This is a genomic window from Thermosynechococcus sp. QS41, from assembly GCF_031583515.1.
Taxonomy (GTDB): Bacteria; Cyanobacteriota; Cyanobacteriia; order Thermosynechococcales; family Thermosynechococcaceae; genus Thermosynechococcus.
Map to the genome: position 1 here is coordinate 1,991,773 of NZ_CP134181.1, position 55,782 is coordinate 2,047,554.

The following is a 55,782-nucleotide window of genomic DNA, read 5'->3' on the forward strand; positions in this document are numbered from 1 at the left end:
TTACCCCCCGCCGCCCACTATCAGGACTATCCGCAACTCAGTAATGGTGTGGGAACGATTCGCCTGTTTTTAGAAGAGTTTGAGCTTCACGCCCAACAGCTTCCCCAACGCTTACCGCAGCCGCGTCATCTGAGTTGGGTGGTGGGTAATACCGTGGAACAGGCCTTTGCACCCTTGGTGGCTCGCCTTAACCAAATTGAGAACCTGCGCCTTGATCTCTATGCCCTTGCTAGCGACTATTGGGGACAGCAGATGTCCGTGACAGGGCTATTAACCGGCCATGATTTGATCTATCACCTGAAGGGCAAACCCTTGGGCGATCGCCTGCTTCTGCCCAGTCTGATGCTCAAGCACGATGAACCCGTTTTTCTCGATGATGTGCCTTTAGCCACTGTGGAGGAAGCACTAGGGATCCCCATTCAAGTGGTCTCTGGTGGCGCGGCAGGGATTATTGCCGCTTGTACTCACCCCGAAAATGCCTGATCTTGCCCCTTGGGATCCCCGCAACCTATAATGGCTGAATGCTGTCCGCTGCACACTCAACGCTATGATTGCCACCTCATCCCATCCGGTTCGCATTGGTTCCCGCAAAAGTCAACTGGCGCTTGTGCAAACGGAATGGGTACAGGCGCAACTGCAAGCCCACTATCGCGATCGCGCCTTTGAGGTGGTGACCATGACCACCCAAGGAGACAATATCCTTGATGTCGCCCTTGCCAAAATTGGCGATAAAGGCCTCTTTACCAAAGAGCTAGAACTCTCAATGCTGCGGGGTGAGACCGATTTGGCCGTTCACTCCCTCAAGGACTTACCCACCAAGTTGCCCGATGGTTTAGTTTTAGGCGCGATTACTGAGCGGGAAGACCCAGCAGATGCCCTTGTTTTAGGTGCAAAATGGACAGGACACACCATTGATACCCTACCTGAAGGCACGGTCATTGGTACTTCGTCACTGCGTCGCTTGGCACAGTTGCGCCACCACTACCCCCATCTCACGTTTAAGGATGTGCGGGGCAATCTAAATACTCGCTTGGCCAAATTAGATGCTGGGGAATACGATGCCTTGATTTTAGCGGTGGCTGGCCTGCGGCGTTTGGGCTTTGGCGATCGCATTAGCCAAGTCTTACCCGCAACAGTGTCCCTCTATGCTGTCGGTCAGGGTGCCTTGGGCATTGAATGCCGCGCCGACGATCCCGACATTTTAGCCTTGGTCAAGACCCTTGAACATCCAGAAACAGCAGCCCGTTGCCTAGCAGAGCGAGCCTTCCTACGGCAATTGGAAGGGGGCTGTCAAGTGCCCATTGGGGTGCATACGGTGATTGAGAATGGTCAACTCACCCTCACAGGCTTAGTAGCGAGTCTCGATGGCCAGCGCCTTGTCAAAGACAGTCTCACAGGGGAGCCTGCCAGTGCAGAAGAACTAGGAACGCAGCTTGCCCTGAAACTCCGTGAACAGGGTGCGTCAGAGATTTTGGAAGAGATTTTTGCTACTGCCCGTCTCGAGCGTTAGTTTATCCCTACCATGGAACCCCTACCATGGTAAAGGCAGCCCAGTAGTAGGGATGATCGAGGGAACGACGACCAGCCCCTTGGGTAACTTCTGGGGGTAACGGGATGCGGCCACGAATTGTTTGCAGTTCATTGTCCTGGATGCGAATATTGCCGCGCAGCATCGCTAGCTGCGCTTGCCGTAGCGCCTCGGCCTTAATGGGTACCGTATTTAACAAATCGTAGAAAGTGGTCATCAACGCCAACGTCCCCTCATCGCTGACATACCACAAACTGGCCAGCACCGACTTCGCCCCCGCCTGTACCGCCAGACCCGCAAACCCCAGTTCTGCATCCAAATCTCCAACCGCCGTGCGGCAGGCACTGAGGGTCAAAAATTCTGCTTGGGGACGGTTAAGCTGTAAGCCTTGGAACTGCAAAAGATTCAATCGCCCATCCCTAAAAGCAATGTAGGAATTTTCTGCAGCCCCCGGTTGAAACTCAGCGTGAGTGGCCAAATGGATCACGGGATAGATTCCTTGACGGCGCTGTTGTCTAAAATTAGCAATTGTAAAGGCCTCATTGAGAAAGGCTTGGCCTCCTCCTAGGTTTTTAACAACCTGTGCTACCTCTAGGGGTGCCATCGGCAAGGGGGACTGATCTGGGAATTCCGATGCTCCCATTGCCAAGATGGGTTCCCGTTGAATACTGCGGTAGCGAATATCTATGAGCCTTATACTGGGAACCAGCGCCGTACTAAATTGCTCTACAAGAAAGTTTTGACCATCATGGAGCGCTGCCAAGGGAAGGCTACGCATACCACTGTCTAGAACAAAGACCAGTGTATCAATGCTCTGGGCATTCAAGTTAGCACGCAAGGGGGCAATCAACCATTGGTAAAGCTGTTGTGCCGCCGGTAGATAAGTACGGGTATTGATCAGGCGTGGATCACGCACCCTGTTAGTCAAAGTATCCACTGTTTTCAATAACTGTTCACGTCCCACGTTCTGTAGGGGTGTATAAAGCGGCCTCCCCTCTGGGGTAACCAAGATGAGATCAAATTGGTCAGGCCGGGCTAGGGTATAAATGACCGCTGGCTTTTTACCTGTTTGCTTGGCAATTTCATTGAGGGCTGCCTGTAAATCCTCAAGGGAGAAATCTTGCCTATCACAAGTACGTTGTAGGTAACTGCTGACTTCTTGACAGCCCCGTAGATCGAGTAACGCCAGCGCACCCTCAATGTTATTGCTAGCTAGGGCAGTCTCGATATCTCTAGTCAAGAGAATTTCAGGGGGAGCGGTGGGTACTTTAAGGGGATCTGAGATGGCTGGTGTAGGGGGTTCTAACAGAGGATTGATTTTTTCAGAAGGAACGAAGCTCCTATCGGCAACATTTTGACCTGTATTTTCAAAACGAATATTTCCGACCTCCACAAGACCTGAAAGCGTTGTAGGTACAGGAATAATCGATCCCTCGGCTTGAATTGCCCCTGCAGTTCCATTCTTTTCGGAATTGCCCACTAAAAATGGAGTAGCATTGTTGATAAAGATATTCACTGAGTCACCCCATATCGTGGTAGGTACACCATTGGAAACAAACGTACCCAAGCCACGCAGTGAATTTTGCGCATAAATATCAACACTGCCCGCCCCAGCATTAATCCAGTTGAAAACTAGATTGCCGCCCCTTAGGTTGACATCCCCACCACCAGTCGTCAAATGGCCCAGCGTTAAGTTGCCGCTGGGTATTGTCTGGAGATTAGTGAATAGATCGGGCAGTGTTAAATCATCATCCGGAATTGGATCAATCGTACCTCTAGAGGTTGGAATAGGGAAATCACCAGTCCAAGCTAAGAAGTTACCACCGTTGGTGAAGATATCACCCGTCGTAATCGTAGGCGCAAACAGTGTAACATTGCCACCACTGCCAGCTGTATTGATATTACCTATTGTTAAAGCACCCCTGTAGGCAACAGCAGCCAAATCACCCCCGCGAGTCGTGATATTGCCAGTTGTTATGTCAGTTATGGAATCAAGATAAACAAAACCACCGTTGCTGTTGATATTGCCAGTTGAAATACCCCCGCTTCCTGAAAAGACTGCGATCGCTCCGCCTGCACTGATTAGGTTGCCGAGAGTGATGTCATTAAAAGCAACTACGCCGACAGTACCACTACTTTGAGTTACTTGCAAATTACCAGCAGTAATATTAGATGCCGAGTCTAGACTAATACCTGAACTAGTGGTGACATTGTTCAGCTGAATATTACTAAGAGCATTGATGCTTAGACTTGCAGTGTTGATTGTTCCTAAAACTACGGTTTGACCTGTTGAGTCAATATTCAAAGAATGATTGCCATTGATATTGCCATTGAATGTAATATTTTTCCCTGAAAAGCTCGTTGAGTTTAGTAGAGATGTGTTACCACTGAATTGAATGCTGCCTGCAGATGCATTAACTAAACCTCCAAGGGAAATCGTACCCCCACTACTCTGTAGATTAATACTTCCACCTGATGTACTGAGAACACTGCCACTAGAAGGAAGGAAGATATTGCCACTAGCTTGGAGGGTGATATTGGCGCCATTAGTTTGTATGGGAGCATTGGCACTAATGTTTGCTGCACTGATATTAATTGGATTATTGAAGGATGATTGATTTTGAATCACTCCCTGTGCTTGTAATACCAAGCTCCCCTGAAGCGAGATGGGGTAGCCGATGATGATATCATTATCAGCCTGTAGCGTGAGTGAGTTTGTCGAGCTGCTGGAAATTGAGGTTTCTACATAGATATTCCCAGTAGTTAGCGCCGTACTGTCTGTTGTTATGACAACGTCTGTGGAATTGAGTGCTGATAACAGCGTTCCTATAGTTAACACAGAAATTGGATAAGAGTTTGATAGTGCTTTAAAGGGCGAAGAGGAAGTAATGTTGACATCATACATGCTGTCAGTGATGTATATGTTTGTCGGATCAAGTAATAATGTTCCTGTGTTACCATTTAGGGCAGTGGTATCGACTGTGCCTTGAAAATCTAGAAACTGTTTGCCAGAAACTTCGACAAAGCCGCCATCTCCCCCAAGCGCACCGCCACGGCTACTGATCTGGCCATAGAAACGTGTGTTGTGCTCTGCCCAATTGATAATTGTGCCCCCGTTACCCTGATGGGTGGCATCAGCATTCAAAAGAGTACCGGCATTAACAAAAAGGTTTTGCGCATTGAAGCTACTGCCTAGCCGGCCAGTTCCTGTTGTTCCCCCTAAATAGTCACCACCAATGAGAATTGTGCCGCCCCCTGTATTACCCGCAGCATTCAGTTGAGCATTAATCAGAGCAATATTACTGCCTTGGCCAGCAATGGTGATTTTACCCCCGGCGCCGGTGGTATGACTCACATCAATCGTGCCGCCAATGACTGCTGTATTTGTGGTTAGGGGAATCTTGGTACTGTCGTGAACCAAATGAATCGTGCCATCTGGATTTTGAATCACGCTATTGACGGCAGGATAGCCATTACCCCCTGTGAGTAACGTCGGGAGATCAATTGGCTGAATAATGCCTGCGGCGGGCAATCGCTCTTTGGGAATCTCTAGACTGAGGAGCATGCCCTCTTGGGAAATGCGCACCAGACCTGATTCAGGTACCGCCACAACATTGACCGTGCCCCCCGTTGCGCCAAGGGTACCTGTATTGATCACCTGATGCGCCATCAGGGTCAGGGATTGACCGTCATTAACCCTAAGATTGCCTTCATTAATTAGGATGCCTCTATTAGCAAATTCAAAGCCAATCGGGGAGCCATTGAGTTGGCTGTAGGTGTTTGAACCATTGAGATCAAAGAGGCCATTGCCAAAGTGAACGCGCTGGGCTGTCGAGGCATGGAATGCTGCTGGTAGATTCAACTGCGCATTCGGACCAAAAACAATACCTGCAGGATTCAGGAGGTAGAGATGACTGTTTCCGCCTGTAACTTGCAGCACGCCGTTGATATAACTAGCACTGCCACCATTGACGCCAGCAAGAATGTTGCGAATTTGCGGGGTAGAAAGAAAGTTGGCGATTTGCCCCTGCTGGACATTGAAATCACGAAACAGGTGAAAAAGGTTTTGGCCATCGGCAGAACGTTGTCCGCCCCCAATGTTGAACTGATGGTTGATGGTTTCTACGGTGGTGCCAGTGGCATTGGGAGCGGGGGTAATTTCAGCAAGGGCGGGTGTACCAAGAAAAGAGGTCAAGCTAGTCAGGATCACCCAGCTGTAGGGCAACACTTTTGTTAAGCATTGAGAATTCATATGACGTTATGTAAAAAAAACTTGCTAATGAGGATAGTTTTATCCTCAGGGACTATTTTAAGTGTGATCAAGGCAATGTGCCACTTGGTAAAGTGTCTGCTGCGGGTACTGTCTAAAATAGGGCATTAAGAACAGAGCGCAATTTGAAGCGGAGGGCGATCGCTGTTAGGTTGTCGTGGCCGTTGACTTGATTTCCAATATCAATGAGTTTATGAAGCGACTGATTGAGGGGGAGACTAAAATCCAGCATTGGCAGCAAATGGCTAATAATGTGGGTTTCGAGGCAGCGGTTATCGGAAAGGCCATCGGAGCAAAGCAGAATCAGGGTGTCTTCTTCGATGTCCAAGTCTATAACCTCAGGGGCAATGGCTTCATTGCTGCGGGGGCCAAGGGCTTGGGTGAGTTGATAGGCATCGGGACGACCGTAGGCAATTTCAGGCTCTACCCCTTGTTGAATCAGGCGTTGACCGACTTCGTGATCAATGGTGAGTTGTTGCAGTCCTTGGCGTTTGGTGAAGCGGTAAATGCGACTATCACCGACATGGCCAAGGCGTAGGTGGTAGTTATGCAGTAGAGCCATGACAAGCGTGGTCCCCATGCGACCACTGCCGGTTTTCCCTTTTTGATCATTAGTGGCAAAAATGACTTCATTGGCACGGTAAATAGCGTTGCGTACTTCCTCCGCACTCGGCAGTTCTCCCTGCCACGGCCAAGTCTGCTCGAAGTATTCATGAACAGTTTTAGTGGCAAGGGAACTGGCAATTTCACCTTCTGCATGCCCCCCCATGCCGTCACAGAGCACGTATAGTCCCTGAACATCCAACTGCTGCCCCTGGGGGGTGAGACGCACTTGCTGCCGATGATCAATCAGGTAAAAATCCTCGTTGTGGTGGCGATCGCGCCCGGTGTCTGTCTGGGCAGCAACATCCACTTGAACCAGTTGCCGCGGTAAGAGGGCAGTGGGTGCATCCTCAATAGCGGTATGATCCTCTTCTGGTGATTCTGATGAGAGGGTGATGTCTGGCAGTTCATTAATCAAGTCACCCGTACTTTCACCTGTCTCCTCCTCAAAGTCTGGCAGGGGTTCACTGCGCAGGGTGGAGGCGAGAGAGTCGAGCAACATCTGAATTTCTGAGATTTTCTCTAGAGGAGCCGTGCTCAAGGAGACCAAGAGCGGCATAAAAACGGCTTGACGACGACTAGAGGCATGGCGAAATAACTCTTCCCAAACAGTAACGAGGCTGGGGGGTGGCGTGGGTCGCTCAAAGGTTTTCACTAAGGGCAAGGTGAAGTCCAGTTGATGCAGCCGCAATTGATCGTCAGGGTTGACGGCTAAATTCCTAACTGTGAGCAAGGAATAATGGCAGTGCCACGGTTCTAGAGTCTTCCACAGCTCAATCATGTCCTCTAGGTACTGGAAAATTTGCTCATCGGAAATGTTGTCGTCTTGCCAGACATCTTGCAGAGGGCGCGCTGTGTGATTGTAGTCGAGAATAATGCCGTGGCAGTAGTTGGCCGGTAAGTTGCTTGTGGAAACGGTATCTAGCCACGCATCGTGAATGGCTGGAATGGTTTCGGGATAGACAAGGTGCAAGGCAAGGTAGGCGATCGCCACCGCACTGAGGTCAGGGTATTGAGCTTGCAAATGGGGAATGACCACACTGGGGTCGAGAATGTTTAACCCCTGTGCCCAATCCTGAGCCGTTTCGCGGAGGGCTTCTAAGAGCGTCGGTTCCTCAGGCTGTAGATCCTGTACCAGTTGGGGCAAATCACAGGCGTAACGGTGATCCCAGCGTTGGTAGCGGTGCTGTGGGTCAAAAAAAGCGGCGGCATTGGGAGGATTGGTGTCCTGCTCAAACACAGTTCCCTCAGAGTTACGGTTGGAGACAGCCAAAATGGGGTGATCGGTATAGGCAGGATAGAGAACGCCCCACCAAAGTTTGAGGTTTTGATCAGTTTGAGCGGTAGGCATTAGAGCAGGTGAGCCAGCAAAGACAGCACAGTGACGACCACCCCTTGCGGTGTGGGAGCGGTATCCCCTATTGTATAGCGATCGCCCTAGGACAACCCTTGATCTGGGGGTTGCTGCTGTTATTCCTCAGCCATTGCCATCACAGGAAATGATTTGGGCAGCAGGGTCGAGGAAACATGACGCGTCACCGGTTGATGTAACCGAATTAACTGTGCCAAAGTTGACTTCAGGTGAGTCCGCGGCACAATCACATCCACAAAGCCGCATTTCTGGACAAATTCGGCGGTTTGGAAGTCATCGGGAAGTTTTTCCCGCAGGGTTTGCTCAATAACCCGCCGCCCCGCAAAGGCGATCGTTGCTTTTGGCTCGGCAATGATAATATCCCCTAACATGGCAAAGCTAGCCGTCACGCCCCCAGCAGTGGGATGGGTCAAGACGGGGATATAAAGCAGACCTGCACTGCGATGCCGTTCGAGAGCAGCAGCCGTTTTCGCCATTTGCACCAAGCTGAGCATCCCTTCTTGCATGCGGGCACCGCCAGAGGCACAGACAATCACAAGGGGAATCTGCTCCCAAGTGGCCCGTTCAATCAGGCGCGTGATTTTCTCGCCGACCACGCTGCCCATGCTACCGCCCATGAAGGCAAAGTCCATCACCCCCAAGGCAACTGGCAGACCCTCGAGTTGGCCGAGGCCGGTTTGCACGGCATCCTTGAGACCGGTTTTCTCTTGATATTCCCGCAGGCGATCGCTATAGGGCTTGCGATCCTTGAATTGTAAGGGGTCACAACTGACCAAATTTTCATCGAGGGGGCGCCATGTGTGGGGGTCAATCAGTTGTTGGATACGCTCACTACTGCTGACGCGATGGTGATGGCCGCACTCTGGGCACACCAGTTGATGGCTATGCAGATCCTTGCTGTAGATCATGACGCCACAGGCTTCGCACTTTGTCCAGAGACCATCAGCGATCTCCCGCTCTGGCTGCATGGGGGTCAAGGCGGTTTCTTTACGGCGATTTGCAAACCAATCAAATAAAGACATTGTAGAAAATTCCCTTTAACGTTGAGGTCTCAAATAGCACGTTTGTATGGGTCTCTCTCAGGAGCGTCCACTAAGAATAATTCCTTATCATCCCACTTTGTTGCATTTTTGCAATATATCGCACAAGTTTGAGAAATGATGCAAGGGGCTGTGGCGAGATCACCGATCCAAGGGGAAGTTCGGTGTCACAATAAAAGGGAGTTAACAATTCGCAGCGTAGCACTGGGTTGAATCTATGTCCATGGTTGCAGTCGTGGTGGCGATCGCCATCTTGGGAATCTTGATTTTTGTCCATGAGTGGGGGCACTTTATCGCTGCCCGCAGCCAAGGCATTCATGTCAACCGCTTTTCCATCGGCTTTGGCCCGATCCTCTGGAAGTTTCAAGGCAAGGATACCGAGTATGCCCTGCGCCTAGTTCCCCTAGGGGGCTATGTGGGATTCCCAGACGATGACCCCAATAGCAGCGTTCCCGTCAACGATCCCAATCTCCTGAGCAACCGGCCGATTTTGGATCGCGCCATTGTCATCAGCGCGGGGGTGATTGCCAACTTGGTCTTTGCCTATTTGCTACTGCTGGTGCAAGTGGGCGTCATGGGCATTAGTCAGGCCACCTACTATGAGGGTGTCCTCATTCCCGCCCTTGTCCCGGAAAGTAGCCTTGTGGCCACCAAAGCGGGCATTCAACCGGGGGACTTGGTGTTAGCGGTGGATGGCCAACCCTTGGGTGCCGATGCCAATAGCTTACCAAACCTGATGCGAGCCATTCAGCAGCATCCGCAGCAACCCCTGACACTGACGATTCAACGTCAAGGACACATCCAAGAGATTACCGTCACGCCAGAGGTGAGTGAGGATGGTCAAGCCCGGATTGGCGTTCAATTAGCCCCCCATGCCGACATTCACCGTGAACACACCTTAAACCCGATTAAATTAGTCACGGCGGCAGCAGCGGAGTTTCAGCGGGTGATTGTTTTGACCCTAGAGGGGTTTCGCGAACTTTTCCAGCATTTTGATCAAGCGGCTCAACAGGTCTCTGGACCGGTGGCGATCGTAGCGATGGGCGCGGATATTGCCCGCTCCAATGCTGAACAGCTCTTTACCTTTACCGCCTTGATCAGTATTAACCTTGCAATTATTAATATTCTGCCCTTTCCAGCCCTTGACGGCGGTCAACTGCTCTTTTTACTGGTGGAAGCGCTGCGGGGTCGTCCCTTACCCAATCGCATTCAAGAGGGCGTCATGCAAACGGGGCTGGTGTTGCTCCTTGGACTGGGGATGTTCCTCATCGTGCGGGACACCGTGAACCTCACGGGCTTGGGCTGGGTGCAGCAACTCTTTTAAGTCTACCTATGGCTATTACCCGTCGCCTCTCCGCCAAGCAACAACGGGCCTTGGAAATTCTCACCCGCCTCAAACGCCTCTATCCGGATGCCACCTGTAGCCTCAACTTTGCCAATCCGCTGCAACTGCTGGTAGCCACAATTCTCTCTGCCCAATGCACGGATGAGCGGGTGAATCAAGTCACACCGGCGCTGTTTGCTCGCTATCGCGATGCCGAGGACTTTGCCATGGCTGATTTGGCTGAGCTAGAACAGTACATCAAGTCCACTGGTTTTTATCGCAACAAAGCCCGCCATATCCAAGGCGCCTGCCGCCGCATTGTCGAAGTCTATGGGGGTCAAGTGCCCAAGGTGATGGAAGATTTGCTTTCACTGCCGGGGGTAGCTCGCAAAACAGCCAATGTGGTTCTTGCCCATGGCTACGGCATTTTGGGGGGAGTGACGGTGGATACCCATGTCAAGCGGCTGAGCCGGCGGCTGGGGCTGACCCAAGAAACGGATCCCGTGAAAATTGAGCGGGACTTAATGCGCCTGATTCCCCAGCCCGATTGGGAAAACTGGTCAATTCGCTTGATTTACCATGGCCGCGCCGTTTGCCAAGCGCGCCAACCCCAGTGCGAAGGCTGTGAACTCATTGATTTGTGTGCCACAGGTGGGAAGCTGATACCAAAGTCATAGGGGATTTGCCATGAAAACCCTAACCACAACTACGGGCGAACAGCGTGTCACGCTCCACGGCCTCACTTGGCAGCAGTACCAAGAGATTCTTAATGCCCTGCCGCAAACCCGTGCTGCCCACTTGATATTTGATCGCGGAATCCTTGAAATTACGATGCCCCTTGAAGAGCATGAGTTTGCCAGTGAGCTAATGGGTCTATTTTTGCGCATTCTGGTGGTGGAAACAGGACTGCGGCTGCGATCGCTGCGCTCAACAACCCTGTGGCGACCGGATCTGAAGCGAGGAGCAGAACCAGATAATGCCTATTACATCCACCATCAACCACAGGTGGCTGGCCGCAGCATTGATCTGAGCATTGATCCACCGCCTGATTTAGTGATTGAGGTGGACATGACCCATACCGATATCGATAAAAACCAGCTGTATGCGGCCTTGGGGGTACCGGAGCTATGGCGGTACAATGGTCGGGAATGGCAAATTTTCCAGTTGTGGGACGGATGCTATCAGGGGTGCGATCGCTCCCCTTTGTTTCCATGGGTGCCCAAGGAATGCCTTTATCGCTTCTTGGCAGAGGCCAAAATGGATGAGGTAGAGGCAGAGAAAAATTGGCGACGCTGGGTACAGGAACAACGGCCATGATGATTTATCGCCTCAATGCCCTTACAGATAACTACATTTTTTTGCTCCATGATCCGCAAACGGCGACAGCGGCAGTGGTGGATCCGGCAGAGCCAGAACCTGTTCTTGCCAAATTAGCGGAATTGGGAGCAACACTGACGGCAATCTTCAATACCCACCACCACTGGGATCATGTGGGGGCCAATCGTGCCCTGCGATCGCGCTTCCCCAATATCGAAGTCTATGGCAGCCGCGAAGATCAAGGCCGCATTCCAGAGCAAACGGTTTTTCTTAGTGCCGGCGATCGCGTGCCCTTTGGCGAACATGCTTTTGAGGTGCTGTTTGTTCCCGGCCATACCCGCGGTCACATTGCCTACTATGAGCCAGCAACGGGCGATCTGTTTTGCGGTGATACCCTCTTTGGCGGTGGCTGTGGTCGTCTTTTTGAGGGGACACCGGCACAGATGTTGGAGTCTTTGAATCAACTGCGGCAATTGCCGGAGCAAACGCGGGTCTGGTGCGCCCACGAATATACCCAAAAGAACCTCAGCTTTGCCCTGACAGTGGATGCCAATAATCCTGCCCTGCAAGAGCGCTATGCTCAAGTCTGTCGCGATCGCGCCCAAGGAAAAAGCACGATTCCCAGTACGATTGGCGTTGAAAAGGCAACGAATCCTTTTTTACGCTGTGAAGTCAACACCATTCAAGCAGCAGTGGGGGCAACCACCCCCCTCCAAACCTTTACACGGTTGCGGGGTAAACGGGATCAATACTAGGTGCCTATTGAGCACCTCAGAACGCTAATCTAGTTTTATATTCCTCTACCCCCAAAGCTGCGATGGCAGTTTCCTATCAGAGTCGCTTCTTGAGCTTTTGGCAACAGCAATGGCACCGTTGGCAGCAACACTGGCAACGCCAACTATGGCAAATTGAAAGCAGCCTCAGTGGCACGCTGCAGGTGATTGGCGCCATTCTGGCACAGGTTTGGCAGCGGGGACTCCCCCAACTCATGGGCAGCGTCTCTCGAATGCGTCAACGCCTCCTAGCGCAACCCACAGCGGCACCCTCTGCCGATGAAGCACTGCTAACCGTGATGTCTGCCCTCTCCCTGACGAAAGGGGAGGATGACTCTTGGGTGGTGGCGATCGCCCCCATTGCCCGTCCACTTCCTTGGTGGCAGCGCTGGATTGCTACTGTGCAACGCTGGTTTCAACCCCAGTCCAAGACGTTACCACCACAGGATGCACCTTTGGCACAGCGGCAGCCCTTTTACCTTGCCTGCGATCGTGCCGCAAAATCCCTATTGCTTGTGGATGAGGCTGCCCGTCCCTTGAAAATCTTCACCGCCACAGAACAGCGGCAAATTGAGCAACGCATTGCCTATGCCTTGGCAGTGTACTATCAGCACCTTCGGCAGTGGTATCGGCGACGGCATCACTGGCTCTGGGGTTGGCAGCAGCGATCGCTCAAAGCAGGCTCTAACCCACCGTCCTGTTTGGTGGGCAATTTTCTAGGGCAACTTCAGTTAACAGGTGCTAGTGAAGGGGATTTAGTCCTACCCCCAGTGTCTCCCCTAGCCGCTGTCTTCCATTGGTTGCGATCGCGCCTTCCCTTCGGCCGCAAAAATACGCTGTCCCAAGTGCGGGTGCAGGGGATTGCCACCCTTCTAGAAACCCAGCAGATGGTGCTCATCGGCAGCGATAACGAGATTCTTTATACCCTCACCCCTGCCCAACAGGCGCAAGTTCTGGCTTGGATTGAACGCCATCTCAACCCCTTCAAGCTGCCCTTCCCAGACTGGCTGAGTCAACTCTCCTATTGGCTAGGGGGATTCCAACCTCCAGTGGTGGCAGCCGTAAATTCACCGCTATTGGCGGCTACGGATCCTTTGCCAGTCTTTTCTCCCGTGGAGACCCTTCTTAGCCTAGGCAGTCGCTCTGATTCCCTAGCCCATTCGCCACCCTCGGAAACTGCGGCCACCAGTGTCCCTCCAAATCCAGAGCAGTTAATTCTTGATGTGGATGCTGCCCTGATTGGCTATGAACTCCACTGGTTTGAACGCCTCCTGCTGTGGTGCGATCGCCTGTTTCTCTGGATTGAAGAACACCTGATTCGTTTCGGTCGTTGGCTCTTGCAGCAGTGGCAACGCTAGCGGTTCTCAATCTGACGAATTGCCTCCATCATTTCGTTGTAGGACTGCATCTTCCCCTGTTGGCGATAGAGTTCAGCGGCTTGGCGCAGATCCGGTAGGCTCGCTTTGGGGTTCTGTTCAAGGAGATACGTTACACCCCGCACCGCAAAGGGGATGGGATCTTTGGGGGTAAGTTGCGTCAAGGCTGTCCAACTGGGGCGACTGAGGGCATAGTCTCCCATGAGAAAAGCCGCAATTCCCCGCAGCAAATGATAGTCGGTGCTCTTGGGATTGGCGGTAATGAGACGATCAAACACGGGGATACTGCGGCGAAAATCGCCACTGAGAAACAACGCCAAGGATTGAATCATTTGCAGATCGCTGTTGTTGGGACTGAGGGCAAGGGCGCGATCGCTATCCGCAACGGCAGTACCAAAGTTGCCGAGGAGCAAATTCAAAAAGCTACGGATGCCATAGGCTTCGGTGTACTGGGGATTGAGGGCGATCGCCTTGGCAATGTCCTGCTGAATCGTGCCGGGGCGTTCAGCCATATTGCGGACAAACGTATCCAGCATGGGGGTGGGCGGGTGGGGGGGAAAGGCATCCTTGAGAATAGGGTTGCCTTGGGTCAGACGACTCAGGTACTTGGTTCCCAGTTCTTCACCGAGCTGATTAAAGTCTTGGTGAGGCACAAGGGCAAACATTTGCGCCACGGCCCGTCCCAGATAGGCTTCACTGTAGTTAGGATTAAGGGCGATCGCCTGGCTATAGTTGTCAATGGCGGCGGCAAAATTCTTGCGTTGGAAGTGCTCCTCAGCGGCGAGGAAATAGTCCGCTGCCTTCAGGGGGGTCGGGGCAGGCAGAGCCGTGGTTTCCCGCGACGGTGTGGTCAAACTCAAGTAGGTATTGATGGGAATGCCGAGATTAAAGCCGCGTTTCACAAAGACAGTACTGGAGCCACTGCCCTCCTGCACAAGGGTAGAAGCAATATCGGCACTGCCATGAACCCCAATTAAACGGCCATTTTCATCGAGGACAGGGCCGCCACTCATCCCCGGCAAGGTGGGATTGCTATAGACCAAGGCATAGCCATCTTGAATCGGACGCGAGGCATTGGCCGTCAACCGCCCCTCGGTAAATTGGTAAATGCCCCCCAGAATCGAGGCCTCCTGAGCAGGAAAACCAGCCACAAAAACGGGCATGCCCTCCACTGCCTCTACGGAGTTTCCCAGTGTGGCAAGGGTGTAATCGCGGTTGCTTTCAATTTCCAGCGTGGCCAGATCAACACCGGGCAAGGGACGAATGGAGTTGGGTTGCATGGCATAGCGCTGACCATCAACCGTTTTCACCGTGTACTGGCCGGCCTTTTCAACCACATGGTAGGCGGTGAGGATAACGTAGGTACTGCCCTTGCGCTGCAATAGGATACCTGAGCCATGGCTGTTGGTACCTTCAATGAGCACAGTGATATTTTTGGCAATGCGGGCAACTTCTGTAACGCTCACCCCTTGAGCCGGAAAAGGCTGAGCAATATGGACGGTGGCGATCGCCATTCCTACCAATGACCAACTGTGCCAGCGCCCCATCGGGATGCCTCCAAGCAGACTCTAGCCCCACGATAGCCTATTTCTCAGAGATGCTAGGTAGAGCCAAGGGACAGTTGAACGGCGGTAATCGCCTCCACCAAGGGCGATCGCAAGGCAGCGATATACTCTGGCCAGCCAATGAGAATTGGTTGCTGATGGGCAAGGGTCTGTCCCTGTAACCCCGTAGCATCAAAGCGCAAGGGATTTCCCTGCAAGTCGGTGCACACCAAACCTGCTGCCGTTGCTAAAGCCAAGGGGGCGGTGGTGTCCCAGAGCTTCACCCGCTGATTTAAGTAGAGGTAGAGTCCCGCCCGTCCCAAAATCACTTCAATCACCTTGAGGCCAAAACTGCCCAGAAAGCGAAATTCCACTTGGGGCAACACCCGATGAATTGCATCGCCGTAGGTGCGGTAGTCGCGATAGCCAATCATGATCGGGCAATGGTCTTCACTAGGAGAGGGCGGGCAAACCGGTAATAGGGGGACAGGGGGACCACCACTGCTCATCTGAAAGAGTCCCCAATCTTTACCGCCATAGTAGAGGTGATCCAGATTGGGAGCATAGATCCAACCCGCCACTGGACTGTAGTGCGCCAGCAGGCCCACCATGAGGGCGTAACCTTGGCGATGGTGAATCAGATCATCCGTGCCATCAAGGGGATCGATCAGCCAGTAGCGGCTTTTCGGTTCTTGAAAGACTGCTTGGGAGTCAGCATTTTCTTCGCTGATGATGCCATCCTCAGGAAACCAAGCGCGAAATTTTTGACTCAAGAGCCGATCCAAAAAGCGATCAATACTCGTAGCGAAGTCTTGGCGTCCCTTTTCAATGACCTCAAAGGGTTGCTGTGCCAGTTGCCGTGCCCGCTGCCCCGCTTGGCGCAGGAGTTGATTGATTTGCCAGATTTGGCTAGAGGTCAGGGGGGGAGAAGTCATCATTTGAGGTTCAGCCGTCCACTTTCCTTTAGTTTGGCGTTAAAGACCAGCGGCTCCTGTAGCGATCGCTGCTTTAGCTGTTCCAGAATTGCTGCTTCAACCCGCCGCGCCACCTGTTTCAGCAGTTTCGGTTGCGTCAATGGATCGGCACTTGCCCATGCAGTGCGTTCGGCCTCGGTCATTTGCTCCCTGACATCAATGGCATTTTCCCACTGGGGGCGATCGCGATCATTGCCGAGGGGGACGGTCCCCAATTCCGCTAGCCACTGTTGTTTTACCGCTTCTAGCCACGGGCGATCGGGACGTTCGATGGCGATCGCCTTATAGCCACGACACTGCTGGGGACAACGCACAAGGTGTTGCAGCAAACTCAGTCGCATATCCCGCGAATAGCCAATGTATTGCACGCTGCCAGTGGCATCAAAAATGGCATAGAGACCGATCGCCCCCTTAAGATCCGGTGCTACCCGGCCTGCATCATCAATGTAGGGATGGAAGGGCAATTCAGCCAAAGTCGGCGCAGGAAAGCTCATGTTGGCAGGGGTGGCTCATCTTTGCGTGCTTCACCCTCAGTATGCCCTATCTGTGGATGTGTGGCAGGAGTGGGAGATTGGGTATGGGCACGTTGGCGCAGTTGTTGTGCCCGTTGGCGCAGTTCTTGAAAGTAGTCGGTGCTGGTAATTTCGGCAACGGATTTCTTTCGCTTTTCTTGGTCAATTTCGATTTTTAGTTCACTCAGTTCCTCCTTCAGTTGATCTTGGCGCTGCTCTACCGCCTGTGCCATGTCCAAAAAGACTTGGGCAAGTTCTGCCATGTCATCACTCCCTTGAGCATAGTGCCTGAGAACTCTGGGATTAAACTCGTTAAACTGGTCATGCTTGAGGGCGTGGGCAGCACTGACAAGGGCACGAATCGGCTTAGTAATCGAACGAGCCACAATCAGGGAAATGAGAATGACCCCAACACCAACAAAGAAAAGACTGAGGAAACCTTGGGTCGCCAACCGCTCTAAGGGCGCTAGAAACTCGCTCAACCGTACACTGACCACAACAACGCCCTGATGACGGGTCAGGGGCGCATAGGCATAGATATAATCGGCATCGCCTCCGGAAGAACGACTGGCGAGGAGAGCACCGACCTCTTTTGATTTGGCCTTGAGAAAGACATTGCGCAAGGTGTAGCTGCGATCTGCCACTGTGGGAATGGGTTGAGGTGATGTCAAGAGAAAATATTGGTCGCGAATCTCGGGGGGGAGTGGTTCAATGCTATGCAAATTCAGGTAAGGATTTGTGGTGCTCAGAATCAGACCGTGATCATCAATGAGAAAAGATTCACCGTGAATATCGGGCACTAGGTAGGTCACGATGTCTTTGACTGCGGTCGCTTGTAGAGGTAGTAGAACTGCTCCCAATCGTTCATTATTGCTATCAATAATCGTTTGGAAGACAACAAACAGGGGTTGCTCAGTGATCGCGCTATTGATTTTGACCCGAGAAATGAAGTAGTCTGCTGTTGCCGACTGCTGCCAGAGGGGGGTGTTCTTGTAGTCTAGCCCCAGACGGGTACGCCGTGTCCCTGCGATCGCTTGGCCATCACGGTTGAGGAGAATCACCTGATAATAGGCTGGGTTCAGGTTCTTGACATCTTCGAGGAAGTTATTCATCGTCGCTTGCTCGATGGCACTATGGCTCCCACGCCTCAGGAAATACTGTACGTCACTGTCATTGGCTACCAAGAGAGCATCATTGAGGGCATCCTGAAACAGCTGATCAAGGGAACGGGCTTTGCTGATCGCCAGCAGTTGCAGGGCATCAATTTCCCAACGCTTCATCATTTCAGCGCTTTCAGTTTGGTTGTAGAGCACCACCATCCCCATCGGTAATAGGGAAATCAGCAGCATCACCAGCAGCAGCCGCCCCGAAATTGACCACAAAAGCCTTGACCAACCCTGTCGCCACCGAAGCATGGATCCACTCAAGCTAGAATGGGAATCTTGATCAAACCACCACTGTTCCAGCCTAGTGCGAACGAAGGATATTGGGCGATGTTTTGGACAACTCGGCTATGGCAACGCCGCTGGTCTGCTTGGCTCCACCCTTGGCGGGGGATGGATTGGCTCCTTTTAATTGCCGTATGGCTGATTACGCTGTTGGGGGCAGTGGCCATTCACAGTGCCGAGCTGCACATTGGCGAAAAGGATGGCTTCCAACATCTGGCGATCGCGAGCGTGGGGACGATTTTGCTTTTCCTACTGGCACGGGTGCCGACATCGGTCTTTATCTCAGTCCATTGGTGGGTCTATGGTATCAGTTGTGCCCTCCTACTAGCTGTAAGCTTATTTGGTGTTGAAGCTAACGGTGCCCAAAGTTGGCTGCCCATTGCGGGCTTTAACCTCCAGCCTTCAGAATTTGCTAAAATCTCGATCATCCTCACCCAAGCTGCCCTACTCCAGCGGGTGCCTGCCAATGGCCTCAGCGGCATTCTACGGGTGTTTGCGGTAACGGTCTTGCCCCTAGGGTTGATCTTATCGGAACCTGATCTGGGGACCTCCCTTGTTTTTGGCGCCATCACCTTGGGCATGCTCTATTGGGCCAATGCCCGTTTGGGCTGGATTGTGCTCATGCTCTCCCCTTTGGTGGCGGCGATTCTCTTTGCCCTACCCCTGCCCTATGAACTGAATTTGGTGCTGTGGTTTTTGTGGACATTAGGGATGGGGGTTGTGGCATGGCAAAACCTGCCCTTGGGGTGGATTGGGGCGATCGGCGGCATTGTTTTGAACCTTTCAGGTGCCGGTCTAGGACAGTTGCTGTGGAGTGTGCTGAAGGACTATCAAAAGGATCGCCTCTTAATGTTTTTAGATCCCGATAAGGACCCCTTGGGGGCGGGCTATCACCTGATTCAGTCCCGCATTGCCATTGGTGCCGGTGGACTGTGGGGGCGAGGTCTGTTTCACGGGACACAGACACAGTTGGGGTTTATCCCTGAGCAGCACACGGACTTTATTTTTTCCGTCATCGGTGAGGAATTAGGCTTTTTGGGGGGGCTGCTGGTTTTGGGACTGTTTTGGTTGATTGGCCTGCGGCTATTGCAAATTGCCAATAGTGCCCGCAATGATTTCGGCTCGCTGCTGGCGATCGGTCTTTTTGCCATGTTGATGTTCCAAGCGGTGGTCAATATCGGCATGACCATGAACCTATTTCCTGTGACGGGCATTCCCTTGCCTTTCCTCAGCTATGGCCGTTCTGCCCTTTTGGCAACCTATATTGGTTTGGGGCTCGTGCAATCAGTGGCCAATCATCGCCCGCGATCGCGCTACTGAAGTCAAGCACTCTTTGTTAAAATTCATGAAGATTGCCAATAGCAGTGAAATCCCATGAGCGAGTCCCCAGAACCCACGTCCTCCCCTGTCGAGCAGCCCAGTTATGTCAAATTGGCCATGCGGAACATGGTGCGCAAGGGGGGCAAATCTCTGATCCATTTTGCCCTCACGAGTATCGGTCTGTTGGCGTTGTTGGTGGGCTTGTCCTACCTCACCCGCTAGTGAGAACACAGCAAAAACAAATGACGGTTACCGTCTATCTAGAACTTCACGATCCTTCCCTGAGCAATGAGGTGGCAGAACTTCCTTGGCAAGTGTGGTTTCGCACGTGGATTGCCATGGTTGAACCAAACCAAGGTAAGGCCTATGAGGTAACACTGCGTTTGACGACGGATGCTGAAATTCAGGTACTTAATCATCAGTATCGCGATCGCGACACCCCTACGGATGTACTCGCCTTTGCCACCCGCGATGACGCTCTGCCGCTGCCCCTAGAGGAACCTGAATACCTTGGCGACATCATTATTTCTGGCGACACTGCCCGAAAGCAAGCCAGGGAAAGGGGGTATTCTCTATCCATAGAAGTGACTTGGCTGGCTTGCCATGGCCTACTCCATCTTTTGGGCTGGGATCATCCCGATGAGACGCAATTGGCACGGATGCTGGCTCAGCAGGCTGAGTGTCTTAGGGCAGTGGGTCTTACCCCTCCCTATTCTCCCGATAATCCATAGGAACGAAATCCCAAAGGATGTGCTTAAATGGGAGGCGTTAACAGCCAAATTTTTTGAAAAACTTTTTAAGGCGTATGGAATCCAGCGTCAACACTTAAAGACCAATGTTTGGTGTGATGGGTAACGTTATGACACAAAAAGTTCTTGCCACCTATGCTGAGAAAACATCAGGGATAACCATACTGCGACAGCGCTCCTACCGTGTGGCGCCCTCTTTACTGAATAGTTTCCGTTATGCATGGGCGGGGGTGGTCTATACCTTTCAGACTCAGCGCAATTTTCGGATTCACACCGCAGTTGGTCTTAGCGCGATCGCCCTCAGTGGTTTGCTAAAACTTCCCCCCGTTGAGGTGGCAGTGATTTTGCTCACGATTGGGATTGTCATGGGGCTAGAGCTGCTGAATACGGCTCTTGAAGCGGTGGTGGATCTCACCGTTGGCAAGGAATATCACGAGCTTGCCCGCATTGCCAAAGATTGTGCCGCTGGTGCGGTTCTGCTCAGTGCGATCGCAGCGGTGGGGGTGGCGATGGCCTTAATTGTACCCCCCTTGGTTTATCCGATTGTGGGAACGTTGCTATAAACTTGTCATCCAATCAGGAGGGGCTAAACATTAAAGCGGAAGAGCATCACATCCCCCTCCTGCACAACGTAGTCTTTGCCTTCACTGCGGACTAGGCCTTTTTCCTTAGCCACCGTCATGGACTGGCAGGCCACTAGGTCTGTGTAGCTCACCGTCTCAGCGCGAATAAAACCCCGCTCAAAGTCACTGTGAATAACGCCTGCGGCTTGGGGGGCTTTGGCACCGGCGGGAATCGTCCACGCTCGAGTTTCCTTAGGCCCTGTAGTAAAAAAGGTTTGCAGACCCAGCAACTTGTAGGTTGAGCGAATCAGCGATCGCAAGCCCCCTTCACTGACGCCAAGACTGGCGAGATACTCGGCGCGATCGCCCTCGGGCAAATCCACAAGTTCAGCCTCCACCTGAGCCGAGACAATCACCACCTCCGCCCCCTCCCGCTGGGCAATCTCCTGAACCGCCCTTGTCCATTCATTGCCAGTGGCCAAATCCTGCTCAGCCACATTAGCGGCATAGATCACGGGCTTACGGGTGAGCAATCCCAGAAAGCGAATGGCGGCTTCTTCGTCCTCCGTCAGTTGACACAGACGAGCCGGCTGCCCCTCATTGAGCACGCTAAGGAGCTTTTCAAGAGCCGTGAGTTCAATCTGTGCCTCTTTTTGCGATCGCGCTGCCTTACGGGTACGTTCAATACGCTTTTCGATTTGCGCTAAATCCGCCAGTGCCAACTCTAAGTTAATGACCGCAATATCCTCGACAGGATTGACGCGACCTGCCACGTGGACAATATCCTCATCTTCAAAGCAGCGCACCACGTGCACAATGGCATCCACCTCGCGAATATTTGCCAAGAACTGGTTGCCCAATCCTTCCCCTTTACTGGCTCCCTTCACCAAACCCGCAATATCCACAAACTCCACCCGCGTCGGCACGATCTGCGCTGATTGGGAAATTTTTGCCAATACCTCCAGCCGTTCATCGGGGACGGCCACCACACCGACATTGGGTTCAATCGTACAAAACGGAAAATTGGCCGCCTCGGCCTTAGCATTGGCCACAAGGGCATTAAACAGCGTTGATTTGCCCACATTCGGTAGGCCGACAATTCCCGCGCGTAGCATCAGACCCTACAACCTCATTCTTAAGGAAAGATTTTTCCCAAACATGACACTCAAAAATGGGAATATTAATTTTTAATAACACCCCAACTTATCAGAAATTCCAGCCCTAGGCAACTACGGGCACACTCAAAACCGCTGTCAGAGAAGAATCGGCAGCAAAAATAAAAGAGGCAACCCTTGATGAGTGCCTCTAAGTGCTATATCCCTAAATGCAAGGCTCTAGCGATTCACTGCCCTAGGCATCAAAGTAGAGGGTGAATTCATAGGGGTGAGGACGCAGGGACATGGGAATCACTTCTGTGTCCAGCTTGTACTGAATCCAGTTGAGGATAAAGTCTTCGCTAAAGACACCGCCCGCTGTGAGGAAGCTATGATCCTTTTGCAGGTTTTCCAGAGCCGCCATGAGTGAACCGGGGGTGGAGGGAATTTTGGCCAGTTCTTCGGGGCTGAGGTCATAGATATCAACATCCAAGGGGCTACCCGGATCAATTTGATTCTTGATGCCATCAATCCCTGCACACAGCATCGCCGCAAAGGCAAGGTAGGGGTTACTTGTGGCATCGGGGCAACGAAACTCTAGGCGCTTCGCTTTGGGATTGGCACCAGTGAGAGGAATCCGCACAGAGGCAGAGCGGTTGCCTTGGGAATAGGCAAGGTTCACGGGGGCTTCAAAGCCGGGAACCAGTCGTTTGTAGGAGTTCGTTGTCGGGTTGGTAAAGGCCAACAGCGCTGGAGCGTGCTTGAGAAGACCACCAATGTACCAGAGGGCAATTTGGCTCAAATTGGCGTAGCCCTCGCCCCAGAACAGGGGCTGACCATCTTTCCAAATCGACTGGTGGGTGTGCATCCCCGAACCATTGTCGTTGAAGACAGGCTTGGGCATAAAGGTTGCCACTTTGCCGTGCTTGCGGGCAACATTCTTGACACAGTACTTATAGGTCATCAGCCAGTCGGCGGCTTGAATGAGGGTGCCAAAGCGGAAACCCAGCTCGCACTGACCGGCTGTGGCCACTTCGTGGTGATGTTTTTCGATGGGTACACCGCACTTGGCCATCGTCAAGAGCATTTCTGTGCGCAGGTCTTGCAGCGTATCTGTGGGCGCAACGGGGAAGTAGCCCTCTTTGCTACGGATTTTGTAGCCGAGGTTGCCCCCTTCTTCTTCGCGGCCAGTGTTCCAAAGACCTTCAATACTATCAACGTAGTAGTAGCCAGACTTTTGGTTTTGGTCGTAGCGAACGTCATCGAAAATAAAGAACTCGGCTTCGGGGCCAAAGTAAGCCGTATCGCCAATGCCGGTGGCTTTTAGGTACTCAATGGCACGGGTGGCAATGGAGCGCGGGCAGCGATCGTAGAGTTCTCCGGTGCGCGGATCTTTGATGGTGCAAATCATGCTCAGGGTGGGTTCTTTCATGAAGGGGTCTTCCCACGCCGTATCCGGATCCGGCACCATCACCATGTCGGATTCGTTGATCGCTTTCCAACCGCGAATACTGGAGCCGTCGAAGGGCACACCCTCGGTAAATGAACGTTCGTCAATTTGGCTCTTGTGAACCGTCAGGTGTTGCCACGTGCCGGGCATGTCAATAAATTTCAAGTCGATGAGCTCGTACTTGCTGTTGATCAAATTCAAGATTTCTTGGGGCGTTGCCATGTATAGGTTACTCCTTCTGTATTGGGCGCACCACAGCGACAATCTATGGTAGAAAGTTGCCCCAGTTAATTTTTGTATCGGAGGCTACCAAAATTTCGGTGTTTGCTCCCTAGCGGGAGGTAGCAAGGCGCTGTTTGGGATATAACAGGGGCATGATCAGTAATCCCAAGCCCAGTCCCGCGATCGCCCCAAAGGGAAAGACAATCCAATTGGAATAGCCCCAGACGCCATAGTGTTGCAGTGCCCACTCAAGGGGATAAAACAGCATTAACAACACCGCCACTAAAAAGCCCCCCAGACCATACTGCGGCAGCCAGTACCACTCGCGGGCAGTGGTGGAACGCTCAATCCACCAACGGGTGAGGAGAACGCCCAAAAGGGTGCCATAGCAGCGCATGCACACCGCCATTTTCCAAGGGGGAGCGAGCATCAAGCCCATTTCTGGCTGTGGACATACATGATTGCCCATCGTGTAGATAATGTGGGCAATTTTAGGCAAGAAAAGAAAATGACTAGCGGCCAAGAAAGGCGCAAACAAAGGACCTAGAATCAGTGCCGCCAGAATGACATCAGGCCATAGAGGAGAAAGCGATCGCCACCGCACCATTGGATGTTAGAAATGATACAAAATGATAAACAACCCCCTAGAATTTAACAAATTGTTCACAGCAAGGGCAATCAGTAATTGGGCAGAGCGGCGAGATAGAGATGATCCCTCCACACGGGAATGCTGCTTAATCTTGTCCTCAACCACTCTGCCACGTCATTAAGAAGCTTAGGAGGCTAAGGCAGCTTTGGTCACGGTTGTCAGTGGGGCTGTGTTCTTAACCGTCTCTAAGCGCGGTGAATTTCCCATGAGGGAGGCAGCAAAGAGTTGCCGGTACAGTTGCCCCATCTGGAGGGCGATCGCTTCCCAGTTGAAGAGGGCTTGCACCCGCTCGCGGCCATTTTCCCCAAGGGTACGCGCCCAAGCTGGATTAGCCAAGATACGCTGAATGGCCTTGGCCAAGGCAGGAGCATCCTGAGGCGGCACCAGTAGCCCTGTTTTTTCGGGAATCACCGTGAATTGCAGACCCCCAACCGCAGAGGCAATCACCGGCGTGCCACAGGCCATGGCTTCAATGGCCACCAAGCCAAAGGGTTCATAGTAGCTGGGCACAACGCAGACATTGGCAGCACTGTAGTAAACCGCCAAGCGCTCATGGTCAATTTGCCCGACAAAGGTCACGCGATCGCCCAAGTTGTACTCCTGCACTAATCCTTCAATGCGCCGCCGTTCGGCACCATCACTGCGCTGCGGATCACTCCCCCCCACAAGCAGTAACCGCCCTTGGGGTACCTGAGCCATCGCTGCCACCAGCGTTTCAATGCCTTTGCGGCGATCAAAGCGACCCACATAGAGCACAATCGGCTCATCGGCAGGCAAATTCAGTTGGGCACGGGCATCGGCCACGGGGTAAAAGAGATGCAAATTCGTGCCACAGGGAATCAGACGTGTTTGCCCTGCCTTGGAGACCCAACGCCGTAGGTAGGCTTCCTCTTGGGGGCTAGTCACAATCACACAGTCGGCATTTTCAAGGATGGCTTTTTCCACCATGAGGCGGGTTTCATCCCGTTGGGCTTGCTCAGAAGCCACTTGATATTTCACCACCCCCAAGGAATGGTAGGTGTGCAGCCATTGGAAATTCAACTCCTGACGCAACTGCCAACCCACCCAGCCAGAGAGCCAGTAATTGGTGTGGATCAGGGGATAGCCATATTTGGCATGGTAAGCCTTGAAGGCTTCGACAAACTTCGGCAAGGTCTCAAAGAGTTTCTCACGCGGAATATAGGTCAAAGGCCCTGCCTCGAGGCGAATGGTGCGACAGTGGGGACTGTGCTCAATGACATCGGGGTCATCGGGATGAATTTTGCGGGTAAACATATCCACGTGCCACCCGGCTGCCGCGAGGGCTTCCCCCAATTGCCGTACATAGATATTTTGACCACCGGCGGATTCATGGCCGACATCAGCGGCGGGATCCCCATGCACAGAAATCAAGGCAATGGGTTGACGGGCAGGCACCTGCGGTTGGGGCATGGCAAACGCCCGAGGAAGTGTATTTTTTGCTGTACGGGTTGATAATGCTTGCATAAATACACCTTTTGAATAACGCTCAAAGAAACACTTTTGCACAGGGTTCAGGGATACACCTAACTGGCCAGCAGTTCAATCGTCCCCCTACGATGTCCATTATGGACAAAGGTGTCGGCGAGAACGGTATCATAGACTGCTTCATACTCGCTCACCATCCGTTCAACACTGAACCGCTGCCAAACATAGTCTCGACAGGCCATGCGATCCAGTTGCGGCACTTGGGCAACAGCCGCCACACATTCGTCAACGGAGTGACACAGAAAACCGGTTTTGCCGTGCTCAATCACTTCAGGCGCTGCCCCCTTGGCGATCGCCACCACTGGCGTACCGGCTGCCATGGACTCAATCATCACTAGGCCAAAGGGTTCCTGCCACGTAATCGGAAAGAGCATGGCGATCGCTCCACCTAGGAGAGCATTTTTGGTTGGATGATCTGCTTCGCCGATAAATTGGATCAATTCACCATCAATGTGGGGTTCAATCAATTCCTTGAAGTAGTCGCGATCCACCCGATCCACTTTGCCGGCCATCCGCAGGGGGATGCCCACTCGCTTAGCAATTTCAATGGCATGGTGAGGGCCTTTTTCCGGCGAGAGCCGTCCCAAGAAGGCCAAATAGGGTGGATCGCTGGGCTGGGAATAGAAGTGATGGGTTTCCACGGCAATGGCGTTATAGACCGTGGCAATGTAGTTCAAATCCCGTAGTTGCCGCTGGGAATGGGAAATACTGACATAGTTTTGGTTGCGATATTGGCTGAAAATGCGCTCATTATCCGTCGTAAAGCGACCATGGAGCGTGTGAACAACGGGTGTTTTCACCAGGCTGGCGTAGGGTAAAGCCGTATAGCCCACATGGGAATGGATGACATCAAATTCATTGGCGCGACTAAAGACTTCTCCCAGTTGCAGGGCTTCATAGACGGCATATTCCTGCACATTGGGATCGAGGCGAATGGCGTGGGGATAGGTGGAAACCAATTTGGCTTGGGTAATGGAATCGCCACTGGCAAACAGCGTGACCTCGTGCCCTCGCTTGACTAACTCTTCTGTGAGCAGACTCACCACCAACTCCACACCCCCGTAGGCTGGCGGCGGTACCCGTTCCCACAGCGGTGCAATTTGAGCAATGCGCATACAAGCCTCCTCGAACAATACGGTTGGTCACCGCTGCCTTGATGCTAATCGCGCGATTGACTCAGCAGCATGGCTGCCTCAACGGTACGCAATCTCACTGAAAAAGACCAAGGGGGTAAATCCCTACCTGAAACTTCGGGAATCCGTACTATTATTTGTTATTGTCGCTACATTTTGGCAGTATAAATCAAGATATAATCTTGGGTTTGGCTTGAAGCTTTCGAGATAGAACTCACTTTTTCCAGTGAGAGAAAATGCTCTCGTCTAAACACCCCACTGATCGCTATTCTATGAGCAGGTGCTGCCCCTTTCACGTTTTCTCAAATTTTAGTCGCAATCGTTCATGGATATTCAACTGATTCAACTCTTTGTTAACGGATTGGCGGTGGGCAGTATTATTGCCCTCGCAGCAGTGGGTTTGACGCTCACATTTGGGATTTTGCGCCTGCCCAATTTTGCCCACGGCGACTTTATGACGGCGGGAGCCTACCTAACGCTGGTGGCTAATGCAACAGGACTGGATATTTGGCTCTCAATGGCGATCGGTGGCTTGGGAACGGCAGGGTTGATGCTCCTGAGTGAGAAGCTCCTGTGGCAGCCGATGCGCGATCGCCGCGCAACTTCCACAACACTGATTATTATTTCCATTGGTCTGTCGTTTCTGCTGCGCAATGCCGTGATTCTCATCTGGGGCAGTGAAAACCAAACCTATCGGCTGCCAGTGATGCCTGCCCTTGATTTTTGGGGCGTGAAAATTATTTACGCGAAGGTGATTGTCATGATTTTGGCAGTGGTGGCGATCGCTACTGTGCACTTGATCCTGCAACGCACCAAGGTGGGCAAAGCCATGCGAGCGGTGGCAGATGATTTAGATTTAGCGCGGGTTTCGGGGATTGATGTTGAGTGGGTGGTGCTGTGTACTTGGCTGTTGGCGGGGGTGCTCACGGGGGTGGCCGGGGGTCTCTATGGCCTGATTACGGCTGTGCGGCCGACGATGGGCTGGTTTTTGATCTTGCCCCTGTTTGCCAGTGTGATTCTCGGTGGCATTGGCAATCCCTACGGGGCGATCGCTGGCGCCCTGATTATTGGCGTGGCTCAGGAGATGAGTACCCTGATGATTCCTTCTGAATACAAGCTGGCCGTTGCCCTAGTGATCATGATGGCGGTGCTTTTAGTACGTCCCCAAGGGCTATTTCGTGGCACACTCAGTTAGTGTTCTTAGGAGAAGTCCCCTGAACCTTTACACCCTTGAAGCCCTTGTGGCTACGATCAATGCTGCGCCCCAAGACTGGCGCCCCTTGGTGTTTACCAACGGCTGTTTTGACCTGATCCATGCGGGTCATGTGCGCTATCTGGCGGCAGCCCGTGCCCTGGGTAAACGCTTGGTGGTGGGGTTGAATAGCGATCGCTCCGTGGCAACTCTAAAGCCAAAACGGCCAATTATTCCCGAACAGCAGCGGGCAGAGGTGCTGGCTAGTTTACGATCAGTAGATGCGGTAGTGCTATTTAGCGATCGCACTGCCACGACCCTAATCGAGGTTCTCCAACCGGAGATCTACGTCAAGGGGGGCCATTACCAACTGGAGACCCTACCGGAAGCGGCGGCTGTGCAGCGCTATGGTGGTCGCATTGAACTCATTCAAGTAGAGGTTCCCAGTTCGACAACGGCGATCGTCCAACGCATTTTAGAGTTGCATGGGGAGGAGTCACCGGGCGCATGGTTACCACAGAACCAGCCTTAGCCGATTTACGGGAGCAGTTGTACAACGGCAACGAAAAATCCCAACTGGCCGCCATGACCACCCTGAGTACGGCAGGCAGTGAAGGCTATCACCTCTTGCAGGAATTCCTCAAAGACAGTGCCACCTTTTCCCCCCCACCCGCCCCTTGGATTCGCGGTCAGGCCTATCGTCTCCTATTCCACAGCCCAGAAGCCTCTGTGCAAGCCTTTTTGCAACAACACTATCCCCAAGGGGTGATCCCGCTGCGCTCCGATCGCGGGGTGGACTATCGAGAACTGGCTGAACTCCTAGTGGCCGAAAAATTTGAAGCCGCCGATCGCCTAACCAGCCAAAAGCTCTGTGAACTGGCAGGCCCGATGGCACAAAAACGCCGCTGGCTGTATTTCACCGAGGTGGAGCAGTTGCCAATTGTGGATTTGCAAACCATTGATCAGCTATGGCTGGCCTTTTCCCTAGGCCGCTTTGGCTATTCGGTGCAACGGCAACTGTGGCTAGGCTGCGGTCAAAACTGGGATCGGCTGTGGGAGAAAATTGGCTGGCGGCAGGGCAAGCGGTGGCCGCGCTATCCGAATGAATTTATCTGGGACTTGAGTGCCCCGCGCGGCCATTTACCCCTGACCAATCAACTGCGGGGTGTACAGGTGATCAACGCTCTTCTCAATCATCCCGCTTGGACAGCCTAGAATAGGGGTAGCAACAAGCGTAGCAGCAGTGGTGAGGTGGCAGCGATGAAAAAGAATATTCAGCGATTCATGGTGGCGATCGCCTTGATTATTGGCATCAGTGGCACAGTCATTCCACCTCAGGTGATGGCTCAAACCAGTGGCGGCCTATTGACCGCTGAGCAAATGAAAAAACTCAATCTCAGTGTTGAGCAAAAACAGGCGGTGCTGCGGCTAACCCTGCGCACCAACGATCGCATCCTGAGAATTTTGGATCGTGACCAGCAGCGCATCTTTCGCAATGCCATCAAACAGGGGAAATCTACCGGTGAAGCCATGGACGCCGTTTCGTTGCGCCCTGATCAAAAGACACAACTCTCGAAGGTGATGCAGGATACCCGCGTCGAAATGCTGACAATTCTCACCCCTGAGCAAGTGAAGCAACTGCAAGGATCCCGCTAGCGTTATGAACGTTTTTGTCCTCTGTACCGGTCGCTGCGGTTCGGTCACGTTTGCCAAAGCTTCCACCTTCATCACCAATTTCAGCAGTGCCCATGAGTCGCGGACATTCCTGCTCGGTGAGGCGCGTTTGGCCTACCTCGATCGCCCCATTAGAAGTGGATAATCGCCTTTCTTGGTTTTTGGGACGACTCGATCAAACCTATGGCGATCGCGCCTACGACGTTCACCTGCGGCGGGATGACCTCAGTGCTGCCCGCAGCTACCGTCAGCGCTATGGCATCTAGATGATGAAAGCATACCGCGAGGGCATCTTGCTCAACTTGCCAGCCAATGCTGACCCCTTAGAGGTGTGTTTGGACGATTGCCATACGGTGAATAGCAACATTGAACTCTTTCTGCGGGACAAAACCCACAAAATGACGATTGATTTAGCGGACATTCAAACCGCTTTTCCTCAGTTTTGGGAATGGATTGGTGCTGAAGGGGATCTAGAGGCTGCCCTAGGTTGTTTTCAAACAAAGCATAATGTGGCTCACTTTATTCCAGCTACCGCCATTGATAGCCTAGTACGGTCAGGGCGACGGCTCCTACCTCAGCCGCCCATTCAAAACACCTTAAAAAAACACCTTAAAGTAGAAAATCCTCGGGTGGCTGCTGCGGGACTACAATCGGTAAAACCGGTTCGAGATTGCCATCGGGACGGCCAATAATCTGATGGGAAATGACCTCGTGGCCACTGAGCGATCGCGCTGCTCGAACTGCTGCATTCACGTCCGCCACCTCTCCCCGAATCACCACTGTCCAATAACCCGCACCAATCCCCTCACAACTGACAAGGGTAACCTGAGCTGCTTTGACCAAGGTATCGGCCACAGCAAGGGCTGCCGGGTACCCCAAGACCTGCACCATGCCCACCGCTTCTGCTGCCATTGCCATTCCCCCTTCCACGTCTCCCATATTTTAGAAAAGGGCTGTGCTTAAGCTAAAGAAAGAGTGACCTAATTTCCTAAAGGTGGAGTAGATTCGATGCAGACCATAGGGGCGATCGCTGAGCTAGAGGCGGCTCTTGCCAACAATGGCATTTCTGCCCAACAAGCCCTCACCCTTTTGACAGCCGCTCTTCCCTTAGCCGCAAGCAGTGATCCTCAAGAACCATTGCCCCCCCTCCTCAGGGCACTACAAACCGCGAGCGATCGCCTGCGCCAACAACAGGTAGGCGACACCGTCACCTATGTGATCAACCGCAACATCAACTTCACGAATATCTGCGAGCAACACTGTGGCTTTTGTGCCTTTCGTCGCGATGCCACCGCTGCCGATGCCTACTGGCTCGACATTGACACGATCCTGAGCAAAGTGGCTGATGCAGTTGCCCAAGGGGCGACGGAAATCTGTATGCAGGGGGGACTCAATCCAGCCGCTAAAGAATGTGGCTCCAGTTTGCGCTATTACCAATCCCTCGTGCGGGACATTAAAACGGCCTTTCCTGAAATCCATCTCCACGCCTTTTCGCCCCAAGAAATTCAATTCATTGCCCGCGAGGATGGCCTCTCCTATGCCCAAGTGATTGATGTTCTGCATCAGAGTGGGGTGGACTCCATGCCCGGTACCGCTGCGGAGGTGTTGGTGGATCGGGTGCGCTCAAAAATCTGTCCTGAGAAAATGAACACCGCGACATGGCTAGAGATTGTTGAAACCGCCCATCGTTTGGGGGTATGGACGACCAGCACAATGCTCTGCGGCCACATTGAAACGCCAGCGGATCAGGTGGCTCACCTACAACACCTACAGCAACTTCAGCAAAGGGCTTTGGAACACGACTATCCCGCGCGAATTACCGAGTTTATTCTGCTGCCCTATGTGGGGGAACTTGCCCCCAAGGCAATGCGACAATGGGTAGGACACCACCAACCGCAGTTATTACCGACATTGGTGCTAACGGCAGTGGCACGGTTGTTTTTAGGGCGATGGATTCCGAACCATCAGCCTAGTTGGGTCAAACTGGGTCTTGAGGGGGCAACCATGGCCCTGAATTGGGGCTGTAATGATTTGGGGGGAACACTGATGGAAGAACACATTACCTCAGTGGCTGGAGCGCAGGGGGGCACGGGCGTTAGTCCAGCAGATCTGGTGGCCGCAATTGGCTCCTTAGGGCGAACCCCATGTCAGCGCACCACACTTTACCATCCCGTTGGAGAGTTGCGATGACCACGGAATCTCAGCCTTCGGTTCAGTCTCCCCGTCGGTTCCGCCCTTGGCTGGTGGGGGGTATTGCTGTGGTTATTGCCGGGGCAGCCGCCGCTGCGGGGGTCTTCCTGTGGCAACGGTTTAGTCAACGTCCGATCGCGCCCGGAATGGCGATCGCCCCCAATAGCGCCCTACTGACCCTCACTTTACCCACGGATCCCAAGCCTTGGGAAGCCCTTGCCAAAAGTGGCCTGTTACAAGCCCAACCTTGGTTGAACCCCAGCTATGATCCGCTCTCGCCAGAGGGGGTGAATCTGGCGCAACTGGATTACCTCAAGGATGTGCGCCCGTTTATTGGTGACCAAGCCACAGTGGTCTTGTTGCCCATTACCCCAGAGTCCGTCAGAGAATTGCCGGTACCGCCCCACGTTTGGATTGTGCCGACCCTAAATGTACCGATGGGGGAGCAACTGCTGCAAAGCGTCATTGGCGAGCCGATCACAGAAATCAACGGCGTGAAAATCTTCAAGGCCAAGGGGATTCTCCCTGACCCCGATAGCGGCGCGATCGCCCTTATTACGCATGAGAATCAGGCCTACATCATTTGGAGTCAGCACCAGAGCGCCCTGCAACAAGTCATTGCCACCGCCCAAGCCAACAACGGCATTGGCAGCCAGCCCACCTATCAACAGGCAGTGAAAGGGTTATCGGATCATCGCCCTTTGGTGGAACTTTATTTGAACCTACCCGCCTTTTTAGCCAGTCAGATGGCCGCCCCTGAAGGAAGTCTGCCTGAACCCCCGCGGGAACTGCAAGGGATGGTGCTCACCGCAGACATGACCCCTGAGCAAATCGAATTGGAGGCGGTGACTTGGCGCCCTGAGCAGAATCCAGCCCTGGTCAGTGAAGGTCAAAGCCGTGAACTTAGTCGTCTTGTGCCTGAAACGACCCTTGCTTTTTACGGTACAGGCTCCTTTAAGAATTTATGGCAGAATACCCCCGCCTCAGTGAAAGAGACGATCGCCAGCACGGTTAAAGATCTCACTGGCCTCGATTGGCAACAGGCCTTTGTGCCTTGGATGGATGGCGAATTTGCTGCTGCCTTTGTGCCCGTTCCCGCCCTAGGCAATGCCCCTAGTTTGCTCTTTCTCAGTCAGACCGGCGATCGCCCCCAAGCGAGTCAAACCCTGAGCCAACTCGATACCCAAATTCGCGATCGCCTACGGTGGCAAGTACAACAAACGGCAACAGAACCGCAACCGATCACCACTTGGCGCATTCCGCCGGGTTTGCCGGTGGGGCAGCATGGCTGGCTAAATGACCAGACCCTCTTTTTGGGACTTGGCCCGTTGACGGATATGCGTACCCCCCCTACGCGCTCCTTGGCTGACTCTCCCCTCTATCGTGCAGTGCTGCCCCATCCCAAGGGCACCCAGTTTTACCTCAATTTGAGTGATTTGGCGCCGTTGCAAAATAACTTGCTGTTGCCACAGTTAGCCCCTGAAATCGCGCGATCGCTCCAACCCTTTGCTGCCCTAGGCATTACCAGTCGGGTGCGAGATAATCAGTTTACCCACTACATGGCTCGAATTCGCCTAAAACCCCTCTCACCACCGGAGGTTCAGCCAACGCCGGGGGAACCCTAAAACTAGACGCAGATTTGCTACTGAAGGACATGACTGAATTACTGTGGAACCAGATGTTTTGCTGAAACGATATAGCGTGGGCGATCGCGACTTTGCCGGGGTACGCTTGCGCCGTGCTAACCTGAGTCGGTGTATTTTGACGGGCATTGATCTTTCCCGTGCCGATCTCACCGATGCTGCCCTACAGAGCACGAACCTGCAAGGGGCTGATTTGCGGGGGGCAATTCTCACTGGCGTGAATCTTAGTCAGGCGGATTTGCGGGGGGCGGATCTGCGGGGCGTGATTTTAATCAGTGCCGATCTCCGCTGGGTGTCGTTGCGCAAGGCCAACCTAACGGGGGCGGATCTCAGCCGTGCCAACCTTGCCAATGCCGATCTCAGTGAAGCCAACCTCACCGGTGCCCAACTGAGTGAAGCGATTTTGCGGGATGCTAATTTGACGCTCACGGATCTTACCCTTGCTGAGCTAGAACGTGCCAACCTCACCCGTGCCAACTTAACGGAAGCCTACCTGCGGGGCGCTGATCTTGCGGATGCCGTCTTGCGGGAAAGTCAACTGGTACAGGCCAATTTGCGCGGTGCCAACCTCAGTGCCACCAATCTGTACCAAGCCAATTTAGAGCGAGCCGTCCTGATTGGGGCGAATCTGCGTCGTGCCCGCCTTGAGGAAGCCCATTTGCGGGAAGTGGCCTTCAAAGAAGCCAACTTACGCCATGCCTGTTTGGACAAAGCCAATCTTGTTGGTGCCGATTTACGGGGAGTGAGCCTTGCCCAAGCACTGTTGCGGGGAGCCGATCTTAGTTCCGCGATTCTCATTGGTGCCAACTTAATGGGGGCGAATCTCAGCGGTGCCGATCTGCGGGGAGCCAATCTCATTGAAGCGATTCTTACCGGTGCCAGCCTCAATGGCGTTGATCTCAGTGCTGTGGATATGAGCGAGGCGATTTTGCCGGATGGCTATCTCTCGGAATAGCCTCAAGGGAAGACCGCTGCTGGTGTAGATTAGAAGATCGGTGATTTTGAGACAGGCATGGCAACCACGTATCGCATTGCTGTTTTGGCCGGGGATGGTATTGGTCCAGAAATTACGGCTGTTGCCCTCGATGTGTTACAGGCGATCGCCCCTCGCTTTGAATTGGCCTTTGACTTTATTCCTGCCCTTGTGGGCGGCTCTGCCATTGATGCTGTGGGGGAACCCTTGCCAGCAGCAACGCTGGAAACCTGTCGGCAAAGTGATGCCGTGCTTTTAGCCGCCATTGGCGGAACGCAGTGGGATAGCTTACCCCGTCATCTGCGCCCGGAGACGGGATTACTTGCCCTTCGCGCTGGTCTGGGTTTATTTGCTAACTTACGCCCCGCCAAGATTTTTCCGCAGCTGCTCCATGCCTCGTCCCTCAAGCCGGAAGTGATTGCCGGCGTGGATCTCATGGTGGTGCGTGAACTGACTGGCGGCATTTACTTTGGTCAACCGCGCGGTATTTTCACCACGGAAACGGGTGAGCAGCGGGGGGTGAATACGATGGCCTACACCGCCACGGAAATTGATCGCATTGGCCACGTGGCCTTTGAAACGGCTCGCAAACGGCAGGGCAAACTCTGCTCGGTGGATAAAGCCAATGTCCTTGAAGTTTCCCAACTGTGGCGCGATCGCCTGACTGCGCTTAGCGCTGAATATCCCGATGTGGAACTCAGCCACCTCTATGTGGACAATGCCGCAATGCAACTGGTGCGTGCCCCGAAACAGTTTGACACAATTGTCACCAGTAACTTATTTGGTGATATTCTCTCCGATATTGCTGCCATGCTCACGGGCAGTATTGGTATGCTTCCCTCCGCCAGCCTAGGGGAATCCGGGCCGGGTCTGTTTGAACCGGTTCATGGCTCGGCGCCCGACATTGCCGGCCAAGACAAAGCGAATCCCTTGGCAATGGTACTCAGTGCGGCCATGATGCTGCGTTATGGCCTCAACCAACCAGCAGCAGCGCAAGCGATCGAAGAAGCGATTACTGCTGTTTTAGATCAAGGCTACCGCACTGGCGATTTAATGGCTGAGGGCTGTACGCTGGTGGGCTGTCGCGAAATGGGCAACCTCTTGATTAAAGAATTATCCCAATAGGCTCCTACTCCTTTGCTAGTAATCTTCAACTACTAACCCCTAGCTATTACTCCCCCAACATTGCCCACCTTCTTTGATTGGCGAGTGCCTCTGCTAGGATGTTAGGAGCTTTTGGTGCTCTTGGTAATGCGAAGATTATCCCAACTGGAGAGGCTTGTTGAGCCTTTTCTCTGGTATTTCCGTCTTTTTGTCATTATTCCCGTCATTTTTAGCCTACTCAGTACCTTTGCTCTATTTATTCTCGGCAGTCATGAAATTCTTTTAGGGCTGGGCATCCAATTTCGCAATTATGGGGATTCCACAATTTATATCAAAACCCTTGGCTACATCATCACGGGTATTGATTTGTATTTAATTGGCATTATTTTGTTGCTGTTTGCCCTCGGTATCTATGAACTGTTTATTTCTAAAATTGATGCGGGTCTGGCTCGCGATCGCGCCACTGATGTTTCCCTGATGCAGGCTCAGAGCTTAGATCAGCTTAAGGATAAACTGCTAAAAACAATCGTCATGGCTCTAGTGGTGACTTTCTTTAAGCAACTGATTGCCTTCAATGTCAAAACGCCCCTTGACCTACTCTATCTGGCCACCGCAATTCTGATTATTGCCATCAGCACATACTTGATGTACCGCGTCAGTTCAGAAGCCCATCACTAGATGCTTAGGGTTTCCAAGAAATGGTGTTTCTAAGTAGCATGAATCTGCGCCAACAGGGCATCCACCTGCTCAATACTCAGGGGTTGCGAGAAATAATAGCCTTGGGCATAGTCACAGCCCAGTTCCCGCAGTCGCGTCACTTGATAGGGATGCTCCACCCCTTCGGCAATCACTTCGAGTTCTAGCCCCTTGGCAAGGCTGACAATGGCATCAATGACGAGGTGTTTTTGGCTAGTTTCGGTGATCAGCTTCACAAAGCTGCGATCCACTTTGAGGATGTCAATGGGAAGATTGGTCAAGTAGCACAGGGAAGAATAACCCGTGCCAAAGTCATCGAGGCTGAGCTTGATGTCTTGAGCCTTGAGTTTAAGTAATATGTCGCGCACCTGATCGGGCTGATCAATGCCTACACTTTCGGTCATTTCGAGGTGCAGGCAATGGGGGGGAATCTGGGTTTGCGCCAAGGCGGCTGAGATTTGCTCCAAAAGGGCAGGGTACATCAGTTGCCGATTCGATAAATTCACATTCACAGCAAGCTGAGCCTGGGGAAATGCCTCATGCCAGTGCTGAAGATCGCGGCAAGCCCGCCAGATCACCCAATCGCCAATGGGCAAAATCAGTCCCGTTTCCTCAGCAAGGGGAATGAAGCGATCGGGCAGTAATAAACCTTGGGTGGGATGTTGCCAGCGAATCAGGGCTTCAAAACCGTAGAGACGATTATCACTAAGACGATAGATGGGCTGATAAAAGAGGGTAAATTCATCCCGCTCAATAGCTTGGCGCAACCCCACTTCAAGGGAGAGGCGATCGCGCGCCATCAAATGCATTTCTTCACTAAAGACTTGATAGCGATTGCCCCCCGCCAGCTTGGCACGATACATGGCAATATCGGCATTGCGCAAGTAGTTTTCTGCTTTTTCAATGTGGGGCGATCGCGTGGCCACGCCGATACTCACCCGCAGCGTAATTGGTTGATCTTTGACCATAAAGGGTTTATCGAGTTCACAGCGAATGCGATCGCACACCCCCAAAGCATCGTTGTTGTCACGAATATCATCCAGCAAAATCACAAACTCATCGCCGCCAATACGAGCAACCGTGTCATCGGGGCGCACAATTCGGGTGAGGCGATTGGCCAATTCAATCAAAATCAAGTCACCGCAACTGTGGCCAAGGCTGTCGTTAATGACCTTGAACCGATCAATGTCAATGAACAAAATGGCAAACTTGTAGTCGGGACGACGCCGACCATGGCGAGCCGCCTGTTCAATGCGATCAAAGAGGAGCGTGCGATTGGCTAGCCCCGTCAGCGAGTCATGGAGGGCATCATGGAGCAACTGTGCCTCGGCAAGGCGATGTTCTGTCAAATCGGTCAGAGAACCCGCAACCCGCGTGGCATTCCCGTAGGCATCCCGCAACACCAGCCCCCGTGCCAACGCCCAGCGATAAGAGCCGTTGCGATGTTGAATGCGAAACTCTTGGTGGAAATGGGGGGTTTGGCCGCGCACATGGAGCATTAAATTCAATTTGACCCGCTCAACATCTTGGGGGTGTATCCGCTTGAGCCAATCGTCAATGTGGTTGCCAATTTCGTGATCCTGATAGCCGAGAATATTTTTCCAGCGCGAGGAATAAAACGTCTCATTGGTCGTCAAGTTCCAGTCCCAGATGCCATCATTGATGCCACGGGTGAGCAACGCGTAGCGATCGCTGGTTTCCAGCAACGCTGCTTGGGTTAACTTTATATCGGTGATGTTGTAGCCGCAGATCAGCCCCGCCCCATTGGGAAACCGCACAAAAGCCCAGATCATCTCTCGGACTTGGCTATCCGCACCATGGACAGGTACTTCCTGCCAACCGCTGGGGGGATGAATCATCCAATAGCGAATTTGCCGCTGGGTCTCTGGATCGGGAAAACACTGGCTCAAAAAATCCCGCGAGAGCAAGTCCCCCGTATCCCAGCCCAACTGGGTCGTCACCTCTTGGTTAATGGAGTAAATCTGCCCTTCATTGTCATAGAACAGGATCAGCAGAGGTAAACGGGCACAAACCCCCCGCAGCAACTCGTAGGGGTCTGCACTGGCTGGAAAATCAAATCCATAGCCCGCCTGCCCACCCATGATTGGCCGACCGAATTGAGGAAACAAAAACGAGGCATCGTGCTCCATAATCCTATCCTAGCTTTGGTGTTTGGGAAATAACAGCTGAAGCCAGCCAATGACCCTTGAAAGACCCCTTCCCTTTGGAGCCTCTTGCAACATTTTCCTTGCCAACCCCGCAGATTTTTGTATTTTCTAACCTGACTGGTTCAGCAGTAACTGTATTGTTGCCCTACCTCTGATGAGGTATATTTTAATCCCAAAACCCAGAAAATTTGCCGAGTGATTGCCTCATATTGCTCACTAGAGAGGAGGTCTTTTTTCTGATGTAAAAGAATTAACCGACTCAACTGTTCGGTGGCGGTTGCCAACTCCTCAGCCTCGGGATAAAGACTCTCCAATACAGCGCCTAGATCCGCTTCTGCCGTAGCCACCTGTGCTGCCCCTTCAGCAATCACAGGCTTGAGCATTGGCGCATACCGGCGCGCCGTAGGTAATAAATCTGGGAAATGGATAGGTGTACCATAATTACTTAGCGCTTGCTTTGCCAAGGGAACAATAGAAAAATTTTGGCTTCATTCAAAACCTACCACGCACCTCGGGGAAAAGGGGTTGCTTGGGCTACACTATCCTAGGGAATGTTCTAAATTTTTCTTTAATTTCTTGCTGCTTTTTATTGATTAGACTCATCCTTTGCTCTTATCTTTATAATTCATTAACATTTTTTTTGTCATAGTCAATCCTTAGGGTCTTCTAGGCTTTTTTGCGGCCATTGAGGGGTCGTTGCAACGAAACTCTTTTCAGAACGATAACGGCAAGGCGGTTGGTTTTTTCAGCCTAGTGCCCAAAAAAGCCCACAATCACCAGCGGAATAAAGAGGCTTAGGGCAACAATGAGGAGTAAATTTTCTGGCTCGACGTTAATGATCGTGGGTTGATTACGTTTCTTTTGGGGGTTTGGATCGGTCATGGCAGGATACCCGATGGATACCCCTAGCCTAACAAACGCTGTCGCAGCCCTTGCGCATGTTAATCGCTCGAAAGAATCGGCTATGATACTCTCAGGTGCCTAAATAAGCGGGGATCCCTATGCAGTGTCCCTATTGCCACCATACGGATAGTCGGGTTCTAGAGTCTCGATCGGCAGAGGGGGGGCAGAGTATTCGGCGGCGTCGAGAGTGCCTCCAATGTAGCCGTCGCTTCACCACCTACGAGCGGATTGAGTACGTTCCTATTACGGTCATTAAACGCAATGGCGATCGCGAGTCCTTTGATCGCTCAAAATTGTTGCGGGGCATCATGACCGCCTGTGGCAAAACCAACATTCCCCAACAAAAAATTGAAGCCCTCGTAGATGATATTGAGGCGGATTTGCAGTTGCGATCGCGCCGCGAAGTCACCAGCGCTGAATTGGGGGAAGCAGCACTCCAACGGCTGCGTCATCTTAGTGAAGTGGCCTATGTTCGTTTTGCTTCGGTCTATCGCCAGTTCCAAGGGATTAGTGATTTTGTTGCCGAATTAGCCCATCTCCAAGAGACCCCTGCTTCACCAGAGTTGGTGACGGCCTCCCAGTCTTAGCGCTGCTTCATCGGTAAGTCGGCATTAATTGTGTCAATGAGCCGCTGCTCCTCGTCATTGATCTGGTCAATGTAGTGATCAAAAATTTGCGCTAACTGCGGTGCATAGAAGCGGTGCAGGCTGTAGTTGGGCGTCGCTGGGAAGCCCCGCCGTTTTTTATGGCGTCCGCCTGCCCCCGGATCAAAGCGCTGAATGCCGTTGGCGATCGCCCATTCAATGGGTTCATAGTAACAGGCATTGAAGTGCAGGCAATCAATCTCCTGAGCACTGCCCCAATAGCGACCGTAGAGATTGGCTCCCTTGGTAATACAAAACGACATGGCAATGGGACGCTGACTGCCATTGCTGGGATAGGCAGCAAAGAGCACCACGCGGTGACGATAGCGATCGCTGAGGGCTTCAAAAAACTGCCGTGTTAGATACTTGCTGCCCCACCAGCCAAATTTGTCGCAGGTATCGGCATAGAAATCGTACATCTGTCGCAACAGGCTGCGGCTGACCTCATCCCCCTGATGAACCCGAAACGTGAGATCCGCTTGAGCCACGGCCTTGCGTTCCCGCTTGATGTTGCGGCGTTGGTTGGCATTGAAGTCCGCCAAATAGTCGTCAAAGGTCTGATAGTTGCGATTTTGCCAAATGTAACTGTGGTGGAGCCACGCACGATAACCGTAGGCTTCGGCAGCGGGTTGCCATTGGGGATCGACGTAGAGAAAGTGGCAACTGGAAAAACGGTGACGCTGACAGAGGCGATCAATTTCGTGGAGCATCACCTTGGTCATCAGAGCCACATCCACTCCCTCGGCCATGAGAAAGCGATAGCCCACCGCCGGCGTAAAGGGCGCCATCCCCAGCAGCTTCGGATAATAGCGAATGCCCAACCGCGCCGCCAGCTCTGCCCATTGGTGATCAAAGACAAATTCCCCTTGACTGTGGCCTTTGACATAGAGGGGAGCGGCAGCGACCAGTTCCCGCTGACCTTGGCGATCGCGCCAAACCAAGAGATGATGGGGGAGCCAACCGGTTTGCAGCGTTGCACTGCCAGAGGCTTCAATTTGGTGCAGCCATTCCCATTCAAAGAAGGGGGTTTCTAGGGGCAACGCAAGAGCATCCCACTGCTCCTCGGGAACGCTGGCGATCGCATTCACCCACTGAATCGTTAGCTCCGGTGCCAGTGCCGCTGCAAACTCTGCCATACCCCTCAGGGAAACTGCGTCTCTGTTGTACTATAGCAAGTGCTTTAGATAAAGACACTGCCATCGGGCATTAATGCCTGCTCCAAGCAAGCCTCCAGCAACAGGGCACTACTGAGATCAGCACGTATTAGGTTGGCTTGACGTAAATTGGCACCCTTGAGATTCGTGCGGGCTAGGTAGGCATCAATGAGGCGAGCTTCTTGCAAATCCGCCCTAGTGAGATCCGTACGCCGCAAATCCGCCTTATTCAAAACCGCTTCCCGCAAGTTCACCCCTTGAGCTTGGGCATCATCAAGCCGCGCCTCAGAGAGAATCGCTTGACTTAAATCCGCTTGCGTGAGAATCGCTCCCCGCAGGTCTGCTTGAGCCAGCCGCGACTGCCGTAAGTTGCTTCCCACCAGATTCGCCTCATAGAGAATGGCACGGGTGAGAATCGCCCCCTGAAGATTGGTATTTGCCAAATTGGCTTGGGTCAGGTTAGCGGCATTAAGGTTGGCCTCCTTGAGATTGGCTCCCTTGAGGTTAGCCCGTGATAAATCCGCTCCTGCCAAATTCGTTCCTTGGAGATCGACTTGGCGGAGATCTGCACCCACCAGACTTGCCCCCTCCTGATAGTTCTCTTTGCGAAAGTTAGCACTGCGCAGACAGGAGCCAGCCAAAACCGTATGGCTTAAATTCACCTGTCGCAAGTCACTACTCAGGAAGTTGCAGTCGCGAAAAACCGCCAATGTGAGATCTGCCCCCTGCAAATTGGCGCGATCAAAAACGCAACCATGACATTGGGCATCACGAAAATGGCTATCGTTAAAAACTGCTTGGGTAAAGTTGCATCCTTCCAAGCGTGCTCCCGTCAACAGAGCATAACTAAAATCAGCACGGCCAAAATGACAGAACTGCAAGTGTGCCCCCTGTAAACTAGCACCCCGCAAATCAATGCCGATTAAATCGGCGCCAACCAGATTGAGGCCAGTCAGATTCACAGTTTGAAAATTGGTTTGACCCTTGGCATAGCAGGCGAGCAATTCTGCGGATTCCATCGTTAGTCTCCAGCAGGGAGCAGCATTGGCATTCCAGCAATACCATACCTATAGTGAACCCTGCCAGTCCCCATACTGCAGTCCATAGTGTTGGAGAATCTCCTCACAGCGTGCTTGCATGTTTGGCGTTGGCGGCCAAGTCACGGCAATGCCTTCAATTTGGCTCAATTCGTAGTCAAAGCGGGAACAGGTTTGGGGCAACAGCCGCACAGAAATCCCATCAAGTAACTGCAAGTGGGCAGCCAGCTCACGATAGACGGCCAGTGGCAGGCGGGGATTGTAGTACACACGTTCACTCATGGGGCTGGGTAGGGGGGGTGGGCAGTGCACAACAATTGACATCATTCAAGCAAACTTTACCCCACGCTAAAGCCCAGCGCACAAGTGCCACACGATTTTCTGATTTTGTTTTCATCAGAATATTACTGATATGGTTATCTACCGTACGCTTGCTGATGTCTAGTTTGGCGGCAATGTCTTGGTTGGTTAGCCCCGCCGCCACAAGCTCCAACACCTGTAGCTCACGCTCCGACAGCAGTGAATACTCCAACCGATCGTCTTGCGGTATAGACATCCCTAAATCCGTATAATTACTTAGACCCTTATACTCATTCTAGTTGACGATTTCTCTCCTTGCTGCTCTTTTAGCCCAAAACCACACGATTCCCTTACACACGCCCGGCCATCAACGGGGTCGAGGCATGGAACCGCTGTTGCGTGCCCTTTGGGGAATGGCCTTAGCCCAAGATTTAAGTGAGTTGCCCGGCCTTGATAATTTGGCGCAGCCAACAGGAGTGCTGGCAGAGGCACAGGCGGCGGTAGCGGCGACGGCGGGGAGCGATCGCGCTTGGTTTTTGGTGAATGGTGCCACCAGTGGTCTTTTAGCCGCACTTCTAGCCACGGTAGGGCCGGGCGATCGCGTTCTTGTGGGGCGCAATGTCCACCGCTCAGTGATTGCGGGACTGGTGTTAACGGGGGCGAAGCCCATCTATTTGGGAGTCGCGGTTGATCCCCAGTGGGGGCTGCCGTTGCCCATTACCCGTGATGTGGTTGCCGCCGGCTTGGCTGCCTATCCCGATACCAAGGCGGTTGTGCTTGTCAGTCCCACCTATGAAGGCCTTTGCTCACCCTTGGTCGAGATTGCTCAGTGCGTCCATGACCACGGTTTGCCCCTCATTGTCGATGAAGCCCACGGCAGTCATTTTGCCTATCATCCCGCCTTTCCGGTAGCCGCTTTGGCCGCAGGCGCAGATGTGGTGGTGCAGTCGTGGCACAAAACCCTCGGCACGTTAACCCAAACGGCAGTGCTGCATCTGAAGGGGGAGCGGGTGTCTCCTGAGCGCTTGAGTCAAGCCCTGAACCTCGTGCAAACCACCAGTCCCAGCTATTGGTTTTTGGCAGCCCTTGAGCGGGCGGGGGTGCAGATGGCTGAGCAGGGAGAGCAAATCTACGCCCGACTTCTCCAGTGGGTTAAGACCTCTCAATGGCCTTTGCCGCGCTGGCAGCCCACAGGCATCCCTCAGGATCCGCTGCGATTGACCCTAGGGACGTGGTCGATCGGTCTGACGGGGTTTGCCCTAGATGAGCTGTTGCAACCGCAGATCATTGCTGAATTTCCCAGCGGGCGATCGCTCACCTTTTGCCTTGGCCTCGGTACCAGCCAAACAATGCTCGAAATCTTGGCCGATCGCCTAAAAAGTGTTTGCGCCGAATACTGCTACCATGCCCCTCTGCCACCACTGGCCATCCCCCCAATCCCTAACCTTGAAGAACCTACGCTCTCACCACGGGACGCCTACTTTTGCCCACAGGCATCGGTTCCCCTCAAGGCGGCCTTAAATGAGATTAGCGCCGAGACACTCTCCCCCTACCCACCGGGAATTCCCGCTGTTATCGCCGGGGAACGGATCACTGCATCAGTGATTGAAACCTTGCAAACCCTCCAAGAGCTGGGGGCAGAGATCGTGGGGGCTGCCGATCCTACGCTACAAACCCTAAGAATCTGTAGGGTCTAGTCTTCCCAGTCCTCCTCTTCAATGAGATGGCTCACCAAATGCTGTTCCAAGAGGGGTTGCAGGTGTTGAAAATCTTGGGGAGAGAGGAGTTCAGGTTCTTGACCGGGGACAAGACGGGCAACGTACAGGGTCGGACTCAGGGGCGTATAAACGCTGTATTCTCGCGTACCGCAAAAGAAGCTACTGCCGAGGGGTTGATACTCCTCAATGTCATCATCGGCTTCCACTTCAACCGTGAGAATCTCATCTTCATCCAGATCCGGTAGTTCACCCGCTACGGTGAGGGTCAGTGCAGTGCGCTTGAGGGTGAGGTTTTGTTCTTCAAGGATGGCACGGGCTGTATCAAAGACCGCATCAATTTCCTGCTCCTCTAGGGGCACCAAGGTTTCTTCCTCGTCGTTTTCGGCCACGACCGCAAAAATTTCTACGGGGTAGTCCACTGGCCGCAGCAGCGCATAGGTTTCCCCTTGCACATTCAGACGAAACTCGATGTAGCAGTCGAGGAAGCGACCGTCATCATCGTAAAGGCGGAGTTGCTCCATCTCCTCCTCGAAGTCTTCCTCCTCCCAGGGCTGCTCATTACTGTTTTGCTGGTTTTGATAGTTTGAACCCATGCTGCTTCGGTAAAAAGATTCCCTATGGCATTGGAGCATACCATGTAGCGGGTCGCCGTGGGGCATTCCCTGTGGCAACCTTGGTTAATTTTCTACAAAAAATTAAAATTAAGGGGGATCTAAGCCGGCAAATAGGGCGGCAACCACCTGTGCTGCCTTCTGATCGAGCTTGTGCCAGTCCACCTCCCCAGCAGGGTCAAAGAGGCTGAGGTCAGCTTGCACCTCCCCCACCTGAAAGTCATGGATGCCGCTGTAGTCGAGTTCTGGGGTGTACTGCTGAAAACAAATTTGGTAGCACAGCTCCCACAGGTTCACCCGCTCTTGGCGATCGCCCTGACGTAAGTGCAGCCAGTAGAGAATTTGTGGTTCGGCTTCACCACAGGGAATCTCAACGGTTTCATAGGTGCCCTGCCAAGGGGAAGTTTCTAGCGATCGCCGCAGATGATCAAGCAGGCGAATCAGTGCCGGTTGAATCAGTTGTGCCGCTGCATACCAAGGATGATCTGTGTTGGCCGTCATGAGACTAAGCGAGGGGTTTTTTGACATTGTAGGCTTCGTGGGAGAGCACACTACGGGGTTCAATGCGATCGCCCGTGTCATAGCAGATGAGGCGATAGTCATAGCTCAGGGGAATACTAATAATGCGGCGATCGTGATTCAGGCGCTTGCCCTTGAACTGGCGATAGTCGGCCCCTGCAAGGAGTTCTGCAATCACTTGGCGGGCTTTGAGGACAACCCACTTGGGCAATCCCTGTAGATCCACCACATCCTTGGCAAAGGTGGCCTCCCACTCCTGCCGTGCCAGTCGTGCCTGTTCCCGTTCTGCTACCTCTAGAGCTTTTGCTTGGATCAACTGAGCGCAGTAGTGGCAAACCTGACCATAGCCTTGGTGGCCGCAGGGAAATTTTTTCCGACGACGTGGCATAGGGCGTTCTCAAAAAAACTCAAAAAAAGCAAAACAGGGCAGAGAGTTATACCCCCCACCCTGAGCATCTATTGATATTTTCCGTCTAAAGGCGTACCACTGGCAACTTAGCCAAGCAGGGCATTGGCCTTGGCCACCACATTGTCCACCGTGAAGCCAAATTTCTCCATGAGGACGTTACCGGGAGCCGAGGCACCAAAGCGCTCGATCGACACCGTTGCATCGGCATAGCGGCACCAACCAAAACTCGAAGCCGCTTCTACAGCAAGGCGTTTTACCCCCGCAGGGAGCACACTGGCTTTGTACTCGGGAGACTGCTCCTCAAAGAGTTCCCAGGAGGGCATGGACACGACCCGCACCTTCTTGCCACTGGCCGTCAGGGTTTCAGCAGCCTTGACACAGAGGGAGACTTCTGAACCGGTGCCAATCAGGATCAAATCGGGCGTCCCTGCGCAATCTACCAGCGTGTAGGCACCTTTGGCGACATTGGCCGCAGAGGTACCGGCCAAGTTGGGGACATTTTGCCGCGTCAGTGCCAAGAGGGTTGGCTGTTTGCGGCGTTGGACGGCCACTTGGTAGGCACCCGAGGTTTCATTGCCATCGGCAGGACGGATCACCAGTAGGTTGGGAATGGCACGCAATGAGGCCAAGGTTTCCACGGGTTGGTGGGTAGGGCCATCTTCACCAAGAGCAATGGAGTCGTGGGTCATCACATAGATCACCCCCGCTTGGGAGAGGGCTGAGAGGCGCAGGGCAGGCCGCAGGTAATCGGCAAAGACCAAGAAAGTGGCACAGTAGGGAATCAAGCCGGAATTGTGGAGAGCAATGCCGTTGCAGATGGCGGCCATGCCGTGTTCCCGTACGCCAAAGCGAATGTTGCGATTTTGGTACTGGCCTTTTTGGAAGTCACCGGAGCACTTGAGTTCGGTGAGGTTGGAGTGGGTCAAGTCGGCAGAACCGCCAATGAGTTCCGGCAGATTGGGGGCGATCGCGTTCAGGCAAATTTCCGAATGCTTGCGGGTGGCCACAGCCTTATCTTCAGGAGTGTAGCTCGGCAGATTGGCATCCCAGTTGGCGGGCAGCTCACCCCGCAGCAGCCGTTCAAATTCGGCAGCCTCCTCAGGATACTTTTGGCGATAGGTGGCGAGGGTTTGGTTCCACTCCGCTTCATAGCTAGCACCGCGCTCCACGGCTTTGCGGAAGTGGTTGAGGACATCCTCGGGGACAACAAAAGGCTCATAGTTCCAGCCAAGGTTTTCGCGGGTGAGCTTGACTTCCTCAGGCCCAAGAGCAGCGCCGTGCACCCCAGCGGTGTTGGCTTTGTTGGGGGAACCATAGCCAATGGTAGTGGTGACTTTAATGAGTGAAGGTTTATCGGTTACGGCTTTGGCCGCTTCAATGGCTTTGGCAATGCCCGCAAGATCCGTATTGCCATCGGCGACGTGCTGCACGTGCCAACCATAGGCCTCAAAGCGCTTGCAGACATCCTCTGTAAAGGCAATGTCGGTGGAACCGTCAATGGAAATGTGGTTATCGTCGTAGAGGGCAATGAGTTTGCCTAAGCCCCAGTGACCCGCAAGGGAGCAGGCTTCGCCGGAGATGCCCTCCATGTTGCAGCCATCGCCAAGGATAACGTAGGTGTAGTGATCCACTAGTTTGACATCGGGCTTGTTGAAGCGAGCCGCTAAATGGGCTTCCGCCACTGCTAAGCCAACGGCGTTACAAATCCCTTGACCGAGAGGGCCTGTGGTCACCTCCACACCGGGGGTTTCAAAGTTTTCCGGGTGACCGGGTGTGCGCGATCCCCATTGGCGAAACTGTTTAATGTCCTCGATGGTGACGCTGTCGTAGCCCGTGAGGTAGAGCAGGGCATACTGCAACATACAGCCATGACCCGCCGAAAGGACAAAGCGATCGCGATTGAACCACTGCGGATTTTTGGGGTTAAACCGCATGAACTGGTTCCACAGCACATAGGCCATGGGTGCTGCCCCCATTGGTAGGCCGGGGTGCCCGGAGTTGGCCTTTTGCACCGCATCGATCGCTAGGAAACGAATCGCATTAATACAGAGTTCATCAAGGGATTGAGTCACCGCAGGCATTGCTTTCTCTCTCTAATTGGGTTTGCAGCAGACAGTTAACGATCGGGAGTAAATTTGCGGAAGGCCAACGTCACGTTGTGCCCACCAAAGCCAAAGGAGTTGGACAAAGCCACCGTCACCGGACAAGCCCGGCTCTGATGGGGAACATAGTCCAGATCGCAGGCAGGATCCGGTTGCTCCAAGTTAATTGTAGGGGGGATGCGATCGTGGGCAACTGCCATCACCGTTGCGATCGCCTCAATACCCCCTGACCCCCCTAGGAGGTGCCCCGTCATGGATTTTGTCGAACTCACGGGAACGCGACGGGCATTTTCCTCACCAAGGGCACGTTTAATGGCGGCAGTTTCCGTACTGTCGTTGGCGGGGGTGCTTGTACCGTGGGCATTGATATAGCTCACCTGATCCGGGGCAATCTCCCCATCCTTGAGGCAGGCTTCAATGGCACGGGCCGCCCCTTCTCCCCCCGGTGAGGGAGCAGTCATGTGGTAGGCATCACAGGTCAAGCCATAGCCCACCATTTCTGCATAGATGCGTGCCCCCCGGGCAAGGGCAAATTCCAATTCTTCAAGGATCAAGATGCCTGCCCCTTCCCCAAGGACAAAGCCATCGCGGTTGAGGTCAAAGGGACGGCTGGCATGGTGGGGGTCATCATTGCGGGTGGACAGGGCACGGGCTGCCGCAAAACCCGCCACCGATAGGGGAGTAATCGCTGCCTCAGTACCGCCACAGATCATCGCCTTGGCATAACCGTGCTGCACCATGCGGAAGGCATCGCCAATGGCATTGGAACCCGCTGCACAGGCGGTCACGGAACAGGAATTGGGGCCTTTGGCACCGGTGTGAATGGCGGTGAGTCCGGCGGCCATATTGGCAATCATCATCGGGATCATAAAGGGACTACAGCGATCGGGCCCCTTGGTGAGATAGACCTCCTGCTGATCCTCCATCACCTTTAGCCCGCCCACACCCGTACCAATAATGATGCCAATGTCAGTGGCATTGCCCTCGTCAATCGTCAATTGGGCATCTGCAAGGGCTTGCTTACTGGCAGCCACGGCAAATTGAGCAAAGCGATCCATGCGTTTGGCATCTTTGCGATCCATGTAGAGGGTGGGATCAAAGCCACGCACCTCACCCGCAATGCGGCAGTCATGACGACTGGCATCAAAAGCCGTGATGTAATCAATGCCGTTGCGACCGGCCATTAACCCTTCCCAATACTCCGCAAGGGTGTTGCCGAGGGGGGTAATTGCCCCCATCCCCGTGACAACGACCCGTTTTTGGTGCGCCTTTGCCATGGATCTATGCAGCTACCTTATTGTTGATAAAGTCAAGGACATCTTGGACGGTTTTCAGTTTTTCCGCCTCTTCGTCGGGAATTTCCACACCAAACGCTTCCTCAAGTGCCATGATCAACTCCACGGAGTCAAGGGAGTCAGCATTGAGATCCTCGGCAAAACTTGCTTCGGGCACAACTTTTTCTGCATCAACACTGAGTTGATCGGCAACAATGGCTTTTACTTTTTCGAGAATTTCAGACTGATTCATAGATGCCTTAACCGGATGGACAACGATTGAGAACAGTAATTGATGCGGGCGATCGCCATTCCTCAAATCTAGGATGTTTCGTGCCCAGAATCAACGCGCCATAATTATAGGACAGATTGGGGATCCCCTAGGATGCTTCCGCAACTGTGATAAGCTACAGTTTGGATACTTGACACCAACAACGCTACATCCACTATTGCCCTCCCTTCACCGAGTTGCCGATGCATTTTACGATTGCCAGTCTGCTTGCCAACTTTAGCGAAGATAAATTTGTTGCCCCCAAGGTTCTCGAAAAAAAACTCGGCTGTGACGATCCTGAGAGCCAGCGAGAACTGGAAATTGCCCTCGATGCCCTAGAACGCATTGGCCTGCTTATTAAAGAACGGGGCAAGTATCGCCGCGCCAGTGATGATGGCTTGATTGAAGGGCGGCTGCGCTGCTCCAGCAAAGGGTTTTGCTTTGCGATTCAGGATACCGAGGGTGCCGAAGATATTTTTGTGCGCGAGCATCAACTCAGCACTGCTTGGAATGGCGATCGCGTGCTGGTGCGGGTCACCCGTGAAGGCCGCCGCAAGAAATCTCCAGAGGGGGAAGTGAAACTGATCCTTGAGCGGGGAAACCCCTCGGTGATTGCCCGGGTGAAACAGACCGAAGATGGGTTTCGGGCCACACCCCTCGACGATCGCCTGCTCTTTGAAATTGCCCTTGAACCCAATGACCTCGTCCCCGATCTATCCACGGTGGTGGATCAACTGGTGCATGTGAACATTCGCCGCTATCCCTTGGGGGGGTACCTGCCGACGGGGGAAATTGGCCAGATCCTAGGGAGTGATGCCCAATCGGCACCTGCTTTGGACTTGATTTGCTGCAAACATAATCTTGTCCGCCAATTTAGCCCCGCCCTGCGGACAGCAGCCGCCACCTTAAATGCCCAGTTGGAAACCTTGGACTTGAGCGATCGCCAAGACTTGCGGGAACTGGTCACCATTACCTTAGTGGCTCCCGGCCAAGAACCCCAAGTGGCCTTTTCCCTCGATGCCCTCGAGCAAAATCTCTGGCAGTTGGGGATTCACATTAGCGATGTGGGGGGATTGCTCCCCCGTGATGAACTGCTGGATCGCACTGCTCGCCGTCAGGGTATGACCCTCGCCACCCCTGAACTGAGTTTGCCCCTCTTGCCGCAGGAATTGGAGAGGTTGCGCTTGCTGCCGGGGGGCGATCGCGCTGCCATTTCGCTGCTGATGGTGATCAACAATGCCGGTGAAGTTCAGTCCTACAGAATTTACCGCAGTTGTATCCGCGTTGATGCCTGTGTCACCAGTGAGCAGGTGGCGGCCACCCTTGCCCTAGGGGATAGTTCCGGTGATTGGTTGCGTGCCCTGATTCACCTTGCCAATGCCGTGAGTCAGCAACGACAGGCACGGGGGAGTATTGAAGTCACCCCAGCGGATGCCCTGAGCCTTGCCTATGCCGATGAGGGTCTCGCCCCCGCCATTCCCCTACCGAGGGTCACCCCTTGGACAAGCTTAGTGATCCTTGCCAATGAACTCCTTGCCCGTCATTTGGCGAAGTTGGGGGTACCGGCTCTCTACCGCACGCAGCCTGTGCCCGAACTCTATGCCGTGCAGGATTTTCTCAAGCTCTGCCAAAATCTCAACTTGCCCTTGAGCCTAGACAATCCCGCGCAGGTCACGCCCCGCGACTGTCAGCGCTTTATGGCACAATTGGCCACCTCGGATCTGGCAGCCGTGTTGCAGGAACTGTTGCTCGATAAACTCAAACCCGCCAGCGATGCCGCCGTGGCGCTGCTCCACTTTAGTTTGGCCACTGGCGAGGGCTATGGCCATTTCTGCTCACCCCTCCAACGCTACACTGACATTGTGAATCAGCGCATTTTGCACATTCTCCTGACGGAAGGGCGCGATCGCCGCGGGCCACGGGCAAAAGAGCGCGTCAATCTTGGCGAATCCAGTTGCTTGGAGCAGGTGAATTGGACCGTCTTCACCACCGATACCCAGCGGGAAGTGGACACCCTGGTTAATGAATTAGCCCCTCACCTCCAAGAGCGGGAGCGGCAAACCTACGCCGCATGGAAAGATTTGGTGGGCTTGCAACGGGTGCGCCAAGTCCAAGCCTGCATCGGCGAAGTGCGTTCGGGCATTATTACCGGCGTGCAGTCCTATGGCTTCTTTGTGGAACTGATTGACTTTAATGTTGAGGGCTTAGTCCACGTCAGCTCCCTCAAGGATGACTGGTATGAATACCGTGCCCATGCCCAAACCTTGACGGGTCGGCGTAACCGCTTGCGCTACCGCTTGGGCGATCGCGTGGAAGTCCTGATTAAAAATGTGGATTCCTACCGCCAGCAGGTGGATTTGGCGGTCATTAGTGGTGGCTCCCAAGCGACGGAAGAAGATCTGAACGGCGCTAGTGATGGTGGGGAAGCCCTCACTCCTTCTGAGGATGACGCTCCTGAGACTCTCTAAACCAGCAGTTGACGTTTTGCAGGGAGTGGGCAGCGATTGAAAATCGTTTATTTTGGCACACCGGAGTTTGCCCTTGCGCCGCTACAACGGCTGCTGGAAACAGAGACCTATCAAGTGTTGGGGGTGGTCACCCAGCCCGATCGCCGACGGGGACGGGGCAACCAATTATCGCCTTCTCCGGTCAAGGCCTTAGCCCTTTGTCACGGGTTACCAGTTTGGCAGCCGGAACGTCTGCGTCGGGATCCAGAGCTGCCTGAGGTCTTGCGATCGCTAGGCGCTGATGTCTTTGTGGTGGTGGCCTACGGTCAAATCCTGCCCCCGTCGATCCTTGAGATTCCCCGTTACGGCTGCATCAACATCCACGGCTCGCTGCTGCCGAAGTATCGCGGTGCCGCTCCCATTCAGTGGGCACTCTACCATGGCGAAGGGGAAACCGGCGTGACGACGATGCGCATGGATGCGGGTATGGACACAGGCCCAATGCTCCTGAAGCGCAAAGTAACGATTCATCTAGGAGATAACGCTGCTACCCTCAGTGCCAAGCTCAGTGACATCGGTGCCGACCTCCTACTAGAAACCTTGCAGCAACTGCCACAGCTTCAACCCGAACCCCAAAACGACGCTGAGGCTACCTACGCACCGCTCATTCAAAAAAGTGACTATGCCATTGATTGGGGGCGATCGGCCCTAGCCCTTCACAACCAAGTGCGCGCCTTTTACCCCTATGCCTATACCCAGTGGCAAGACACCCCCTTGAAACTGCTGCAAACGTGGCCATTGGTGCCCGAAGTGAGGGCCGAATTACCGGAACCTTTACAGTCTTTTGTTTGTGAGCCTGAGGCAGCTTCCGCCCCGGGTACGGTGGTAGAGCTAATTAAGGGATGGGGCTCCGTGGTACAGACGGGCAAGGGTCGCCTGCTGCTGAGTCAAGTGCACTTGAGTGGTCGCAAAGCCCAATCGGGGTGGGATTTTGTCAATGGGGTACGGCTGGCGATCGCCACTCAATTCGATATGATGCCCTCAGCCCTGTAACTGAGTTTTAAGCACGCGGGGCTTAATGTAACTAAATGTTACGATTTTGCCGTTTTGACAGCATTTCACCTTGACACCCCTCGGATCGGCTCACTACACTGGCACACATACCTAGGTACGTCTCTAACCCCTATGGAAGATAAGCAAAAGGTTACGTTGTATCTATCCCCCGATGTGCACCGCCAGCTCAAGATTGCCGCTGTCGTCGAGCAGGAAACGATGTCCACCCTTGCTGAACGTGCCATTGAATTTCTGCTGGCTCACCCAGACGTACTGGCGGAATATGCCGAGCAAAAGCATGGCAATGTGCATCGGGTTTACCACTGCCCAGAGTGTGCTAGTGCCCTTGTCCTGCGGGGGGATGAGCTAACGGCCTTGGTCAATCAGCCCACAGTGATTGATGACGACAGCCTCAGTGTTCCTTCGCTCTCCGTCGAGTTGGTGTCTGCCCGCTAGTGGCGGGGGTGTTGGGTCAGCCTTGAAAGAAGGAGGTGATTGCTGTGCAAGAAGAATTGAGTATCCTCATCCAAGCGCAATATCCGTTGATCTACCTCCTGACCTCTGAAGAAGAGCGGGCTGAGCAGGCGATCGCCACCATTGCCCAAAGTCAAGTCGGGCCTCAAGGGCGGTCTCCCCGCAAGCTCTACATCTGGACAGTGACCCACGGCATGGTCGAGTATGGCCATCCCCGCAACAACAGTCACCACAACACTGTCTCGCCGGAAGCTGCCATTCAATGGGTTGTTCACCAACGGGAACCGGGCATCTACGTCTTCAAGGATTTGCACCCCTTCATTGATTCGCCCCCTGTGACTCGTTCTTTACGGGACGCGATCGCCAGCTTCAAAAGCAGCCACAAAACCATTATTCTCATGTCCCCAGAAGCAGCGCAGCGGATTCCTGTCGAACTGGAAAAAGAAATCGTTGTCGTTGACTACCCCCTACCCAGTATCAACGAACTAGATCAGGTTCTCGGGGAGCAACTGGATCCCCGCAATCGCCGCCTCACCCCTGAAGTACGGGAAAAACTCGTCAAAGCCACCCTTGGCCTGACGCGGGATGAAGCTGAAAAAGTCTTTCGCAAAGCCAAAGTGACCGCTGGGCGCCTTACGGAAGCCGAAGTGGACATCATCCTCTCTGAGAAAAAGCAACTCATCCGCCGCAATGGCATCCTCGAGTATATGGAAGTGGATGAAACCATTGATTCGGTCGGCGGTCTAGAGGAACTGAAAGTCTGGTTACGCCAACGCTCCAACGCCTTCAGTGAAAAGGCGCGTGAATACGGCTTACCGCAACCGAAGGGGATGTTAATTTTGGGGGTCCCCGGCTGTGGGAAGTCCCTGATTGCCAAAACCACCTCCCGCCTTTGGGGCTTGCCGTTGCTGCGCCTTGATATGGGGCGCGTCTATGACGGTTCAATGGTGGGGCGATCGGAAGCGAATTTGCGCAATGCCCTGAAAACCGCTGAATCGATCTCCCCTGCCATTCTCTTCATTGATGAAATGGACAAGGCCTTTGCGGGCGGAGCAGGCTCCTCGGACTCCGATGGCGGTACCTCAAGCCGGATCTTTGGCTCCTTCCTCACTTGGATGCAGGAGAAAAAGTCTCCCGTCTTTGTCTTGGCGACAGCCAACCGCGTCGAACGGCTCCCCGGTGAATTTTTGCGCAAAGGTCGCTTTGACGAAATTTTCTTTGTGGATTTGCCCAATGCCGAGGAGCGCAAGGAAATCTTTCGCATTCACCTCACCAAGCGCCGCCGCGACATTGATCGCTTTGACCTCGAGCAACTCGCCAATATCTGTGATGGCTTTTCAGGTGCCGAGATTGAGCAGGCCATCATTGCTGCCATGTACGAAGCCTTTGCTCAAGGGCGCGAGTTTACCCAGTTAGACATTATTGCCGCTAGCCGTGCCACTCAACCCCTTTCCAAGACGATGCAAGAGCAGGTCACGGCACTGCGGGATTGGGCACGCCAACGGGCGCGTCCGGCGGCTGCTTCAGTGGCTGAATACCAGCGACTGGAGTTTTGACAAGCTTCCTTCTGTCTGCCCTGCGCAGATGGGAGAAAGACCCGACCACAGGGGTTTGGTTCGCCATAAATTGTGGTTCATTCAGTCCAATGTTTCTGTCTCAATCTGGAGGAAATCCACATGTCTCACTTCAGCACCCTGCGTACGAAAATTACCGATGCTGAAATCTTGAAAGCGTCCCTGCGGGATCTGGGCATTACGGTGAAAACCAATGCCGATGTGCGTGGCTACAATGGCCAACGTGTTCGCTCTGACATCGTCGCTGTCCTCGATGGCGAGTATGATCTGGGCTGGTCTCGCAATGCTGATGGCACCTTTGATCTGATTGCTGACCTCTGGGGTGTGGCCAAAAAACACAACCAAACGGAGCTGATCAACTCGATCAACCAAAAATATGCCATCAACAAAACCTTGGCTGAGGTGAAGCGTCCTGGCCTTCAGAACGCCAACGTCAAGCTTGTGGTGCATAGCTAATCCTGTTGCCAATTGCTTTGTACTGTCTAGCGCGCGTTCCCAAGTAATCCGCTGGCTGACTCCCTAGGGGTCGGCCTCTTTTTTTATCTCAGGATTACGAATATGGTATTTTGGCGGTACAGGGAAGGATGGCTTATAGTTATTGAGTTCTGGCCAGCACATTCAAGAGCGTTTTTCTCCAGAGGCTAACCTAGTCGTTGCCAGTGGAGATGTCTGTGAGGTGATTCGTCAGGTGCCGGATAAGGCCATGACGCTCATCTTTACGTCGCCGCCCTACAACCTCGGCAAGGCCTATGAAACCCCGGTGGCGATTGAGGACTATCTCCAAAGCCAAAGCCAAGTGATTGCCGAGCTATATCGAGTGCTGCGGCCAGAGGGAAGTTTGTGCTGGCAAGTGGGGAATTTTGTTCAAGGGGGAGAGGTGTATCC

At 53.3% G+C, this 55,782-nt stretch carries 57 protein-coding genes (2 of these 57 cut by a window edge); 31 read left to right on the forward strand and 26 right to left on the reverse strand.

The annotated features are described in order from the left end of the window. Both RHJ80_RS09825 and hemC read left to right on the forward strand, forming a co-directional pair. A protein-coding gene (locus tag RHJ80_RS09825; protein WP_310800900.1) for a TIGR03279 family radical SAM protein crosses the window boundary here: on the forward strand, positions 1 to 483 show its 3' portion. 861 nt of this gene lie to the left of the window's left edge; only the last 483 of its 1,344 coding nucleotides appear in the window; its start codon lies off the left edge, out of view; it ends in the stop codon at positions 481 to 483. Between the two features lie 64 nt (positions 484 to 547). Continuing rightward, positions 548 to 1,510, forward strand: a complete 963-nt coding sequence (gene hemC / locus RHJ80_RS09830) for a hydroxymethylbilane synthase (RefSeq protein ID WP_310800901.1) — start codon at positions 548 to 550, stop codon at positions 1,508 to 1,510. A gap of 7 nt (positions 1,511 to 1,517) precedes the next feature. Here hemC and RHJ80_RS09835 read toward each other — a convergent pair whose 3' ends face one another. The 3 genes from RHJ80_RS09835 to accD all read right to left on the reverse strand — a co-directional run bounded on the left by RHJ80_RS09835 (position 1,518) and on the right by accD (position 8,795). Beyond that, positions 1,518 to 5,723 (reverse strand): CHAT domain-containing protein, encoded by a 4,206-nt coding sequence (locus RHJ80_RS09835; protein ID WP_310800902.1) that lies wholly within the window; start codon positions 5,721 to 5,723, stop codon positions 1,518 to 1,520. 169 nt (positions 5,724 to 5,892) lie between these two features. After that, positions 5,893 to 7,752, reverse strand: coding sequence for a serine/threonine phosphatase (locus RHJ80_RS09840; protein WP_310800903.1), 1,860 nt, complete (start codon positions 7,750 to 7,752; stop codon positions 5,893 to 5,895). A gap of 119 nt (positions 7,753 to 7,871) precedes the next feature. Continuing rightward, entirely contained in the window at positions 7,872 to 8,795 is a 924-nt protein-coding gene (gene accD / locus RHJ80_RS09845; RefSeq protein ID WP_206200021.1) for an acetyl-CoA carboxylase, carboxyltransferase subunit beta, read from the reverse strand. 235 nt (positions 8,796 to 9,030) lie between these two features. On the opposite strand from accD, the gene rseP reads away from it, so the two are divergent. The 5 genes from rseP to RHJ80_RS09870 all read left to right on the forward strand — a co-directional run bounded on the left by rseP (position 9,031) and on the right by RHJ80_RS09870 (position 13,585). After that, positions 9,031 to 10,137 carry an RIP metalloprotease RseP gene (rseP, locus tag RHJ80_RS09850; RefSeq protein WP_310800904.1) on the forward strand — a complete coding sequence of 369 codons (1,107 nt, stop codon included), beginning with the start codon at positions 9,031 to 9,033 and terminating at the stop codon, positions 10,135 to 10,137. Between the two features lie 8 nt (positions 10,138 to 10,145). Beyond that, on the forward strand, positions 10,146 to 10,814 hold the full coding sequence (gene nth / locus RHJ80_RS09855) for an endonuclease III (RefSeq protein ID WP_206200023.1): 669 nt from the start codon (positions 10,146 to 10,148) through the stop codon (positions 10,812 to 10,814). A gap of 10 nt (positions 10,815 to 10,824) precedes the next feature. Continuing rightward, complete coding sequence (locus RHJ80_RS09860) at positions 10,825 to 11,454, forward strand: Uma2 family endonuclease (RefSeq protein ID WP_302678195.1); 630 nt, start codon at positions 10,825 to 10,827, stop codon at positions 11,452 to 11,454. Further along, the gene (gene gloB, locus RHJ80_RS09865) at positions 11,451 to 12,209 is read left to right on the forward strand and encodes a hydroxyacylglutathione hydrolase (protein ID WP_310801694.1); all 759 of its coding nucleotides are present in this window, start codon (positions 11,451 to 11,453) and stop codon (positions 12,207 to 12,209) included. The genes RHJ80_RS09860 and gloB overlap by 4 nt, the downstream gene beginning before the upstream one ends. Positions 12,210 to 12,271: 62 nt before the next feature. Next, entirely contained in the window at positions 12,272 to 13,585 is a 1,314-nt protein-coding gene (locus RHJ80_RS09870; RefSeq protein WP_310800905.1) for a hypothetical protein, read from the forward strand. Here RHJ80_RS09870 and RHJ80_RS09875 read toward each other — a convergent pair. The 4 genes from RHJ80_RS09875 to RHJ80_RS09890 are packed head-to-tail and all read right to left on the reverse strand — an operon-like array spanning position 13,582 to position 18,048. Further along, the gene (locus RHJ80_RS09875) at positions 13,582 to 15,150 is read right to left on the reverse strand and encodes a trypsin-like peptidase domain-containing protein (RefSeq protein ID WP_310800906.1); all 1,569 of its coding nucleotides are present in this window, start codon (positions 15,148 to 15,150) and stop codon (positions 13,582 to 13,584) included. The genes RHJ80_RS09870 and RHJ80_RS09875 overlap by 4 nt on opposite strands. Before the next feature lie 53 nt (positions 15,151 to 15,203). Next, a complete protein-coding gene (locus RHJ80_RS09880; RefSeq protein WP_225901558.1) occupies positions 15,204 to 16,085 on the reverse strand; it encodes a 3'(2'),5'-bisphosphate nucleotidase CysQ in 882 nt (293 codons plus the stop codon). Further along, the gene (locus RHJ80_RS09885) at positions 16,082 to 16,615 is read right to left on the reverse strand and encodes a GIY-YIG nuclease family protein (RefSeq protein ID WP_206200028.1); all 534 of its coding nucleotides are present in this window, start codon (positions 16,613 to 16,615) and stop codon (positions 16,082 to 16,084) included. The genes RHJ80_RS09880 and RHJ80_RS09885 overlap by 4 nt, the downstream gene beginning before the upstream one ends. After that, on the reverse strand, positions 16,612 to 18,048 hold the full coding sequence (locus RHJ80_RS09890; RefSeq protein ID WP_302678198.1) for a cache domain-containing protein: 1,437 nt from the start codon (positions 18,046 to 18,048) through the stop codon (positions 16,612 to 16,614). Before RHJ80_RS09890 ends, RHJ80_RS09885 begins: the two co-directional genes overlap by 4 nt. Before the next feature lie 78 nt (positions 18,049 to 18,126). On the opposite strand from RHJ80_RS09890, the gene rodA reads away from it, so the two are divergent. From rodA to RHJ80_RS09910, 4 genes are all read left to right on the forward strand, one after another. Further along, positions 18,127 to 19,401 carry a rod shape-determining protein RodA gene (gene rodA / locus RHJ80_RS09895; RefSeq protein WP_302677709.1) on the forward strand — a complete coding sequence of 425 codons (1,275 nt, stop codon included), beginning with the start codon at positions 18,127 to 18,129 and terminating at the stop codon, positions 19,399 to 19,401. 54 nt (positions 19,402 to 19,455) lie between these two features. Further along, positions 19,456 to 19,623 carry a DUF3285 domain-containing protein gene (locus tag RHJ80_RS09900; protein ID WP_302677708.1) on the forward strand — a complete coding sequence of 56 codons (168 nt, stop codon included), beginning with the start codon at positions 19,456 to 19,458 and terminating at the stop codon, positions 19,621 to 19,623. 20 nt (positions 19,624 to 19,643) lie between these two features. Beyond that, entirely contained in the window at positions 19,644 to 20,132 is a 489-nt protein-coding gene (gene ybeY / locus RHJ80_RS09905; protein WP_206200032.1) for an rRNA maturation RNase YbeY, read from the forward strand. Between the two features lie 128 nt (positions 20,133 to 20,260). Continuing rightward, positions 20,261 to 20,713 (forward strand): diacylglycerol kinase family protein, encoded by a 453-nt coding sequence (locus tag RHJ80_RS09910; RefSeq protein ID WP_206200033.1) that lies wholly within the window; start codon positions 20,261 to 20,263, stop codon positions 20,711 to 20,713. A 23-nt stretch (positions 20,714 to 20,736) separates the two neighbouring features. Here the strand turns inward: RHJ80_RS09910 and ychF are convergent, their stop codons facing one another. From ychF to RHJ80_RS09935, 5 genes are all read right to left on the reverse strand, one after another. Continuing rightward, positions 20,737 to 21,828, reverse strand: coding sequence for a redox-regulated ATPase YchF (gene ychF / locus RHJ80_RS09915; RefSeq protein ID WP_206200034.1), 1,092 nt, complete (start codon positions 21,826 to 21,828; stop codon positions 20,737 to 20,739). 235 nt (positions 21,829 to 22,063) lie between these two features. Then, positions 22,064 to 23,479: a type I glutamate--ammonia ligase gene (glnA, locus tag RHJ80_RS09920; protein WP_206200035.1), complete on the reverse strand. Its 1,416-nt coding sequence runs from the start codon at positions 23,477 to 23,479 to the stop codon at positions 22,064 to 22,066. 109 nt (positions 23,480 to 23,588) lie between these two features. Then, positions 23,589 to 24,086: a DUF2085 domain-containing protein gene (locus RHJ80_RS09925; RefSeq protein WP_206200036.1), complete on the reverse strand. Its 498-nt coding sequence runs from the start codon at positions 24,084 to 24,086 to the stop codon at positions 23,589 to 23,591. A gap of 168 nt (positions 24,087 to 24,254) precedes the next feature. Further along, positions 24,255 to 25,613, reverse strand: a complete 1,359-nt coding sequence (locus RHJ80_RS09930; RefSeq protein ID WP_206200037.1) for a glycosyltransferase family 1 protein — start codon at positions 25,611 to 25,613, stop codon at positions 24,255 to 24,257. Between the two features lie 59 nt (positions 25,614 to 25,672). Beyond that, positions 25,673 to 26,749, reverse strand: coding sequence for a glycosyltransferase family 4 protein (locus RHJ80_RS09935; RefSeq protein ID WP_149819063.1), 1,077 nt, complete (start codon positions 26,747 to 26,749; stop codon positions 25,673 to 25,675). A gap of 343 nt (positions 26,750 to 27,092) precedes the next feature. On the opposite strand from RHJ80_RS09935, the gene RHJ80_RS09940 reads away from it, so the two are divergent. Genes RHJ80_RS09940 through RHJ80_RS09970 form a run of 7 tightly spaced genes read left to right on the forward strand, consistent with a single transcriptional unit; the run spans position 27,093 to position 30,325 of the window. Further along, entirely contained in the window at positions 27,093 to 27,962 is an 870-nt protein-coding gene (locus tag RHJ80_RS09940; protein WP_206200038.1) for a branched-chain amino acid ABC transporter permease, read from the forward strand. After that, positions 27,946 to 28,491, forward strand: coding sequence for a D-glycero-beta-D-manno-heptose 1-phosphate adenylyltransferase (rfaE2, locus tag RHJ80_RS09945; RefSeq protein ID WP_310800907.1), 546 nt, complete (start codon positions 27,946 to 27,948; stop codon positions 28,489 to 28,491). The genes RHJ80_RS09940 and rfaE2 overlap by 17 nt, the downstream gene beginning before the upstream one ends. Then, a complete protein-coding gene (locus tag RHJ80_RS09950) occupies positions 28,467 to 29,174 on the forward strand; it encodes a GUN4 domain-containing protein (protein ID WP_310800908.1) in 708 nt (235 codons plus the stop codon). The genes rfaE2 and RHJ80_RS09950 overlap by 25 nt, the downstream gene beginning before the upstream one ends. A 45-nt stretch (positions 29,175 to 29,219) precedes the next feature. Further along, on the forward strand, positions 29,220 to 29,615 hold the full coding sequence (locus RHJ80_RS09955) for a Spy/CpxP family protein refolding chaperone (RefSeq protein WP_206200040.1): 396 nt from the start codon (positions 29,220 to 29,222) through the stop codon (positions 29,613 to 29,615). A 4-nt stretch (positions 29,616 to 29,619) separates the two neighbouring features. Beyond that, positions 29,620 to 29,778, forward strand: a complete 159-nt coding sequence (locus tag RHJ80_RS09960) for a hypothetical protein (protein ID WP_310800909.1) — start codon at positions 29,620 to 29,622, stop codon at positions 29,776 to 29,778. Then, positions 29,771 to 29,899, forward strand: coding sequence for a hypothetical protein (locus tag RHJ80_RS09965; RefSeq protein WP_310744507.1), 129 nt, complete (start codon positions 29,771 to 29,773; stop codon positions 29,897 to 29,899). Before RHJ80_RS09960 ends, RHJ80_RS09965 begins: the two co-directional genes overlap by 8 nt. After that, a complete protein-coding gene (locus RHJ80_RS09970) occupies positions 29,900 to 30,325 on the forward strand; it encodes a hypothetical protein (RefSeq protein ID WP_310800910.1) in 426 nt (141 codons plus the stop codon). Here RHJ80_RS09970 and RHJ80_RS09975 read toward each other — a convergent pair. Next, on the reverse strand, positions 30,243 to 30,545 hold the full coding sequence (locus RHJ80_RS09975) for a carbon dioxide-concentrating mechanism protein CcmK (protein ID WP_206201682.1): 303 nt from the start codon (positions 30,543 to 30,545) through the stop codon (positions 30,243 to 30,245). The genes RHJ80_RS09970 and RHJ80_RS09975 overlap by 83 nt on opposite strands. Positions 30,546 to 30,641: 96 nt before the next feature. On the opposite strand from RHJ80_RS09975, the gene cofH reads away from it, so the two are divergent. The 5 genes from cofH (at position 30,642) to RHJ80_RS10000 (ending at position 36,221) form a co-directional block, all read left to right on the forward strand. After that, positions 30,642 to 31,823, forward strand: a complete 1,182-nt coding sequence (cofH, locus tag RHJ80_RS09980; RefSeq protein ID WP_310800911.1) for a 7,8-didemethyl-8-hydroxy-5-deazariboflavin synthase subunit CofH — start codon at positions 30,642 to 30,644, stop codon at positions 31,821 to 31,823. Then, the gene (locus tag RHJ80_RS09985; RefSeq protein ID WP_310800912.1) at positions 31,820 to 33,448 is read left to right on the forward strand and encodes a DUF3352 domain-containing protein; all 1,629 of its coding nucleotides are present in this window, start codon (positions 31,820 to 31,822) and stop codon (positions 33,446 to 33,448) included. Before cofH ends, RHJ80_RS09985 begins: the two co-directional genes overlap by 4 nt. Before the next feature lie 58 nt (positions 33,449 to 33,506). Further along, entirely contained in the window at positions 33,507 to 34,421 is a 915-nt protein-coding gene (locus RHJ80_RS09990) for a pentapeptide repeat-containing protein (protein WP_302677693.1), read from the forward strand. Between the two features lie 57 nt (positions 34,422 to 34,478). Then, entirely contained in the window at positions 34,479 to 35,564 is a 1,086-nt protein-coding gene (leuB, locus tag RHJ80_RS09995) for a 3-isopropylmalate dehydrogenase (RefSeq protein ID WP_206200046.1), read from the forward strand. Positions 35,565 to 35,690: 126 nt separating this feature from the next. Continuing rightward, positions 35,691 to 36,221, forward strand: a complete 531-nt coding sequence (locus RHJ80_RS10000) for a YqhA family protein (protein WP_149819084.1) — start codon at positions 35,691 to 35,693, stop codon at positions 36,219 to 36,221. Between the two features lie 29 nt (positions 36,222 to 36,250). Here the strand turns inward: RHJ80_RS10000 and RHJ80_RS10005 are convergent, their stop codons facing one another. The 3 genes from RHJ80_RS10005 to RHJ80_RS10015 all read right to left on the reverse strand — a co-directional run bounded on the left by RHJ80_RS10005 (position 36,251) and on the right by RHJ80_RS10015 (position 39,289). Continuing rightward, positions 36,251 to 38,389 carry an EAL domain-containing protein gene (locus RHJ80_RS10005; RefSeq protein WP_310800913.1) on the reverse strand — a complete coding sequence of 713 codons (2,139 nt, stop codon included), beginning with the start codon at positions 38,387 to 38,389 and terminating at the stop codon, positions 36,251 to 36,253. A 140-nt stretch (positions 38,390 to 38,529) separates the two neighbouring features. Next, positions 38,530 to 38,790 (reverse strand): hypothetical protein, encoded by a 261-nt coding sequence (locus RHJ80_RS10010; protein WP_310800914.1) that lies wholly within the window; start codon positions 38,788 to 38,790, stop codon positions 38,530 to 38,532. A 367-nt stretch (positions 38,791 to 39,157) separates the two neighbouring features. Next, entirely contained in the window at positions 39,158 to 39,289 is a 132-nt protein-coding gene (locus RHJ80_RS10015) for a hypothetical protein (protein WP_255451724.1), read from the reverse strand. A 119-nt stretch (positions 39,290 to 39,408) separates the two neighbouring features. On the opposite strand from RHJ80_RS10015, the gene nrdR reads away from it, so the two are divergent. Next, a complete protein-coding gene (gene nrdR, locus RHJ80_RS10020) occupies positions 39,409 to 39,897 on the forward strand; it encodes a transcriptional regulator NrdR (protein ID WP_206200049.1) in 489 nt (162 codons plus the stop codon). Here the strand turns inward: nrdR and RHJ80_RS10025 are convergent. From RHJ80_RS10025 to RHJ80_RS10040, 4 genes are read right to left on the reverse strand one after another with little or no spacing between them, the layout of a single operon-like run. Then, positions 39,894 to 41,090, reverse strand: coding sequence for a GNAT family N-acetyltransferase (locus tag RHJ80_RS10025; protein WP_310742734.1), 1,197 nt, complete (start codon positions 41,088 to 41,090; stop codon positions 39,894 to 39,896). The two genes, nrdR and RHJ80_RS10025, sit on opposite strands and share 4 nt — an antisense overlap. A 44-nt stretch (positions 41,091 to 41,134) precedes the next feature. Next, positions 41,135 to 42,127, reverse strand: a complete 993-nt coding sequence (locus RHJ80_RS10030; RefSeq protein WP_206200051.1) for a pentapeptide repeat-containing protein — start codon at positions 42,125 to 42,127, stop codon at positions 41,135 to 41,137. A gap of 48 nt (positions 42,128 to 42,175) precedes the next feature. Continuing rightward, positions 42,176 to 42,427: a hypothetical protein gene (locus RHJ80_RS10035; protein WP_302678207.1), complete on the reverse strand. Its 252-nt coding sequence runs from the start codon at positions 42,425 to 42,427 to the stop codon at positions 42,176 to 42,178. Next, positions 42,420 to 42,701 carry a helix-turn-helix transcriptional regulator gene (locus RHJ80_RS10040; RefSeq protein ID WP_011057702.1) on the reverse strand — a complete coding sequence of 94 codons (282 nt, stop codon included), beginning with the start codon at positions 42,699 to 42,701 and terminating at the stop codon, positions 42,420 to 42,422. Before RHJ80_RS10040 ends, RHJ80_RS10035 begins: the two co-directional genes overlap by 8 nt. Before the next feature lie 43 nt (positions 42,702 to 42,744). Between RHJ80_RS10040 and RHJ80_RS10045 the strand changes: the two genes are divergently transcribed. After that, positions 42,745 to 44,142 carry an aminotransferase class I/II-fold pyridoxal phosphate-dependent enzyme gene (locus RHJ80_RS10045; RefSeq protein ID WP_310800915.1) on the forward strand — a complete coding sequence of 466 codons (1,398 nt, stop codon included), beginning with the start codon at positions 42,745 to 42,747 and terminating at the stop codon, positions 44,140 to 44,142. Here the strand turns inward: RHJ80_RS10045 and RHJ80_RS10050 are convergent. The 6 genes from RHJ80_RS10050 to acpP form a co-directional block, all read right to left on the reverse strand. Then, positions 44,139 to 44,684 (reverse strand): DUF3727 domain-containing protein, encoded by a 546-nt coding sequence (locus tag RHJ80_RS10050; RefSeq protein ID WP_302677684.1) that lies wholly within the window; start codon positions 44,682 to 44,684, stop codon positions 44,139 to 44,141. The two genes, RHJ80_RS10045 and RHJ80_RS10050, sit on opposite strands and share 4 nt — an antisense overlap. 180 nt (positions 44,685 to 44,864) lie before the next feature. Beyond that, positions 44,865 to 45,275, reverse strand: a complete 411-nt coding sequence (locus tag RHJ80_RS10055) for a hypothetical protein (protein ID WP_190278265.1) — start codon at positions 45,273 to 45,275, stop codon at positions 44,865 to 44,867. A gap of 4 nt (positions 45,276 to 45,279) precedes the next feature. Further along, entirely contained in the window at positions 45,280 to 45,681 is a 402-nt protein-coding gene (locus RHJ80_RS10060; RefSeq protein WP_310800916.1) for a hypothetical protein, read from the reverse strand. A 107-nt stretch (positions 45,682 to 45,788) separates the two neighbouring features. Further along, the gene (tkt, locus tag RHJ80_RS10065; RefSeq protein ID WP_206200056.1) at positions 45,789 to 47,783 is read right to left on the reverse strand and encodes a transketolase; all 1,995 of its coding nucleotides are present in this window, start codon (positions 47,781 to 47,783) and stop codon (positions 45,789 to 45,791) included. Between the two features lie 35 nt (positions 47,784 to 47,818). After that, a complete protein-coding gene (fabF, locus tag RHJ80_RS10070) occupies positions 47,819 to 49,081 on the reverse strand; it encodes a beta-ketoacyl-ACP synthase II (protein WP_206200057.1) in 1,263 nt (420 codons plus the stop codon). A gap of 4 nt (positions 49,082 to 49,085) precedes the next feature. Continuing rightward, a complete protein-coding gene (acpP, locus tag RHJ80_RS10075; RefSeq protein ID WP_149819108.1) occupies positions 49,086 to 49,331 on the reverse strand; it encodes an acyl carrier protein in 246 nt (81 codons plus the stop codon). 221 nt (positions 49,332 to 49,552) lie between these two features. Here acpP and RHJ80_RS10080 point away from each other — a divergent pair, with 221 nt between their 5' ends. The 6 genes from RHJ80_RS10080 to RHJ80_RS10105 form a co-directional block, all read left to right on the forward strand. Beyond that, entirely contained in the window at positions 49,553 to 51,817 is a 2,265-nt protein-coding gene (locus tag RHJ80_RS10080) for a ribonuclease R family protein (RefSeq protein WP_206200058.1), read from the forward strand. 36 nt (positions 51,818 to 51,853) lie between these two features. Beyond that, positions 51,854 to 52,849, forward strand: a complete 996-nt coding sequence (gene fmt / locus RHJ80_RS10085; protein WP_310800917.1) for a methionyl-tRNA formyltransferase — start codon at positions 51,854 to 51,856, stop codon at positions 52,847 to 52,849. 132 nt (positions 52,850 to 52,981) lie between these two features. Then, the gene (locus RHJ80_RS10090; protein WP_206200060.1) at positions 52,982 to 53,305 is read left to right on the forward strand and encodes a ribbon-helix-helix domain-containing protein; all 324 of its coding nucleotides are present in this window, start codon (positions 52,982 to 52,984) and stop codon (positions 53,303 to 53,305) included. A 44-nt stretch (positions 53,306 to 53,349) separates the two neighbouring features. Next, positions 53,350 to 54,879 (forward strand): AAA family ATPase, encoded by a 1,530-nt coding sequence (locus tag RHJ80_RS10095; protein WP_206201683.1) that lies wholly within the window; start codon positions 53,350 to 53,352, stop codon positions 54,877 to 54,879. A 120-nt stretch (positions 54,880 to 54,999) separates the two neighbouring features. Further along, on the forward strand, positions 55,000 to 55,353 hold the full coding sequence (locus tag RHJ80_RS10100) for a DUF1257 domain-containing protein (RefSeq protein ID WP_149819118.1): 354 nt from the start codon (positions 55,000 to 55,002) through the stop codon (positions 55,351 to 55,353). Between the two features lie 247 nt (positions 55,354 to 55,600). Beyond that, positions 55,601 to 55,782, forward strand: partial view of a site-specific DNA-methyltransferase gene (locus RHJ80_RS10105; RefSeq protein WP_206201684.1) — the start only. Its footprint extends 643 nt past the window's final position; the window shows 182 of its 825 coding nt (coding positions 1-182); its start codon is at positions 55,601 to 55,603; its stop codon lies off the right edge, out of view.

Coding starts and splice junctions, on each gene's coding strand:
- rseP (WP_310800904.1), top strand. CDS start 9,031: ATGTCCATGGTTGCAGTCGTGGTGGCGATCGCCATCTTGGGAATCTTG.
- RHJ80_RS09930 (WP_206200037.1), bottom strand. CDS start 25,613: ATGCAAGCATTATCAACCCGTACAGCAAAAAATACACTTCCTCGGGCG.
- RHJ80_RS09870 (WP_310800905.1), top strand. CDS start 12,272: ATGGCAGTTTCCTATCAGAGTCGCTTCTTGAGCTTTTGGCAACAGCAA.
- leuB (WP_206200046.1), top strand. CDS start 34,479: ATGGCAACCACGTATCGCATTGCTGTTTTGGCCGGGGATGGTATTGGT.
- RHJ80_RS10080 (WP_206200058.1), top strand. CDS start 49,553: ATGCATTTTACGATTGCCAGTCTGCTTGCCAACTTTAGCGAAGATAAA.
- cofH (WP_310800911.1), top strand. CDS start 30,642: ATGCAGACCATAGGGGCGATCGCTGAGCTAGAGGCGGCTCTTGCCAAC.
- RHJ80_RS09840 (WP_310800903.1), bottom strand. CDS start 7,752: ATGCCTACCGCTCAAACTGATCAAAACCTCAAACTTTGGTGGGGCGTT.
- rodA (WP_302677709.1), top strand. CDS start 18,127: ATGTTTTGGACAACTCGGCTATGGCAACGCCGCTGGTCTGCTTGGCTC.
- RHJ80_RS09955 (WP_206200040.1), top strand. CDS start 29,220: ATGAAAAAGAATATTCAGCGATTCATGGTGGCGATCGCCTTGATTATT.
- tkt (WP_206200056.1), bottom strand. CDS start 47,783: ATGCCTGCGGTGACTCAATCCCTTGATGAACTCTGTATTAATGCGATT.
- RHJ80_RS10060 (WP_310800916.1), bottom strand. CDS start 45,681: ATGCCACGTCGTCGGAAAAAATTTCCCTGCGGCCACCAAGGCTATGGT.
- RHJ80_RS09985 (WP_310800912.1), top strand. CDS start 31,820: ATGACCACGGAATCTCAGCCTTCGGTTCAGTCTCCCCGTCGGTTCCGC.
- RHJ80_RS09910 (WP_206200033.1), top strand. CDS start 20,261: ATGACACAAAAAGTTCTTGCCACCTATGCTGAGAAAACATCAGGGATA.
- RHJ80_RS10090 (WP_206200060.1), top strand. CDS start 52,982: ATGGAAGATAAGCAAAAGGTTACGTTGTATCTATCCCCCGATGTGCAC.
- ychF (WP_206200034.1), bottom strand. CDS start 21,828: ATGCTACGCGCGGGAATTGTCGGCCTACCGAATGTGGGCAAATCAACG.
- RHJ80_RS10035 (WP_302678207.1), bottom strand. CDS start 42,427: ATGAGTGAACGTGTGTACTACAATCCCCGCCTGCCACTGGCCGTCTAT.
- RHJ80_RS09860 (WP_302678195.1), top strand. CDS start 10,825: ATGAAAACCCTAACCACAACTACGGGCGAACAGCGTGTCACGCTCCAC.
- RHJ80_RS09875 (WP_310800906.1), bottom strand. CDS start 15,150: ATGGGGCGCTGGCACAGTTGGTCATTGGTAGGAATGGCGATCGCCACC.
- RHJ80_RS10000 (WP_149819084.1), top strand. CDS start 35,691: ATGCGAAGATTATCCCAACTGGAGAGGCTTGTTGAGCCTTTTCTCTGG.
- RHJ80_RS09940 (WP_206200038.1), top strand. CDS start 27,093: ATGGATATTCAACTGATTCAACTCTTTGTTAACGGATTGGCGGTGGGC.
- RHJ80_RS09925 (WP_206200036.1), bottom strand. CDS start 24,086: ATGGTGCGGTGGCGATCGCTTTCTCCTCTATGGCCTGATGTCATTCTG.
- RHJ80_RS10100 (WP_149819118.1), top strand. CDS start 55,000: ATGTCTCACTTCAGCACCCTGCGTACGAAAATTACCGATGCTGAAATC.
- nth (WP_206200023.1), top strand. CDS start 10,146: ATGGCTATTACCCGTCGCCTCTCCGCCAAGCAACAACGGGCCTTGGAA.
- RHJ80_RS09885 (WP_206200028.1), bottom strand. CDS start 16,615: ATGAGCTTTCCTGCGCCGACTTTGGCTGAATTGCCCTTCCATCCCTAC.
- accD (WP_206200021.1), bottom strand. CDS start 8,795: ATGTCTTTATTTGATTGGTTTGCAAATCGCCGTAAAGAAACCGCCTTG.
- RHJ80_RS09950 (WP_310800908.1), top strand. CDS start 28,467: ATGGTTACCACAGAACCAGCCTTAGCCGATTTACGGGAGCAGTTGTAC.
- RHJ80_RS10015 (WP_255451724.1), bottom strand. CDS start 39,289: ATGACCGATCCAAACCCCCAAAAGAAACGTAATCAACCCACGATCATT.
- gloB (WP_310801694.1), top strand. CDS start 11,451: ATGATGATTTATCGCCTCAATGCCCTTACAGATAACTACATTTTTTTG.
- RHJ80_RS10025 (WP_310742734.1), bottom strand. CDS start 41,090: ATGGCAGAGTTTGCAGCGGCACTGGCACCGGAGCTAACGATTCAGTGG.
- RHJ80_RS09970 (WP_310800910.1), top strand. CDS start 29,900: ATGATGAAAGCATACCGCGAGGGCATCTTGCTCAACTTGCCAGCCAAT.
- RHJ80_RS09935 (WP_149819063.1), bottom strand. CDS start 26,749: ATGCGCATTGCTCAAATTGCACCGCTGTGGGAACGGGTACCGCCGCCA.
- RHJ80_RS10055 (WP_190278265.1), bottom strand. CDS start 45,275: ATGACGGCCAACACAGATCATCCTTGGTATGCAGCGGCACAACTGATT.
- RHJ80_RS10010 (WP_310800914.1), bottom strand. CDS start 38,790: ATGCTCAAGCCTGTGATTGCTGAAGGGGCAGCACAGGTGGCTACGGCA.
- acpP (WP_149819108.1), bottom strand. CDS start 49,331: ATGAATCAGTCTGAAATTCTCGAAAAAGTAAAAGCCATTGTTGCCGAT.
- RHJ80_RS10050 (WP_302677684.1), bottom strand. CDS start 44,684: ATGGAGCAACTCCGCCTTTACGATGATGACGGTCGCTTCCTCGACTGC.
- RHJ80_RS09890 (WP_302678198.1), bottom strand. CDS start 18,048: ATGCTTCGGTGGCGACAGGGTTGGTCAAGGCTTTTGTGGTCAATTTCG.
- nrdR (WP_206200049.1), top strand. CDS start 39,409: ATGCAGTGTCCCTATTGCCACCATACGGATAGTCGGGTTCTAGAGTCT.
- glnA (WP_206200035.1), bottom strand. CDS start 23,479: ATGGCAACGCCCCAAGAAATCTTGAATTTGATCAACAGCAAGTACGAG.
- RHJ80_RS09880 (WP_225901558.1), bottom strand. CDS start 16,085: ATGATGACTTCTCCCCCCCTGACCTCTAGCCAAATCTGGCAAATCAAT.
- RHJ80_RS10005 (WP_310800913.1), bottom strand. CDS start 38,389: ATGGAGCACGATGCCTCGTTTTTGTTTCCTCAATTCGGTCGGCCAATC.
- RHJ80_RS09975 (WP_206201682.1), bottom strand. CDS start 30,545: ATGGCAGCAGAAGCGGTGGGCATGGTGCAGGTCTTGGGGTACCCGGCA.
- ybeY (WP_206200032.1), top strand. CDS start 19,644: ATGACGGTTACCGTCTATCTAGAACTTCACGATCCTTCCCTGAGCAAT.
- RHJ80_RS10030 (WP_206200051.1), bottom strand. CDS start 42,127: ATGGAATCCGCAGAATTGCTCGCCTGCTATGCCAAGGGTCAAACCAAT.
- hemC (WP_310800901.1), top strand. CDS start 548: ATGATTGCCACCTCATCCCATCCGGTTCGCATTGGTTCCCGCAAAAGT.
- RHJ80_RS09900 (WP_302677708.1), top strand. CDS start 19,456: ATGAGCGAGTCCCCAGAACCCACGTCCTCCCCTGTCGAGCAGCCCAGT.
- RHJ80_RS09960 (WP_310800909.1), top strand. CDS start 29,620: ATGAACGTTTTTGTCCTCTGTACCGGTCGCTGCGGTTCGGTCACGTTT.
- fabF (WP_206200057.1), bottom strand. CDS start 49,081: ATGGCAAAGGCGCACCAAAAACGGGTCGTTGTCACGGGGATGGGGGCA.
- RHJ80_RS10040 (WP_011057702.1), bottom strand. CDS start 42,701: ATGTCTATACCGCAAGACGATCGGTTGGAGTATTCACTGCTGTCGGAG.